The following is a 57,052-nucleotide window of genomic DNA, read 5'->3' on the forward strand; positions in this document are numbered from 1 at the left end:
CTTACGCCAAGGATGACCACTGGACCTTCGAGCTCGCCGCCGGGGGCGGCGTGGCACCACGCTACAGCGGCAGTGAGGAGTATCGTGCAACGCCCTCGCTGTCGTTCGATGCCACCGCGCCGGGGGGCTGGTTTCTGGGCACCAGTGGCATCGGCTGGGGCACCTCCCTCGGCGAGCACACCCGCGTGCGGGCCTATGTGGGTGCCAGTGGTATCCGCAAGGACAAGGACTCGCTGCTTGGCGGTTCCGACTTCCTGCGCGGCATGGGTGATATCGATGCCCGTCCCCTGGTCGGCGTCTCGGCGGGTTATACGCTGGGCGAAGCCGTGCTGAGCGGCTCCTGGCAGTTCACCCGCAAGGATGAGGACAAGGCCGAGAATGGCCTGGCCACCCAGCAGATCCATCTGAACCTGACCCTGCCGCTGTTCGACCTGGCCGGCGGCGTGGTCAGCGGCAGCGTCTCCACCGACTACGGCAACCGCGGTTACCTGCAGACCTGGTACGGCGTCAGTCCGGCACAGGCGGCGCGCACCGGCTTTGCCGAACACACGCCGAAGGCCGGCCTGGTCAGCGCCGGTGTCGGCCTGAAGTGGAGCCACCGCGTCGGCCGCAATGGCAACTGGTACATCTCGGCCGAAGGCACGCGCCTGCTCGGCGATGCCGCCGACAGCCCGATCGTGCAGAAGGCAAACCAGTTCGGGCTGATGAGCGGTTACACCCACCGCTTCTGATGCATGAAGGGCGCCGCTGGGCGCCCTTTCCTTCTGCGGTCAGCGGCAGGCCGGCGCGTCGCCGCTGCCGCACAGCCCGACCTCGCGCAGCCAGCCAATCCACTGCACGACGTCCTCCTTCTCCGGCTCGGAGCGGAACGACTTCTGCACCGTGTGGAAGCCCTGCCTGCCCTGCATGCCCTTGATCCAGGTGAACTCGGGCTTGCCTGTCCCCGGATTCTGCGGGCAGCCGAGCATCAGCAGGGCGAAGGGCCGTCCCCCTTCTTCACCTTCGCGGATCCAGTGGCTCTGCGCCGCCGGACAGGCGATGCGCCACCCCGCCTCGATGATGCCGAGGAACTCACGCGGACTCACATGGCCACTGTTCGGCGCATCGTTGACGGTGACCATGTCGGTCCAGTCGTGCACGGTCTGGCCCTGTGGCACGTACTCGGTGATGCGGTTGCCTTGCGCGTCGGTGCTCTGGTGGGCCTGCTGGTAGCCCTTCATCGGCGGCAGCTGGACCTGTTCGGCGGCCGCAGCGTGTCCACAAACAGCAGCCAACGCCAGCGTCATGCAGAGTGAAGCCCTGCGGGCAACGTCCATGCGGTTCTCCTCATCCTTGCGAAAGTGAAACAGGACCATCGTGCGCTGCCAAGGCTCGGATGGCGCCCCAGCCATGGCCGGGGCGCAACCGGTTCAAGCCTTGGCGAAGACCAGGCGACCACCGTCGTTGCCGACTTCGATGGTATCGCCGTTGACGAAGGCGCCGGACAGGATCTGCTGCGCCAGCGGGTTTTCCAGCTGCGACTGGATCGCACGCTTCAACGGGCGCGCGCCGTACACCGGATCGAAGCCGACGTTGCCAAGCAGGTCGAACGCCGCATCGGAGACCGCCAGCTTCAGCCCGCGCTCGGCCAGGCGCTTCTCCAGCCCGCGCATCTGGATGCGCGCGATCTGCTTGATCTGCTGCTTGTCCAGCGGGTGGAACACCACGATGTCGTCCAGGCGGTTGATGAACTCCGGACGGAAGTGCGCCTGCACCACGCCCATCACCGCTGCCTTCATCTGCGTGTAGGCCTCCGGACTGTCGTCGGCGCTCATGTCCTGGATCTGGTGCGAGCCCAGGTTGGAGGTCATCACGATGACGGTGTTGCGGAAGTCCACGGTGCGGCCCTGGCCATCGGTCAGGCGGCCATCGTCCAGCACCTGCAGCAGGATGTTGAACACATCCGGATGCGCCTTCTCCACTTCGTCCAGCAGGATCAGCGAATACGGGCGACGACGCACCGCCTCGGTCAGGTAGCCGCCTTCCTCGTAGCCGACATAGCCCGGGGGCGCACCGATCAGGCGGGCGACGCTGTGCTTCTCCATGAACTCACTCATGTCGATGCGGATCATCGCGTCGGCGCTGTCGAACAGGAATTCGGCCAGCGACTTGCACAGCTCGGTCTTGCCGACGCCGGTCGGGCCAAGGAACAGGAAGGAACCGGCCGGGCGATTCGGATCGGACAGGCCCGCTCGCGAGCGGCGCACCGCATCGGAGACGACCTTGATCGCTTCCTCTTGGCCGACCACGCGATTGTGCAGCACCTCTTCCATGCGCAGCAGCTTGTCGCGCTCGCCTTCGAGCATCTTGTTGACCGGAATGCCGGTCCAGCGCGATACGACCTCGGCGATCTCCTCGTCGGTCACGCGATCCTGCACCAGCTTGAAGTCCTTGTGCTCGGCTTCCTGGGCCGCGGCCAGCTGCTTTTCCAGCTGCGGCAACAGGCCGTACTGGATCTCGCTCATCTTGGCGAAATCCTGGCGGCGCTGCGCGGCTTCCAGCTCCAGCTTGGCCTGCTCGACCTGTTCCTTGATCTTGGTGGCGCCCTGCAGCGCGGCCTTCTCCGACTTCCAGATTTCATTGAGGTCGGAGAACTCGCGCTCCAGCCCGTCGATGTCGTTTTCCAGGTCGGCCAGGCGCTGCCGCGAGGCCTCGTCCTTCTCCTTCTTCAGCATCTCGCGCTGGATCTTCAGCTGGATCACCCGGCGTTCCAGCCGATCCAGCTCCTCCGGCTTGGAGTCGATCTCCATGCGCAGGCGCGAGGCAGCCTCGTCCATCAGGTCGATGGCCTTGTCCGGCAGCTGGCGGTCGGTGATGTAGCGGTTGGACAGCGTGGCGGCGGCCACGATGGCCGGGTCGGTGATCTCCACCCCGTGGTGCACGGCGTACTTTTCCTTCAGCCCGCGCAGGATCGCGATGGTGTCCTCCACCGACGGCTCACCGACGAAGACCTTCTGGAAGCGGCGCTCCAGCGCAGCGTCCCTCTCGATGTACTTGCGGTATTCGTCCAGCGTGGTCGCACCGATGCAGTGCAGCTCGCCGCGTGCCAGCGCCGGCTTCAGCATGTTGCCGGCATCCATCGCGCCGTCGGCCTTGCCCGCGCCGACCATGGTGTGCAGCTCATCGATGAACAGGATGATCTGGCCTTCGTTCTTGGCCAGGTCGTTGAGCACACCCTTCAGGCGCTCCTCGAATTCGCCGCGGAACTTGGCCCCGGCAATCAGCGCGCCCATGTCCAGCGACAGCACGCGCTTGCCGCGCAGGCCTTCGGGTACTTCGTCGTTGATGATGCGCTGGGCCAGCCCTTCCACGATCGCGGTCTTGCCCACGCCGGGCTCGCCGATCAGCACCGGGTTGTTCTTGGTCCGGCGCTGCAGCACCTGGATGGTGCGGCGGATTTCCTCGTCACGGCCGATCACCGGGTCGAGCTTGCCGCTCTCGGCACGCGCAGTCAGGTCGATGGTGTACTTCTCCAGCGCCTGCCGCTGTTCCTCGGCATTCTCCGACTGCACGTTCTCGCCGCCACGCAGCTTGTCGATCGCCGCCTGCAGGCGGGTCTTGTCGGCACCGGCGGCGCGCAGCGCCATGCCCAGCGTGCCGCCGTCGTCCAGCGCCGCCAGCACGAACCACTCGCTGGCAATGAAGGCGTCGCCGTGCTGCTGCGCCAGCTTGTCGGTCTGGTTCAGCAGGCGCCCCAGATCGTTGCCCATCGAGACGTTGCCGGCCTGGCCGGACACCTTGGGCAGTGCGTCCAGCGCCTCGGTCAGGCGCTCGCGCAGCACCGGCACGTTCACCCCGGCCTGGGCCAGCAGTGGGCGCGTGCTGCCACCCTGCTGGTCCAGCAGCGCGCTGAACAGGTGGACCGGTTCGATGATGCTGTTGTCGCGGCCCACGGCCAACGACTGTGCGTCTGCCAGCGCCTGCTGGAAACGCGAGGTGAGCTTGTCCATCCGCATTGCGAATCCTCATCGGTCATCAGGGCCGGCCTGGGCCGGCAATGCTGGAAAGATGCGGTTGCCCCACCCGGTTTCAAGGGTGGCTGCGACTGCACCCCGGGGCCAGTCAGCCTGCGGCCAGCATGCCGGAGCGGGTGTGGTCGGCGCGTTGATCCCGATCAGTCCGGGGCGGCGGACCGGCTCAGCGGGTGATCGCGGTGCGGATCGCCCGCAGCTGCTGCTTGACCGCATGCACCTGGGCTGCGTCCATGCGAAGCAGCGCCTTCTGGCCGACCGAGCGCGACTGCAGGGTGGCATCGACAAAGCGGTAGCGGCCGCGCGCATCGCGCTGCACCGCCGGGGGCTGCGCCAGTTCCGGGGTCTCCAGCAGGTGGTCGATGACTGCTACCAGACGGTCGTTGAAGTAACCCTCGGGCCGGCCCAGGTCGACGTAGGCCTGCTGGATCAGCGGATAGAAGCGTTTGTAGGCGGTGGCCGTTGCCGCCGGGTCGAGCGCGGTGAAGGCCTGCACGTAGGGCGCGTAGCGCGCCGCGTTGCTGGCGGCGATGCGTTCGCCGCCCTCGGCGGGCTCGACCTGCAGGCTGCCCGGCAGCGGTCGCGCGGCCAGCGCGGTCGGCGGCACGCTGGGCTTGTCCAGGTTGTCGAGCTGGGTAACCAGGCGCTGGATCAGGTGGTCGCGCAGCAGCAGGGTCAGTGGCCCCTCGCCCTGGAACAGCTGGCTCAATGCGCCCCAGGCCGCCGCATCGCTGTCGGCCAACGTCGGCAGCGCCGGGTCAGCCGCAGCCTCGGTATCCAGCGGATGCCTGATCGGCGGTGGTGCCGGCGCGGGCTGCGCGGCCGCCTGCGGTTGTGGCGGCGCGTCGGTACTGGCGGGGGTTGATTGCACGGGTACCGCAACACCGTCTGCCATGTGCTTCAGCTGATCGCGGAACAACCAGCCGCCCGCGCCACCGATCACCACCACACCCAACACCCAGGGCCAGACCGCCTTTCCGCTCTGCATGATGCAGCACCTCGTATCACACGCATGGAAAGGGTGTGACCCCCAGGGTTGCAACGGGTTCCCCGCCTGTTCCGCTGCCGTTGGGGTTCGCCTGCACCCGTGTCGCGCTCACGCCTGCTTTGCATGCTTCGCGCGAGGCTGTACGCCTTGCACTGTGGAGGCACCGCCATGCAGTACGCGCTGTATTACTGGACCGGCATCCAGGGCCGTGGCGAGTTCGTGCGGCTGGCGCTGGAAGACGCCGGCGCCGACTACATCGACATGGCGCGGGTGCACGGCGATGCAGTGATGCAGCCGTTCCTGGAGGGCCGCAGCGAAGGCGCACAGCCCTTCGCGCCGCCGTTCCTGAAGGCCGGTCGCCAGGTCATCGCGCAGGTCGCCGCGATCCTGGATTTCCTCGGCCCGACGCTGGACCTGGTGCCGCAGGCCGCATCGCGGCGGATGCAGGCGCTGCAACTGCAGCTGACCATCGCGGATCTGGTGGCCGAGGTGCATGACACCCACCATCCGATTGCCGCGTCGAAGTACTACGAAGAGCAGAAGACCGAAGCCAAGGCACGTGCCGCGTCACTGCGCAGCGAGCGCCTGCCGAAGTTCCTCGGCTACTTCGAACAGGTGCTGGCCGCCAACGGTGGCCGCCATGCCCTGCGCGAGCATTCGTATGTCGATCTGTCGCTGTTCCAGCTGCTGAGCGGGCTGGACTACATGTTCCCGCAGCGCATGCAGGCGCTCGGCCCTACCGTGCCCCTGCTGCGGGCGTTGCAGGAGCGGGTGGCGAAGCGACCGAACATCGCCGCCTATCTGGCGTCGGAGCGGCGGTTGCCGTTCAACACCAACGGCATCTTCCGCCATTACCCCGAACTGGACGCCGAACGGTAGTGCCGGCCGCTGGCCGGCAGCTGCACCCTCCGCCCGAAGCCCACAGGTAGTGCCGGCCGCTGGCCGGCAGCTGCACCATTCGCCCGAAGCCCACGACGGTGCCGGCCAGCGGCCGGCACTACCGGGGGGTCAGCTGTTCCCACCCAGCGGCTGCACCGGCTGTTTCTGCAGCGACAACAACCCCAGCAGCAGTGCCAACGCCACATAGGCACCGGCAAACTGCCAGCTGATGATGCGCGCCAGGCCGTCCAGGTCCCATGGCAGGTAGATGCCACCGCGCGGATCCACCGAGTGGATCAGGCCGAACAGGGTCAGCCCGGCGGCCACCAGCAGGACGCCACAGGCACGGCGCAGGCGGCCATCGACCATCGCCGCCACGGCCGAGATCCACAGCATCGAGGTGATGATGAAGCCATTGCCCAGGGTGAAGATCACCGCCAGTTCCGGCAGGCCGTGGCCGTCGAGCTTGGTCAGCAGCTGCGGCAGCTGGTCCGGTGCGATCCAGCCGGGCGCCTTGATCGCCAGCAGGTAAGCCACCGACGGCAGGAAACCGAACACCATCGCGCCGGTGTGGTGGCGCGGCGTCGCCTGGAAGGCCTGGGTGGTGATGTCGATGGCCACGTACACGATGATCGGCGCCAGCACCGCCAGCGGCAGCCATTGCACCAGCCCGGAGATGACGCCGAGCATGCCGCCGATACCGACGAACAGGCCGGTCAGCAGCGTGTAGCCGCTGCGCGCGCCCATGTGCTTGTACGCCGGCTGGCCGATGTACGGCGTGGTCTGCGCGACGCCGCCGCAGATGCCGGCCACCAGCGTGGCCACCGCTTCCACCAGCAGAATGTCGCGGGTGCGATAGTCATCACCGGCCGCACGCGCGCTTTCAGAGACGTTGATGCCACCGACCACCATCAGCAGGCCGAACGGCAGCAGCAGCGGCAGGTAGGTCATCGCGGTGGGCAGGCCGTCGAGGAAGCCCAGCGTCGGCAGCGGCAGCACCACCTGCGGCGGCACCCACTCCGGCACATGGAAGCCGGGCGCGCCCAGCCCGGCCAGGCCGAGGCCGTAATACAGCACGGTGCCGAACACGAAGGCCAGCAGCACGCCCGGACCACGCACCGGCAACTTGCCCTTGGCGATCAGCACATACAGCAGCAGGCCCAGCGTGGTGAAGCCGACCAGCGGCGAGCGCAGCGTTTCCAGCAGCGGCAGCAGGCCCATCAGCACCAGCGCAATGCCGGCAATGGAGCCCAGCAGCGCCGCACGCGGCAGCGCGCGGGTGACTGCTTCGCCGAAGAACGACAGCACGAACTTGAGCACGCCCATGATGACCAGCGCGGCCATGCCCAGCTGCCAGGTGGCGATGCCTGCGGCATGCGGATCCATGCCCTGCTGCTTGAAGGCGATGAAGGCCGGGCCGAGCACCAGCAGGGCCATGCCGATGCTGGTGGGGGCATCCAGGCCGAGCGGCATGGCGGTGACATCGTCGCGGCCGGTACGCGCAGCCAGCCGACGCGCCATCAGCGTGTACAGCAGGTTGCCGACCAGCACGCCGAAGGCCGTGCCGGGGAACATGCGGCCGAATACCACGTCGGCGGGGAACTGGAAGATCCCGACCAGGGCCATGGCGATGAAGCCGAGGATGGAGAGGTTGTCGACGACCAGGCCGAAGAAGCCATTGAAGTCGCCGGCGACGAACCAGCGACGCGGTGCGGCGGAAGCGGGAGCGGACATGGAAGGGGCGGAGGGGGTGGGGAGCGCCGATGGTAGGCCCAGCAGGGCCCGGGCGCCAATTCCGCGGTGGAATGATGGGTTCCAGCGGACGGCGGGCCCCGCGTGGCTGGTCGCGGGTAGAGTCGACTGTCAGTCGACTGGCATTGCGCGTTGGGCCGGTCGGGGTGGGCAGCGCAGGACGCGCCGTAAACCCGTCCTTGGGGGGCTCGATGGCGCCATCCATGGCGCCAACGGTCCTGCGCAGCCCATCCCGACCGGCCCCTGACAGTTTCCTGCGCGTGCCAGCCACGGAAGAACATCAAAAGATCCAAAGCCAAGCCAGGCTCTCGCTGCAGTGCCGGGCCCATGCTCGGCTGCTGTACGCGACGCCTCTGAGCCGAGCATGGCCCGGCAGTACAAGAACAATTCGATCATTTCCACGCTATCCACGCATGGCGTGGATCTACCGTGTCGACCAAGGTTGGCGCCTACCCAAGAATGGCCGCCGTTGCTTCCGAGGTGGCCGGCCAACGGCCGGCACTACCGCGGGTGCAGGGCGCAGCCCTGCATCCTCGCCCTACTTCTTCAGGAAGTTGTCCACCAGCAGATGCTTCACGTCGTCGAAGCGGCCATTCAACACCGCCTTGGCGGCATACAGCGCCGTACCGGCCACCTGCTTGGCCTCGATCTGCGGCGGCATCACCAGTTCGGCGCGGCTGGTATGCACGTCCAGCAGCGCCGGGCCGCGCTGGGACAGGAAATCCAGCACCGCTTCTTCCAGATCCTCGCTGCGGGTCACCGTGCGGCCGTGGAAGCCGATCACCTCGGCCAGGCGGCCGAAGTCCGGGTTCTTCAGGTCGGTGTAGTTGTCCAGCAGGCCTTCCACCTTCTGCTCCAGCTCGACGAAGTTCAGCGAGCCGTTGTTGAACACCACCACCTTGATCGGCAGGTTCTCCTGCACTGCCGTGAGCAGGTCACCCAGCAGCATCGCCAGGCCACCATCACCGGACAACGAGATCACCTGCCGCCCGGGGAAGGCCTTCTGCAGGCCCAGCGCCTGCGGCATCGCGTTGGCCATCGTGCCGTGCAGCAGGCTGGTCAGCGTGCGGCGACGGCCGTTGACGCGGATGTGGCGCAGCACCCACACCATCGGCGAGCCGCCGTCAGCAGTGAACAGCGCATCATCGCTGGCGTGCCTGGACAGCAAGGCGGTCAGGTGCTGCGGGTGGATCAGTTCACCCTCGCCCGGTTGTTCTTCCTGCTCGCGCGTCTTCAGTGCCTTGTCGCGACGCTCGATGCATTCGTCCAGGAAGCTGCTGTCCTCGCGCGGCGGCAGCATCGGCAGCAGCGCGTCCAGGGTCGGTGCGATGTCACCGACCACGCCGAGGTTCACCGGGTGGCGGCGGCCGAGGTGGCTGCCATCACGGTCGACCTGGATGATCGTGGCCTTGTCCGGATAGAACTGGCCCCAGGCGAAGTCGGCGCCGAGCAGCAGCAGCGTGTCGCACGCCATCAGCGTATGGAAGCCGGATTCGATGCCGAAGATGCCGGTCATGCCCATGTTGTACGGATTGTCCGGCTCGACGAAATCCTTGGCGCGCGAAGTATGCGCAACCGGCGCCTGCAGGCGCCGGGCCAGTTCCAGCAGCTGCGCGTGTGCGCCCTGGCAACCGGCACCGGCGTAGATGCCAATGCGCTTGCCCTGCCCCAGCAGTTCGGCGATGCGCTGCAGTTCGGCATCCGCCGGACGCAACACCGGCTGGGTGTAGTGCACCGAGAACGGCACATCGTGCTTCACCTCAGCCTGGCTGATGTCGGCCGGCAGGATCACTACCGCCACGCCGCGGCGGCTGATCGCCGCCTGGCAGGCCAGGGCCACGACGCGCCGCGCCTGCTCCGGGCTGTGCACCTGTTCGCAGAACACCGTACAGCTGCCATAGACCGCCTTGAAATCCACTTCCTGCGGAAATTCCGTGCCCAGCTCACTGGTCACCACCTGGCTGGCGATCAGCACCATCGGTGCACGGTTGCGATTGCTCTCGAAGATGCCGTTGATGAAGTGCAGGCCACCGGGACCACAGGAACCCGCACAGGCGGTCAACTCGCCGCTCACCAGCGAATCGGCGCCGGCAGCGAAGGCGGCCACTTCTTCGTGGCGTACATGTACCCAGTCGATTTCACTGCGGTGCAGGGCATCGGTGACGTGATTCAAGGTATCGCCGACGATGCCATAACAGCGGCGGACGCCCGCCTGCTGCAGGGTATCGACAACGATCTCGGCAACGCGCTTGCTCATCGGAGACATCCTCGAGGGGAGAACATCCGAGGCTAGACCCGAAGAAGTGATGCCTCCGTGGGCAAGGCGCACATCACCTCGATAGGCAAACTACCGGCGGAGATCGAGTCAATCGTTGACGTTGATCCAGCCCACCACCTCACCCTGTCTGGGGTTGCGGTAGCGCAGCTTCACCCAGCCGTCCCGTTCATCCAGCAGCTCCACGCGGTCGCCCTGGACCAGGTAACGCCTGGTGCTGGATGCGCCGGGTTGGTCGAACAGGAACAGGCGCGCGGGCACCACCGCGGCCTGCCGACCACGCAACGGTCCATCCGGCGGAGCACCCAGGCCATCGGCGATGGCACTTTCCAGCACGCGGCCGGCGGCATCATAGGTGCGCCAGACTGCCAACGGGCCCTGCTCGTCGGTCTGGTTCCACTGCAGCGCGGCGTTCAACGTATCGCCCAGCATCAGCACGCGCTCGGCGCGGTACAGATGGAGTGTCGCGCCTGCGAAGCGATACTGGTCGGTGTACCACATCGGGCCGCTGCGGCAGCTGCTGGTCAGCGTGCGGCTCGGACGGTCGACCGTCAGCCCCATCAGCTCACCGCAGCTGTCCTTGCCGTGGGTCTCGGCCTGCAGCACGCGGAATGCCTCAACGGCCGGATCGAACCGGTACACCGCCACCGCTTCGTTGACCATGCCTACCGGAGCGCGTGCGACCAGTTCCGGGTAACCATCGAAATCGACATCTTCGAGCGACCAGCGCGAATTGCCGTCGGCATCGGCCGCGCCGGCCAGCGTCTGGCGCTTGCCCGAGGGTGACAGCTGCACCGCGATGCTGCCGTCCTGCTGCGGATCGGCATGCGCCTGCACATGCGCGGCCACCTGGAAGCGCAGCGTTTCTCCGTCGTCCCCACCCGCCTGCGCCGTCGGTGCCAGTACGCCTGCCAATGCCAGGCCCAGCAGGCATTTCCTGTAGTTCATCATTGCTCCCTGCGGCACCGCGGCGGCACCTTCAACTCAGAACGATACCTCGACCGCCTGCCGCGACCACAGCACCGACTGATGCCGGGTCTGCTGCTTCCACGCCAGGCGGATCGCCTCGATGTCGGCGCGGCGCTGCGGGGTGTCCTCGTGCAGCACCACCAGCACCTTGGTGCGCAGGCGGTTGGGCGCGGCATCGCCGCGGAACAGCCACTGGCCGTAGGCATCAAACACGGTCAGGCCGTCCGGGAAGCGCGGCGTTACTTCCTTGTCCAGGAAGGCGCGCCACTGCGCGTCGCTGATGGTGTCGGCCTGCGGGCGGTTGCCGGCCCCCTGCTCCTCGCCCACCCCGAAGTACAGCTCGCTGCGCACCCAGCCATGGCCGGCGGAAGGGCGGGCAGCATCGCCCTTCAGTTCGGCGGTGGTGGCCGTGGCATAGGCGCTGGGCGCCTGCGAAGACAGGCTGGCGCAGCCACTGGTGGCCAGCAGCACGGCGAAGACGAGGCCAAGGTGTTTCATCGGTACAGCTCCGGGGAAGGGGGACAGGGCGAGCCGGCAGCGTACAGCGCCACCGGCCCGGCGTGCTGATGCCAACCGGGCTTCAGCTCATGCCGGACCGGCAGGGACTTGCATCGGCACCGGCCATCACGCGAAGATAATATATCGCTTCATCCGGATGGATTTAAGTGAAACTATCTCCCCCTTCCCCGTCGTCGTTGTTGCTGGAGCCCCCCATGTCCGCCCGCCTGCCCGCGTCGCCGCTCGGCCTCGCCATCGCCCTCGCGCTTTCCTCCGCTGCCGCCCCGGCCCTGGCCCAGGACGCCACCAACCTGGACACCGTGATCGTCACCGGCACCCGTGCCGCAGACCGCACCGTGCTCGAATCCACCTCGCCGGTGGATGTGCTCACCGCCGAGGACATCCGCAAGGCCGGCGTGGTCAACGGCGAACTGGGCAGCGCGCTGCAGGCGCTGCTCCCGTCGTTCAACTTCCCGCGCCAGTCCAACTCCGGTGGCGCCGACCACGTGCGCGCGGCGCAGTTGCGTGGTCTGTCGCCGGACCAGGTGCTGGTGCTGGTCAACGGCAAGCGCCGCCACCACACCGCACTGGTCAACACTGACAGCAAGATCGGCAAGGGCACCACCCCGGTCGATTTCAATTCGATCCCGGTCAGCGCGATCAAGCGCATTGAAGTGCTGCGCGATGGTGCCGGTGCGCTGTACGGATCGGACGCCGTGGCCGGCGTGATCAATGTGATCCTCGACAACGGCGGCGACGGTGGCGAGATCGAGGCCAGCTACGGTGCCAACCACACCGACCTCAAGCCGATCGGCCGCACCCTCACCGACGGCCAGACCGGCAACATCAACGCCAAGGTCGGCACCTCGCTGGGCGAGGACGGCGGCTTCCTGCGCGTCGGCCTGGAATACAAGCACCGCAACGGCACCAACCGCGCCGGCTTCGACCAGATTCCGCCGTGGGACCAGACGCCGGACAACCTGGCGCTGCAGGGCAAGCGCAACTACGTGCTGGGCGATGGCAAGAGCAAGGACATCAACCTGTGGCTGAACACCGAGGTCCCGGTGGGACAGACCTCGACGTTCTACGCGTTCGGTACCTTCAACCAGCGTGACACCGAAGGCGCCAACTACTTCCGCTATCCCGATGGCGAGGCCAACTGGAAGCAGGTCTATCCGAACGGTTACCGGCCCATTTCCGAAGGCGAGAACCGCGACGTGCAGGCCGTGGCCGGCGTGCGCGGGCAGTGGGGCGAATGGAGCTACGACGGCAGCCTGGATTACGGCCAGAACGACTTCACCTACCGCCTGCGCGATTCGCTCAACGCCTCGCTGGGCCCGACCAGCCCGACCCGCTTCAAGACTGCCGATTACCAGTACGCACAGACGGTGGGCAATCTCGATCTGAGCCGCGTGTTCACCCAGAGCGACAGCATCAGCCACACCCTGGGCCTGGGCGTGGAAGCGCGCCATGAGCGCTACCAGACCCGCCCCGGCGACCCGGCCAGCTATGCGGCCGGCCCGTACACCGACCGCCCGACCGGTTCGCAGGCCGGTGGCGGCCTGACCCCACAGGACGCCGCCACCCTGGCGCGCGACGTGGCCAGCGCCTATGCCAGCCTGTCCAGCCAGTTCGGCGATCACTTCTCCAGCGATCTGGCCGCCCGCTACGAGCACAACGACGACTTTGGCGGCGAACTGACCGGCAAGCTCGGCCTGCGCTACGAATTCACCCCGGCGTTCGCATTGCGCGGTGCCATCTCCAACAACTTCCGCGCGCCGTCGCTGGCGCAGATCGGCTACGAATCCACCTCCACCGGTTACAACGCCGGCGGCCAGCTGGTGCAGGGCCGCCTGCTGTCGGTCAACAATCCGATCGCGCGTGGCTTGGGTGCGCAGAACCTGAAGCCGGAGAAGTCGATCAACACCTCGCTGGGCTTCACCAGCCGCATCGGCGAGCACTTCGACCTGTCACTGGACTTCTTCCAGATCGACATCGATGACCGCATCGCGCTGTCGGAGAGCATCACCGGTGACGCACTGACTGATTACGTGGCCGCCAACTACGGCGTCAGCGGACTGCAGAGCGCCAGCTTCTTCGTCAATGCCGCCGATACCCGCACCCGTGGCGCCGAGCTGGTAAGCAACTGGCGGCAGTCGCTGGGCGATGGCCAGCTGCTGCTGACCGGCACCTACGCCTACACCAAGACCACGCTGAAGAATGTACTGGCCACGCCGGCGCAGCTGCGCGCCCTGAACCCGGACTACGTACTGTTCGGCATCGAGGAAACCAACACCCTGACCGATGCCACCCCGCGCACGCGTGGCAGCTTCTCGGCCGCCTGGAACAACGACCACTGGTCGCTGAGCACCCGCGTGAACCGCTACGGCAGCGCCACCCGCGTGTTCAATTTCGGCGATGGCTACATCCCGCGCCAGACCTACCAGGCCGAGTGGCAGCTGGATGCGGAAGTGGAGTACCGCATCACCCCGCGCTGGAGCGTGGCCATCGGCGGCCAGAACCTGACCGACAACTACCCGGATCGATCCAACAACGACATCTACTACTTCGGCAACCTGCCGTACGACGTGCTGTCGCCGATCGGCAGCAACGGTGCGTATTACTACGGCCGCGTCCGCTATACGTTCTGACTCGCCAGTCTGGTAGGTAGTGCCGGCCGCTGGCCGGCAACCTCAGGGTGCCGGCCAGCGGCCGGCACTACCCCGATCAGTAGCCTGTCCTCGACCCCACGTACACGCCGGCGCTGGCAGGCTGGGCGTCATGGCTGAATCGCTCCCCCTGCGTCCGCCACCGCCATTGCTGGACGACGCCTGTGCGTTGTTTCTCGATGTCGATGGCACCCTCGTCGAATTCGCTGCACGACCGGATGCCGTGCAGCTCCTGCCGGATGTGCGTGAAGCCATCGGCCGCATCAGTGACCGCCTGGAAGGCGCCGTGGCACTGGTCAGTGGCCGACCGCTTGAACAGCTGGACCAGCTGTTCGCTCCCCTCCAGCTGCCTGCCGCCGGCCTGCATGGGCATGAGTTGCGCGGCCACGATGGTCGCGTGCTGCGCGACGAACACGATGACGACACCGCCGAATGGCTGCACGCACTGCACCAGCAGGCGATGCGCTTCGCCCACGGCCATCCCGGCGTGCTGGTGGAGGACAAGGGCGTCGGCCTGGCCCTGCACTGGCGCGGCGCGCCGCACGCGGCCAGTGACGTGCGCACCTTTGCCAACCGCCACGTGCGCGGCCGGCCCGGTTACCGCCTGCAGCCGGGCGACCACGTGGTCGAATTCGTTCCGGTAGGCAGCGACAAGGGGCGCGCCGTGCGCCGGATGATGCAGTACCTGCCCTTCCGCGGCCGTCTTCCGGTCTTCCTCGGCGATGACCTCACCGATGAATTCGGCTTCGACGCCGCCAACGTCCAGCACGGCTGGAGCGTGCTGGTGGGTGAACGTGAACCCAGCGCGGCGGTGTTTGCGCTGCCCGACATACGCAGCGTGCACGCCTGGCTGCGTGAGAATGCCTATTGACCCGGCCAACCCCCACGGCCGCAACCGAGATGTACCGCGTGATGACCCAACCCGATCTTGATCTGGGCGTGGTCGGCAACGGCAGCTTCGGCGCCTTGGTCGACAAACATGCCCGCGTCGTCTGGAGCTGCCTGCCCACCTTCGACGGCGACCCCACCTTCTGCGCCCTGCTCGGCCCCAACCAGCAGACCGGCGGCGACTTCGCCATCGAACTGGAAGACTTCGCCGGCAGCGAGCAGGAGTACCTCACCAACACGGCGATCCTGCGTACCGTCCTGCGCGACGCGCACGGCGGCGAGCTGGAAATCCTCGACTTCGCCCCACGCTGGCGGCAGAACGACCGCTTCTACCGGCCGGTCAGCCTGATCCGCCAGGTGCGCCCGCTGGCCGGCAGCCCACGCATCACCGTGCGTGCGCGCCCGCTGGCTGACTGGGGCGCACGCGTGCCGGAGTCGACCTGGGGCAGCAACCATGTGCGCTGGATCCTGCCCGAGCACGTGCTGCGGCTGACCACCGATGTGCCGGTGCGCTTCGTGCGCGATGGCCTGCCGTTCGTGCTCAACCATCCCATCCACCTGATCCTGGGCGTGGATGAGTCGCTCAACCGCTCGATCAGCGGTTATGTGCAGGAAGCCTTCCAGCGCACCCGCGACTACTGGCGCGAATGGGTGCGCTACCTGTCCATCCCGCTGGAATGGCAGGACGCGGTGATCCGCAGCGCGATCACCCTGAAGCTGTGCCAGTACGAAGACAGCGGCGCGATCATCGCGGCGATGACCACCTCCATTCCGGAAGCGCCGGGCAGCGTGCGCAACTGGGACTACCGCTACTGCTGGCTGCGCGACGCGGCCTTCGTGGTGCGGGCGTTGAACCGTCTCGGCGCGACGCGCACGATGGAACAGTTCCTCGGCTACATCTTCAACCTGGCCACCACCGACGGCACGCTGCAGCCGCTGTATGGCATCGGCTTCGAAGCGAAGCTGGACGAAGATGAGGTTCCCAGCCTGTCCGGCTACCGCGGCATGGGCCCGGTGCGCCGTGGCAACCTGGCCTGGGTACAGCGCCAGCACGATGTCTACGGCAGCGTGGTGCTGGCCTCCACGCAGCTGTTCTTCGACCGCCGCCTGCAGGATCCCGGCGACGCACACACCTTCGCCCGCCTCGAACCGCTGGGCGAACAGGCCTTCGCCCTGCATGACGTGCCCGATGCGGGCCTGTGGGAGTTCCGTGGCCGCACCGAGGTGCACACCTACACCAGCGCGATGTGCTGGGCCGCCTGCGACCGCCTGTGCAAGATCGCCGTGCGCCTCAAGCGCGATGACCGTGCGCACTATTGGCGCGAGCGCGCCGACACCATCCATGCGCGCATCATGGCTGAGTCCTGGAATGAGGAACTGGGCCACTTCACCGATACCTTCGGCGGCCATCGCTTGGACGCCTCGCTCCTGCTGCTGGCCGACATCGGCTTCATCGACGCGATGGACGCCCGCTTCATCGCCACCGTCGATGCGATCGGCCGCGACCTCAAGCATGGCAATTCGCTGTACCGCTATGTCGCGCCGGATGACTTCGGCGAGCCGGAGACCAGCTTCACCATCTGCACGTTCTGGTACATCGATGCGCTGGCGGCGATCGGGCGCATGGACGAGGCGCGCGAGATGTTCGAGCTGCTGCTGAAGCAGCGCAACCACCTGGGCCTGCTGTCGGAGGATCTGGCCTTCGACAGCGGCGAGGCCTGGGGCAATTTCCCGCAGACCTATTCGCACGTCGGCCTGATCACCGCCGCGATGCGCCTGTCGCGGTCCTGGCAGGAGGCATCGTGAGTCGTCTGGTCGTGGTTTCAAATCGTGTGGCCGTACCCGGCGAGAACCGCGCCGGCGGCCTAGCTGTCGGCCTGCTGGCCGCCCTGAAGGAACGCGGCGGCCTGTGGTTCGGCTGGAGCGGCAAGACGGTAAAGGATGGCAGCGGTACGCTGCACCGGCAGAAGGACGGTGACATCGACTACGTCACCATGGACCTGAGCAAGCGCGAGGTGGACGGCTACTACAACGGCTTTGCCAACCGCACGCTGTGGCCGCTGCTGCACTTCCGCCTGGATCTGGTCGACTACGACCGTGCCACCCGCGAGACCTACCACAAGGTCAATGCGCTGTTCGCCGACAAGCTCGCGCCCTTGCTGCGCGAGGACGACATCGTCTGGATCCACGACTACCACCTGATCCCGCTCGGTGCACTGCTGCGCGAGCGCGGCATCGGCTGCCGCATCGGCTTTTTCCTGCATATCCCGATGCCCTCGGCCGACCTGCTGCAGGCGATGCCCGATCACCTGCGGTTGTTCTCCGCGCTCTACGCGTATGACCTGGTGGGCTTCCAGACCCAGCGCGATGCCGATCGCTTCCAGACCTACCTGCGCCTGTTCGGCGGCGGTCGCGTGCTCGACAACGGCACGCTGGAAGCGCCGGGCGGGCGCCGTTTCCGCGCAGCGGCGTTCCCGATCGGCATCGACACCGAGCTGATCGCGCGCCAGGCCGGCACCGCCGCGACCAAGACCGCGGTGAAGAACCTGCGCAACAGCCTGCGTGACCGCCAGCTGGCGATCGGCGTCGACCGCCTGGATTATTCCAAGGGCCTGCCCGAGCGCTTCCTCGGCTTCGAACGGTATCTTGAGCGCCATCCGGACCAGCGCGGCTCGCTGACCTACCTGCAGATCGCCCCGGTCTCGCGCGGCGATGTCACCGAGTACCGGCAGCTGCGCAGCCAGCTGGAACAGATCGCCGGGCACATCAACGGTGGCCACGCCGAACCTGACTGGACACCGCTGCGCTACGTCAACCAGAACTTCACCCATGCCACCCTCACCGGCTTCTACCGGGCGGCGGCGGTCGGCCTGGTTACGCCGTTGCGCGATGGCATGAACCTGGTGGCCAAGGAATACGTCGCCTCGCAGGACCCGGAGGATCCCGGCGTGCTGGTGCTGTCGCTGCTGGCCGGCGCCGCCGACGAACTCAAGCAGGCACTGCTGGTGAACCCGCACGACCTGGATGGCGTTGCCGACGCCATCGCCACCGCGGCGACGATGTCGCTGCGCAAGCGCAAGGAGCGCTGGCACGCCATGATGGAACACCTGCGCACCTACGACATCAACCACTGGCGCCGCAGCTACCTGGACGCGCTGGAAGGCTGAAGGAAAAAAGGGGACGGAGGGGATTAAGTCGTTTATGCACAAACGACTTAATCCCCTCCGTCCCCTTTTCTTCAATCCAGGAATCGCGCGGCCTGCTCCGGTGCAGGCAGGTGGCAGGCGTCATGCCGGCCGAACCAGCGATAGCGGTTCCGTGCGAGCGCGCGATAGGCTGCATCGCGCCAGCGACGCGGCACCATCCGCATTACGCCGCTCAGGCGCCATGCACCGCCCAGCCCGGCCAGTACACGCAGGATCGCATCGGTATCGGTCCACGCGCCCTGCGCGTCCAGCAGCAGGAACGACGCCGGGTCCTGCGGGTCCAGCCCGTGCGCGCGCAGCAGCGCACTGCCCCGCTCGCCCTGCATCGCTGCAAAGCGATAACGTTGCTTGCGGTCGAAACGCAGCAGGAAGCGCACCCAGCGATTGCACAGGGCGCATACGCCATCAAACACGATCACCGGGTTGCCTGCCCCGGCGGCGGCCTCACTGCGGTTCGAGCCAGCCTTCATAACGGATCAGGGCTCCCACCCAGGGCAACGTGACATCAACCCGGAAAGTGTAACGCTCGCCCTCCCCGGCCTCCCGACACTGCACGCCCGCAAACCACCGTGCCGGCAGCGGCAGCAGCCCGAACGCCCAGACCCGCCGCACCGACCAGTCGATGCCACCTTCGCGGGCCTGCAGCGCGAACTCGAAACGCACCGCGCCCAGCTGCTCGCGCAGATGCCCCTCATGCGCCCACAGCCGCGACACCATCGGCCAGCGGCCGAACCGTCGCGCCCACTGCTCGCCCTGCCGGTAGTGGTTGAACGCCACCTCGGTGGGCAGCGCGTCACCGTCCTGTGGCAACCGCGCCAACGCAGCCAGCAGCGGCACCAGCCAGTGCCGCCCCCTCACGATGCGCGCCTGTCCCACGTAGCGGCAGGGCAACGGCGCGGCATGCAGCGCCTGCACCGGCCCTGCCAGGGTGGCGAAGGCCGGCCCCAGCACGCGCGCGAACAGCGGCGTGGTCAGGGCGCGATCCAGGCCAGGGTCGCCATGCGCCCGGTACGACGGTCGCGCCGGTGCGAATACAGGTCCGGATCGGCCATGGTCGACACCGTGCCGCCATACACCTGTGCCGGGTCCATCCCCGCAGACTGCAGGCGCTGCCGCGCCAGCGCGAACAGGTCCACCTTCCAGTGGCCTGCGCGGGTGGCCACGAACGCCGCCTCGGCGGCCGGATCATGGCCGACGAAGGCGTGATAGACCTCCTCGCCGATCTCATAGTCGGCCGGCCCGGCGGCCGGGCCCAGCCAGGCCCGCAGCTGCGCCGGCGGCGTCTGCAGGGCGGCCACCGTGGCCTCCAGCATGCCGTCGGCCAGCCCCCGCCAGCCGGCATGGGCCGCGCCCACCTCGCTGCCATCGGCGGCGGCAAACACCACCGGCAGGCAGTCGGCGGTCAGGATCGCCAGCACCACGCCCGGCACCGAGGTTACCGCCGCGTCGGCCACCGGCTCGCTCGCGCCGGGCACCGGCGGTGCATCGAAGCGCAGCACGGTGCTGCTGTGCACCTGGCGCAGCCAGTGCGGTGCCGACGGCAGTGCCAGTCCCTGTTGCAGCAGCTGGCGGTTGTGCTCCACGTTGGCCGGGGTATCCCCATCGGCCGCGTGCCGGTTGCCCAGGTTGAACTGCGCGAACGGCGCCGGCGAGATGCCCGCGCCGTGCCGGCGCGTGGTCAGCGCATGGACGCCTGCGGGCGCCGGCCAGTCGGCCTGCAGCAACGGCAGCGCGGCTGCCATCACCAGCGGTCCCGCTCGCGGGCGGCGAAGGCTTCGCTGTCTTCGCGCAGCACCTTCATCAGGTGCAGCATGTCCTCCGGCACCGGCGCGGTATTGCGCACCGGCTCACCGGTGATCGGGTGCGTGAACTCCAGGGTCTCGGCGTGCAGTGCCTGGCGCTTGAAGCCGCGCAGCGCGGCGACCAGTTCGTCGCTGGCGCCCTTGGGCAGCTTCAGCGCGCCGCCGTACAGCGGGTCGCCGATGATCGGATGGCGCACGTGTGCCATGTGCACGCGGATCTGGTGGGTACGGCCGGTTTCCAGGCGACACTCCAGCGCGGTGTGTGCCCGGAAGCGCTCGCGCAGGCGGTAATGGGTCACCGCTTCCTTGCCGTCCTCGCGCACCGCCATCTTCAAGCGATCACGCGGGTGGCGGTCGATCGGGGCATCGGCAGTACCACCGGCCACCAGCGCGCCCATCACGATGGCCAGGTACTGGCGGTGCACGTCACGTGCCGCCAGCTGCTCGACCAGCGCGGTCTGCGCTTCCAGGGTCTTGGCCACCACCATCACGCCGCTGGTGTCCTTGTCCAGGCGGTGCACGATGCCGGCGCGCGGCAGCACCGCCACCGACGGGTCGCGGAACAGCAGCGCGTTGACCAGGGTGCCGCTGTGGTTGCCGGCACCCGGATGGACCACCAGGCCGACCGGCTTGTTGATCACCAGCACGTGCTCGTCCTCGAACAGCACGTCCAGCGGGATGTCCTCCGGCAGCGCGTCGGTCTGGGTTTCCAGCACCACATTGAGGGTCACGACCTCGCCGCCGCGCAGCGGATCGCGCGGGCGCACCTGGGCACCGTCCAGCAGGACCTCACCGGCCTTGATCCACTCGGTCAGCCGCGAACGCGAGTATTCGGGGAACAGTTCGGCCACGACCGCGTCGAAACGGCGGCCGGCGGCGGTGTCGGGGACGATGGCCTGGCGGGCCGATTCAGAGGGTTGTTCAGACATGGCAGGGGGCATTCTTTGAAATTTTGGGGTCCCGGCGGCCGGTTTCAGTCGCTGGACAGGACACTAGGCTATCATCGACCCTTCGTATTCCAGCCGCGTCCCGCCTCGACCCCATGATCCGACGCTCCGCCATGCTCTCCGCGCCCGTCCGCCTCACCGCCCTGCTGCTGGTGCTGGTCATCGCCGCAACCGGCTGCCACCGCGGCGCCAAGAAGGGTGATCGCCCCGACGAAGGCGTGCCGGTCGAACAGCTGTACGAGAAAAGCCACAAGCTGATGCAGGGCGGCAACTGGAGCGGCGCCGAAGCCAGCTTCCGTCGCCTGGTGGCCCAGTATCCCTACGGCCCGTACACCGAGCAGGCGATGATCGAAACCGCCTACGCCCAGTACAAGGCCGGCAAGCACGATGACGCCGTGTCCAGCATCGACCGCTTCATCCGGACCTACCCGACGCACCGCAACATTGCGTACCTGTACTACCTGCGCGGCCTGGCCAACTCCAATCGCAGTACGGTTTTCCTGCGCCGCGTATGGTCACTGGATGCCAGCCGCCGCGACCTGTCCACGCCGCACCAGGCGTACTCGGACTTCAACATCGTGGTTGATCGCTACCCGAACAGCCGCTATGCCGCCGATGCGCGCCAGCGCATGCTGGAGCTGCGTGACGTGTTTGCCCAGCACGAGCTGGACAACGCCCTGTACTACATGCGCCGCGGCGCCTGGGTCTCGGCCGTGGGCCGCGCCAACTACCTGCTGGAAACCTACCCGCAGAGCGCCTTCCAGTACGACGCCGTGGCCGTGCTGGCCGATTCCTACACCCACCTGGGCAACAAGACCCTGGCCGACGACGCCCGCCGCGTCCTGCAGCTGAACCAGCCGGACCACCCGTGGCTGGAAGGCAAGTGGCCGAAGTACCCGTGGATGATCCGCAAGCTGAACCCGTTCGCCGGCGAGAAGTCCGCCAGCACCGGCCAGCGCAACGCGCGACTGGAAAAGAAGTAAGAGAGGGCCCCGGAAGGGGCCTTTTCTTTGTCGGTCGATCCACGCCATGCGTGGACCACGACACTCGGAATGCTACGAATCCCCGGCGGTTGCGACGGCGGTCGCATCCTGCCCGGGCGTGGGTGTCCACACTGCGGCGCTGCGGCCACACCGGCCATCACGGAGCGCCCCATGCCGACACGGCCCTGTAGTTTCCGTTTCCTGTCCTGTCTTCTCGCCAGCGCCCTGCTGGCGCTGACCCTGGCGCCCGCGGCCTTCGCGCGGGGCGCACCGGGCGATCTGCTGTCTGCCGCGCCCTATCGCGCGCCCTGGGTGCCGTCCAGGGCCGCCCAGGCGTACAAGCTGCACTACCGCACCCCGGATCACCACGGCGCGCTGGCCGAAGGCACCGGCCTGCTGTACCTGCCCGCCGGCACGCCGCCCATCGGCGGTTGGCCGGTGGTGTCGTGGGCGCATGGCACCCAGGGCATTGCGGACCGTTGTGCGCCCTCGGTCTCCGGCCCCACCCATGCCGAACGCGACGGGCGCTTCCTGGACGTGTTCCTGGCCCGGGGCTATGCCGTCGCCGCCGCCGACTACCAGGGCCTGGGCAGTCCAGGCCGCCATGCCTACCTGCACGTGCGTACCGCGGCGCGCAACACCATCGACATGGTCAAGGCGAGCCGGCAGTACCTGGGCGCAGCAGCGTTGTCGCCGCGCTGGGTCTCGGTAGGCTATTCGCAGGGGGGCGCAGCCGCGCTGGTCGCCGGGCACCTGGCGGCTTCCCATGGCGGGCCCTCACTGCGGTACCGCGGCAGTTTCACCGCCGGAACGCCGACCGCCGTCGAACTGACCGCGCTGGTGATGAAACCCGACAACCGCACTGCCAATCCCGGCGCGCTCAACGCGTATCACGCGTACCTGCTCGACGGCCTGCTGCAGGTTGCGCCGCAGGTCGACCGGGTACTGAGCGATGCCGGGCGCGCCCGCATTGCACTGGCACGCGAGCAGTGCCTGGGTGATCTGGCCAGCACGCTCGACGGCATGGATACCGGCAGCATGTTCACTGCACCGCTGACCGGCGTGCCGGGCATCTGGACGATGCTGCATGACTACCTGGGCGTGCCGCGCCGCGGCTTCAGCCAGCCGCTGATGCTGGCCCATGGCAGCGAGGACCGCGATGTCCCCTATCTGACGACCCTGCTGTATGCCGCAGGCCTGGCCCTGCGCGGCGAGCCGGTCGCGTTCCGGCGCTATCCGGTCGACCACCGCGGCACGCTGGACGCAGCGGCGGCCGATGGCCTGGCGTTCGTGCGTGCGCGACTGGAGGACGACGCCTTCAACGACGCTGCGGAGATCGCAGGCCTCGAACAGATGCTCGACGAAGCCCGGTAGATTCACGCCATGCCGGATACGCGATCCAGGACGTTGCCGGCCAGCGGCCGGCACTACCGACCGCGGTAGATCCACGCCATGCGTGGATGCGCGGGATACAGGTTGCCGGCCAGCGGCCGGCACTACCGAGCACGGTAGATCCACGCCATGCGTGGATGCGCGCGATACGGGCTGCCGGCCAGCGGCCGGCACTACCGACCGCGGTAGATCCACGCCATGCGTGGATGCGCGCGATACGGGCTGCCGGCCAGCGGCCGGCACTACCGACCGCGGTAGATCCACGCCATGCGTGGATGCGCGCGATACGGGCTGCCGGCCAGCGGCCGGCACTACCGAGCGCGGTAGATCCACGCCATGCGTGGATGCGCGGGATACGGGCTGCCGGCCAGCGGCCGGCACTACCGAACACGGTAGATCCACGCCATGCGTGGATGCGCGCGATACGAGCTGCCGGCCAGCGGCCGGCACTACCTGTCGACGGCTACCTCAGCCCTTGTAGCCGTTGCTGATCGGGTAGCGACGCTCGCGGCCGAACGCCCGGCGCGAGACCTTCGGCCCCGGCGCGGCCTGGTGCCGCTTCCACTCGCTGATGCGCACCAGGCGCAGCACGCGATCGACCACGGCCGCGTCGTAGCCGGCGCCCACGATCTCCGTGCGCGACTGCTCCTGGTCGATGTAGCGGTACAGGATGCCGTCCAGCACGTCGTAGGCCGGCAGCGAGTCCTGGTCCAGCTGGTTCTCGCGCAGCTCGGCCGATGGCGGGCGGCTGATCACCGCCGGTGGAATCACCGGTGCGCCGCCCACGGTATTGCGCCACTTGGACAGGCCGAACACTTCGGTCTTGTACAGGTCCTTCAGCGGCGCATAGCCACCGCACATGTCACCGTAGATGGTGGCGTAGCCGACCGCGTACTCACTCTTGTTGCCGGTGGTCAGCAGCAGGCCGCCGAACTTGTTGGCCAGCGCCATCAGGATCACGCCGCGGCTGCGCGATTGCAGGTTCTCTTCAGTCACGTCCGGCGCGCTGCCTTCGAACATCGGCGCCAGCGATTCCATCAGGCCCTTGAACGCCGGCTCGATCGACACGGCCTCAAGCTTCACCCCCAGCGCCCGGCACTGCTCGGCGGCCAGGTCGTTGGACAGGCCGGCGGTGTAGCGCGACGGCAGGCGCACGGCGGTCACGTTCTCCGCGCCCATCGCATCCACGGCCAATGCCAGCACCAGGGCCGAGTCGATGCCACCGGACAGGCCCAGCCACACCTTCTTGAAGCCGTTCTTGCGGCAGTAATCCTGGATGCCGCGCGTCACCGCGCGCCAGGCCAGCGCGTCCATGCTTTCGTCGCCGTCGTCCATCCACACGTGCGGCATGAAGCGGCGGCTGTCGCCGTCGTACTCCACCACCAGCCACTGGTCGACGAAAGCGGCGGCGGCCGGGTGCACCGTGCCATCACCGTCGGCCACCACCGAGGCGCCATCGAACACCAGCGCGTCCTGGCCACCGACCACGTTGAGATAGGCGATCGCCGCCCCGCTCTCGCGGGTTCGTGCGGCCAGCACAGCATCACGCTGGGCGTGCTTGCCACGCTCGTACGGCGAAGCATTGGGCACCACGACCAGCTGCGCACCGGCGCGCACGGTGTCGGCCAGCGGTTCGGCAAACCACAGGTCCTCGCAGATCAGCAGCCCGACCGGAATACCGTTGACCTCGAACACGCAGCTGCCGCCATCCGGATCGACGTCGAAGTAGCGGCGTTCGTCGAACACGGCGTAGTTGGGGAGTTCGCGCTTGCGATAGGTCTGCTCCACCAGGCCATCACGCAGCACGCTGGCGGCGTTGTAGACCACCGCGCCAGCCGCCTGTGGCCAGCCAACCACGGCGGTGATGCCACGGCAGGCGGCGGCGATGCGGGTCATTGCCTGCTCGCACTCGTACAGGAAGCCCGGGCGCAGCAGCAGGTCTTCCGGCGGATAACCGCTCACCGCCAGCTCGGGGAACATCACCAGCTCGGCGCCGTACTCGTCGCGCGCCTGGCCGATCATCTCGATGATGCGCTCGGTGTTGCCGGCGACATCGCCAACCGGGAAGTCGAACTGCGCCATCGCGATACGGATCGAAGCCATGGGATTCCAGCCTGTGGTTGCAATGCCGCCATTGTAACGCCGGGGTCAGATCCCTTTTGCACAGCAAAAGGGATCTGACCCCACGCCAGACGCAGAAAGGCCGCCCGGAGGCGGCCTTTCTGTTTCAAGCAGCCGGCCAGCGGCCGGCGCTACAGCGTCGTCTGCCGGAGGCAGTCGATCTTATTTCACCAGCTTGGCGATGGCAGCGCCCAGGTCGCCCGGCGAACGGACGGTGACAACGCCCGCGGCTTCCATCGCGGCGAACTTGCCTTCCGCAGTGCCCTTGCCGCCCGAGGCGATCGCACCCGCGTGGCCCATGCGCTTGCCGGCCGGAGCCGACGCACCCGCGATGAAACCGACGACCGGCTTCTTCACGTGGTTCTTGATGTACTCGGCGCCGGCCTCTTCGGCGTCACCGCCGATTTCGCCGACCATGATGATGCCTTCGGTCTGCGGATCTTCGTTGAACAGCTTCAGGCAGTCGACGAAGTTCAAGCCGTTGATCGGGTCACCGCCGATGCCGATGCAGGTGGACTGGCCCAGGCCGACTTCGGTGGTCTGCTTGACCGCTTCATAGGTCAGGGTGCCCGAGCGCGACACGATGCCGATCTTGCCCGGCTTGTGGATGTGGCCCGGCATGATGCCGATCTTGCACTCGCCCGGAGTGATGACGCCCGGGCAGTTCGGCCCGATCAGCACGGTGTCCGGGTAGGAGCGGGTCAGCACGTTCTTGACGCGCAGCATGTCCAGCACCGGGATGCCTTCGGTGATGCAGACGATGACCTTGATGCCGGCAGCCGCGGCTTCCAGGATCGCGTCGGCCGCGAACGGCGGCGGCACGTAGATGACCGACGCGTTGGCGCCGGTGCTCTGCACGGCGTCGGCAACGGTGTTGAAGACCGGCAGGTCGATGTGGGTGGTGCCACCCTTGCCCGGGGTCACGCCGCCAACAACCTGGGTGCCGTACTCGATCATCTGAGTGGCGTGGAAGGTGCCCTGCTGGCCGGTGAAGCCCTGCACGATCACCTTGGTGTTCTTGTTAATCAAAACAGACATGGGAATTTCCTTCGGTGTCGTGGATCAGGCGGCGTTCTTGACCGCTTCAACGACCTTCTTGGCGCCGTCGTTGATGTTGTCAGCCGGGATGATGGCCATGCCGCTGTCACGCAGCAGCTGCTTGCCTTCTTCCACGTTGGTGCCTTCCAGGCGCACCACGACCGGAACCTTGACGCCCACTTCCTTCACGGCGGCGATGATGCCTTCGGCGATCATGTCGCAGCGGACGATGCCGCCGAAGATGTTGACGAAGATGCCTTCGACCTTGTCGGAGGACAGGATCAGCTTGAACGCTTCGATGACGCGCTGCTTGTTGGCACCGCCGCCCACGTCCAGGAAGTTCGCCGGCTCGCCGCCGTTGAGCTTGATGACGTCCATGGTGGCCATGGCCAGGCCGGCGCCGTTCACCATGCAGCCGATGTTGCCGTCCATGGTGACGTAGTTGATGTCCAGCTCCGAAGCGGTCACTTCGGTTTCATCTTCCTGGGACTTGTCGCGCATGGCGACCAGTTCCTTGTGGCGGAAGTTGGCGTTGTCGTCGCTGTTGAACTTGCCGTCCAGCGCGTACAGGTTGCCATCGTCCAGGATCGCCAGCGGGTTGATCTCAACCAGCGCCAGGTCCTTTTCGTTGAAGATGCGGTACAGGTTCACCATGATGTTGGCGAACTGGCCGGCCTGCTTGGCGGTCAGGCCCATCTTGAAGCCGATGTCACGGCCGTGGTAACCCTGCACGCCCTCGACGAAGTCCACGTTCAGGGTGTGGATCTTGTCCGGGGTCTCGGCAGCGACCTGCTCGATTTCCATGCCGCCTTCGGAAGAGGCGATGTAGCTGATGGTGCGGGTGCCGCGATCCACCAGGACCGACAGGTACAGCTCCTTGACGATCTCACCGGCGGTGGTCACCAGCACCAGGTTGATCGGCAGCTCGACGCCGGCGGTCTGGTAGGTGGCCATCTTGGTGCCGAGCATCTTGGCGGCTGCGGCCTTCACGTCGTCGACGGTCTTGCAGAACTTGACGCCGCCAGCCTTGCCGCGGCCGCCAGCGTGGATCTGCGCCTTGACCATCCAGGGGCCCTGGCCCAGCGACTGGGCGACTTCAACCGCCTCGTCCGGGGTCGCCGCGACCTTGCCGGCCGGGACCGGGATGCCGTATTCGGCAAGCAGTTGTTTTGCCTGGTATTCGTGGAAATTCATGCGTCACCGTGGGAATAGGAACGACCGCACGCAATTCCTCAGGGCCCCTGGAAGAGGCACCGGCACGGACCGCGGCGGGCCCACTATTGTGGCCGAGCCGGCGCCGGGGCGCAAAGAAGTCTGTACAAAACGCCACACCCGGCCAGATTTCCGCCGTCATTCAGGCAGTTGCGCCCGGGCGCACGCTGGCTACCGGTATCCATCCCGGGCCAAATGCGCGATCCGAACCGCGCCGGCGGCGTCCTGCCGGGGGCCCTATACTGGTCAGCCAGGGTGTGTCGCGTCGGGGTTGCTCGGCCGCGTTTACCCCGGGCCACATCGAAGCGACGTGCCCGTCCGGCCTCAGGGGACGCCGGGCAGGCCCGCCGCAGATTCCAGACCCAGGCAGCCAGAAGGGGAGTTCCGGCGTGTCACCCAGTGCTTCATTGATCGACCGCATCGAATCGATTCCGCGGCGTGAGCTGTATTTCTTCGCGCTGTACCGGGTGCTGATCGCCTCGGTCATCGCCGCCCTGCTCTACAGCCCGCTGTCGGCCATGGTCGGCGAAGCGCACCACCCGCGGCTGGCCGACACCGTCGCGGCGATCTACCTGGGATTGTCGCTGCTGGCGCTGGTGATCGGCCGCAACGAACGCTGGCTGCGCCCGATCGTGGTCAGCGGCGTGCTGGTGGACATCGTCGCCGCCACCCTGCTGTCACATGCCCTGCCCGGTGCCAGCGCCGGCATCTCGATGTCGCTGCTGTTCAACATCGCCGCCGCCGCCACCCTGCTCCCGCTCAGCCTGGGGCTGGGCCTGGCGCTGGCCGCCAGCCTCGCCACCGGCGTCGAATACACCTGGAAGCTGCTGGAAGGCGGCGACCCCACCCGTACCCTGGCCGAACTGGCCATGTTCGCGACCAGCTACCTGGCCCTGGCCTTCATCAGCTACCAGGTCGGCAGCCGCGCGCGCCGCAACCAGCAACTGGCCAACCAGCGCGGCGACGAAGTGGCCAACCTGTTCCAGATCAACGAGCTGATCATCCGCCGCATGCGCACCGGCGTGCTGGTGGTCGACGCCGACAACCGCGTCACCCTGGCCAACGAGGCCGCCTCGATGCTGCTCGGTGACAGCGACGGCAGCGGCGAAAGCGGCCGCCTGGACCTGGCCAGCGCCGCCCCGGAACTCGCCCGCCGGCTGCAGCGCTGGCGCAACGGCTGGGCGCAGGACGAACTGCCGCTGCAACTCAACCCCGACCAGCCCGAAGTGCAGCCGCGCTTTGCCCGCCTGCTGGCCGGCAGCGACCTGGCCCTGGTGTTCCTGGACGACTCCAGCGTGGTCTCGCGCCGCGCCGAATCGCTCACCCTGTCGGCGATGGGTCGCTTCTCGGCCAGCCTTGCCCACGAGATCCGCAACCCACTGGCCGCGATCAACTACGCGGTGCAACTGCTGGAAGAAGGCACCGGCTTCAACGAAAGCGACCGCCGCCTGCTGCAGATCATCCGCCAGCAGTGCCAGCGCACCAACGGCATCGTCGAAAGCGTGCTGGGCCTGGCCCGGCGCGAGCGCGCCACGCCCGAGAACGTCGACCTGGCCGCCTTCGTGCGCCGCTTCGTGCTGGAGTACAAGCAGGGTCAGACGCTGGAGACCGACAGCATCGAGCCGATCATCAGTGACACCTCGGTGCTGGCCCAGGTCGACACCAAGCACCTCTACCAGGTGCTGACCGTGCTGGTGCACAACGCGCTCAAATATGGCCGCATCGGCCAGCAGCCGGCACGGGTGCGCCTGCGCGTGGCGCAGCACGAGCGCAGTGCGGTCATCGACGTGATGGACCGTGGCCCCGGCATTCCCGAGAGTGTGGCCGCACAGTTGTTCCGGCCCTTCTTCACCACCTCCGAGCACGGCACCGGGCTGGGCCTGTACATCGCCCGCGAGCTGTGCCGGGCCAACCAGGCGCGGCTTGACTACATCCCGGTTCCGGCCGGTGGCTCCTGCTTCCGCCTGGTGCTTCCCGGCCCGCATACCCTGCTGCCGAGCTGATTCCGTGCGTCAAACATTTGTCGCTTCCAGCCCCCTCGTTTATCTTCTCCGCCCATGAACGAAACCCGCAGCGCCCTCGTCGTCGACGACGAACGCGACATCCGCGAACTGCTGGTACTGACGCTCGGCCGCATGGGGCTGCGCATCAGTACGGCAGCCAACCTTGCCGAAGCGCGCGAACTGCTGGCCAGCAATCCGTACGACCTGTGCATCACCGACATGCGCCTGCCGGACGGCAACGGCATCGAGCTGGTCAGCGAGATCGCCCACCACTACCCGCGCACGCCGGTGGCGATGATCACCGCCTTCGGCAGCATGGACCTGGCCGTGGAAGCGCTGAAAGCCGGCGCCTTCGACTTCGTCAGCAAGCCGGTGGACATCGCCGTGCTGCGCGGCCTGGTCAAGCACGCGCTGGAACTGAACAACACCGAGCGCCCCGCGCCCGGCCCCGCCGCCGAACAGGGCGCACGCCTGCTCGGCGATTCGCCGGCCATGGACGTGCTGCGTACCACCATCGGCAAGGTCGCGCGCAGCCAGGCGCCGGTCTACATCCTCGGCGAATCCGGCGTGGGCAAGGAGCTGGTCGCACGCACCATCCACGCCCAGGGCGCCCGCGCGGCCGGCCCGTTCGTGCCGGTCAACTGCGGCGCCATTCCCGGCGAGCTGATGGAGAGTGAGTTCTTCGGCCACCGCAAGGGCAGCTTCAGCGGCGCCCACGCCGACAAGCCCGGGCTGTTCCAGGCCGCGCACGGCGGCACCCTGTTCCTCGACGAAGTTGCCGAGCTGCCCCTGCAGATGCAGGTGAAGCTGCTGCGCGCGATCCAGGAGAAGTCGGTGCGCGCGGTGGGCGCTGCCACCGAAGAACCGGTGGACGTGCGCATCCTCTCGGCCACCCACAAGGACCTGGCCGAACTGGTCGAGGACGGGCGCTTCCGCCACGACCTCTACTACCGCATCAACGTGATCGAACTGAGGGTGCCGCCGCTGCGCGAGCGTCGCCAGGACCTGCCGGAACTGGCCGCATCGGTGCTAGCTCGGCTGGCCCGCAGCCATGGCCGCCCGACGCCGCTGCTGGCGCCGTCGGCGTTGGACGCGCTGGCCCAGTACGCCTTCCCCGGCAACGTGCGCGAACTGGAGAACATCCTGGAACGCGCGCTGGCACTGGCCGAGGAAGATTGCATCGGCGCCGACGACCTGCGCCTGCCGCAGCATGCCCCGCGCACGCCCGGCAGCGCAGCGCCCGCCGAAGCCGTGGTGGACCTGCAACCCGGCAGCGCCGCCCTGCCCTCGTACATCGAACAACTCGAGCGCAGCGCCATCCAGCGCGCGCTGGAAGAAAACCGCTGGAACAAGACCCGCACCGCCGCGCAGCTGGGCATCACCTTCCGCGCGCTGCGCTACAAGCTGAAGAAGCTGGGGATGGAGTAAGGACAGGGCCCGACGCGGGCCCACCAACGGGTAGTGCCGGCCGCTGGCCGGCAACCTCATGCATCGCGGCATCCACGCATGGCGTGGATCGACCTCAATCCTTGGTAACGCGGTTGATCTCGGCCAGGCTGGTGATCCCGGCCGCCGCCTTCTTCAACGCCGACTGGCGCAGGTCGTTCACCCCGATCTGCTGCGCGGCCTCGGCAATCTGCAACGCATTGCCACCGGCCAGCACGATCGTGGCGATCTCGTCGGTCATCGGCATCACCTGGTAGATACCGGTACGGCCCTTGTAGCCCTCGGTGCATTCGTCACAGCCGACCGCCTCGTACAGTTCGATACCCGCATCCAGCTGCGCCTGGGTGAAGCCTTCAGCCAGCAGCGCGTGCTCCGGCAGGTTGGCCGGGCGCTTGCAGTTGTTGCACAACCGGCGCGCCAGGCGCTGGGCAATCACCAGCGTCACCGAACTGGTGATGTTGTACGGCGCAATGCCCATGTTCATCAGGCGCGCGATGGTCTGCGGCGCATCGTTGGTATGCAGCGTGGACAGCACCATGTGGCCGGTCTGGGCCGCCTTGATCGCGATCTCGGCCGTCTCCAGGTCGCGGATTTCGCCGACCATGATGATGTCCGGGTCCTGTCGCAGGAACGAGCGCAGTGCCGCGGCGAAGGTCATGCCGCGCTTGTTGTTCTGCTGCACCTGGTTGACGCCGGGCAAGCGGATTTCCACCGGGTCTTCGGCGGTGGAGATGTTACGCGTCTCGTCGTTGAGGATGCCCAGCGCGGTGTACAGCGACACCGTCTTGCCCGAACCGGTCGGGCCGGTCACCAGCACCATGCCGTAGGGCTTGTGGATGGCGTCCAGGAACAGCTTCTGCTGGTCCGGCTCGTACCCCAGCTTGTCGATGCCCAGCTTGGCCGCGCTGCCGTCCAGGATACGCAGCACCACCTTCTCGCCGAACAGGGTCGGCAGGGTGCTCACGCGGAAGTCGATCTGCTTGGTCTTGGACAGGTTGAGCTTGATGCGTCCGTCCTGCGGCACGCGCTTCTCGGCGATGTCCAGCTGCGCCATCACCTTCAGGCGTGCGGCGATACGCTGGTTCAGCTTCACCGGCGCGCGCGCGACCATCTTCAGCAGGCCATCAATGCGCAGGCGCACGCGGTAGTCGTCTTCATAGGGCTCGAAGTGGATGTCCGAGGCGCCCTTGCGGATCGCGTCCACCAGCACCTTGTTGACGAACTTCACCACCGGGGTGTCGTCGCCCTTGGCGTCGATGCCGGAGTCACCGCCCCCGGAAATGTCCTCGTCACCGCCGGACACATCCAGGTTGCCAATGCCATCGTCGTCACCGCCCAGCGCGTCGCCCAGCGTGTCATGGCTGGCATGCCACTGCTCGAGCGTGCGGCGGATCTGGTCTTCATCCACCAGGATCGGCTCCACCACCAGGTTGGTGTGGAACTTGATCTCGTCCAGCGAATGGGTCGGATTGCTGGTGCCCACGAACAGCTTGCCGCCGCGTTTGAACAGCGGCAGCACGTTGTGCTTGCGCAGCAGTTCCTCGCTGACCAGGCTCATTGCGTTCTGGCTGGCGTCGAACGTGGACACGTCGAACAGCGGCATGCCGAACTCGACCGCGTTGGCGGCCGCCAACTGGGCCGCCCCGACCACCTTGTTCTGCGCGAACCAGGTCGGCAGCGGCTGGCGGGCCGCAGCGGCCTTGGCCATGGCGTCACGGGCAGAAGCCTCGTCCAGGGCGCCATCCTGGACCAGGCGACGGGCCAGGCCGGTGATGCCGACGAGATTGGCGGTGGTTACGGTGTTCATCTACTGGTCTCTTGCCTATCAACGCCTGTGATATCGAATTTTGTACCTTGCACCCGTGAATCATGCTTCCCGGCACGCCCCACCTTGAAGAGGATAGTCCATTGCTGGTGCAGCCAGAGAGCGCACTATGACGAGCCTTCGCCCCAACCTCCCCGGTTGCCTACGGAACCGCATCGCTCCCGACACCGGAGGGACGCCTCAATCTAAACAAGCGAGCGAAGGGACTGAAGATCTGATGCAAGAAGGAATCGTGACCGCCACCGGTCACACCCAGAGGTGCGCCGCACGAAGAGGGCACATACCAAGTACCAAACCACTGGTCAAACACCGAGAACACTGTGGCGAAATTGCTACCCACCCCTTCCCCGGTGCGCACGTGATGCCATCTATGCATCGCGGGCGACACGAATAAGCGACCCAAGGCGCCATAGGTCCATGGCAGGTTCGCGTGAATGAACAAGCCATAGTAATGACGCAGGAGCGCGTTCATAAAGATGACCCACAGCGGGAAACCGAAGAGCAGAAGCGCTCCCATATCGATGAATACCGTTGTCAAACGGTTGATGGGATGAAAACGGTAGAGAGAGAACCAAGTCATCCTTCGATCACTGTGGTGCATCTCGTGAAACAGCCATAGCCACTTACAGTGCTCGAGCCTGTGTCGGAAGTAGCCGATTGCATCCCCAACAAAGAGCACCACTAGGAGCAGCAGCCACTTTGGAAATTCAGCCCACATCGCGTCCAGTGCCCCGGTCCAGGTCCATGCGACTGAACGTTGCATCAACACCATAGCCATCCCCAGAAGCGGCGCAACCAGCAGCGCGTCTAGCAGAAAAGAAAAGACGTTGACATGGCACCCGGCAGGCAGTAAACGGCGCACAACGCCCACAAGATCGTTGCGATTGACGATCGCGGCCAATAGCAGGAATGCTCCTATCTCCGGAAGGAGCCCGGATATAGCGCTCTGGAACTGTGCGGCAACGTCGAAGTTCAACCCCGGACCGATCATTCGACAGCCCTCCCCTGTTGTGACACTACTCGGAAGCCACCTTGAGTCGAGGACATCGGAATCTGCGCGGCCAACGACATCAATTCCCAGCAGCGATTGCCCCCCCCCTAACGGCTCCCCTACAAAGCAAGAGCCCCGCAGTGCGGGGCTCTTGTTGTCTCAGTCAGCGCGGCAACCGATTACGGCGCCGGAGCGGCGGCGGCACCACACTGGCCCGGACGATACTTCGCGTCGAGGCTGGTGGAGCAGGACCACAGGCCGCTGTTGGCATCGCGGGTCCACGTAATGTTCTTGGTGTTGAACTTGGTAGCGTTGCCGTTCTTAGTGGTGCAGGCAATGGTCGTGGCAGTCACGGCCACATTGCAGTAGGAGGTGCTGGCAGCAACGCCGATGAAGCCCGCATCGGTTGCGGTGGTCGACGGAGTCTTGCCTTCGTTGGTCGCCTGTTCGAAGCCGACCTTGCCGGGGGTAATCTCAGCCAGGGCGGAAGCCGCCTGCGAACGAACGACGTAGTCCTGATAGGCCGGGATCGCAATCGCAGCCAAAATGGCGATGATCGCAACGACGATCATCAGTTCGATAAGGGTGAAGCCCTTCTGGTTCTTCATTTGGTACATCCCCAAGATGGTGGTGGTTGATGTCAGCGGACAGGTTCGACCCGGCCCATGGCCGGTTGAGCGGGCCCTGGCCCCTGCGGGTGGTTCAACGCAGGTTGCGTGCCAACCCCGGCACGCCTCCCCCTGGATTTCCCCGCACCAATGATGGCAGCAATTTCGCGGATGGGAACCCCCCGTGCTCCAATCTGCGATGGAGGCGGCAATGTGACGCAGTGCGTCACCTTTGGTCAGCGACCGGCACGAAATCGCACAGCCCACCATTCTCCCGCTGCCCAGACGGCCCTGAACCGGCTACCATCTTGAGCTAGACACCCGCCTGGGGATGGCGGGTCTTGGGGAGCCGATATGTCTGTCAGTGGCAGTGCAATGAAGAAGGAACCCGTGGCGCGCAGCACCACGGAACTGCAGCCGTTTGTATGGGAGGGGACCGACAAGCGGGGTGTGAAGATGAAAGGCGAGCAGATGGCAAAGAACGCCAATCTGTTGCGCGCAGAATTGAGACGCCAGGGCATCACACCCAAAGCGGTGAAGGCGAAGCCAAAGCCTATTTTCGGCAGCACAGGCAGCAGGATTACGCCGAAGGACATTGCCTTCTTCAGTCGCCAGATGGCAACCATGATGAAGTCGGGCGTGCCTATCGTCTCTTCACTCGAGATCATTGGCGAAGGGCACAAGAACCTCCGGATGAAGAGGATGATCGGAACGATCCGCGCCGATATCGAGGGCGGCTCATCCTTATATGAGGCGATCAGCAGACATCCAGTGCAGTTCGACGAACTGTATCGCAACCTGGTCCGCGCGGGCGAAGGCGCTGGCGTATTGGAGACCGTGCTTGACACGGTGGCCAACTACAAGGAGAACATCGAAACACTCAAGGGCAAGATCAAGAAGGCGCTGTTCTATCCGATCATGGTCATGGCAGTCGCCATCCTGGTCAGTGGCATCCTACTTGTCTGGGTGGTCCCTCAATTCGAAGATGTCTTCAAAGGCTTCGGAGCCGAATTGCCCGCTTTCACCCAGCTGATTGTTGGCGTTTCTCGCTTCTTGGTGTCTTGGTGGTGGCTGATCCTGTTCACTTTTGTGGGGGCGATAATTGGCTTCATCGCAGCCTACAAGCGCTCTCCGAAGCTGCAACACACGATGGACCGATTGATCCTGAGGGTGCCAGTGATCGGCCAGATCATGCACAACAGCTCAATTGCCCGCTTTGCACGTACCACTGCAGTGACCTTCAAGGCCGGCGTGCCCTTGGTGGAGGCGTTGGGCATTGTCGCCGGCGCGACCGGCAACAAGGTCTACGAAGAGTCCGTACTGCGGATGCGTGACGACGTGTCGGTCGGCTACCCCGTGAACATGGCCATGAAGCAGCTGAACCTATTTCCTCATATGGTCATCCAGATGACCGGCATCGGCGAGGAGGCCGGTGCTCTGGACGCGATGCTGTTCAAGGTCGCCGAGTACTATGAGCAAGAAGTCAACAATGCCGTGGACGCATTGAGCAGTCTGCTTGAACCTTTCATCATGGTCATCATTGGCGGAATCGTCGGCAGCATCGTGATCGGCATGTACCTGCCGATCTTCAAGCTCGCAGGAGCGGTAGGATAATCAATGGCATTTCTCGACCAGCATCCCGGCCTCGGCTACCCCGCCGCGGCCGCCCTGGGGCTGCTGCTGGGCAGTTTCCTCAACGTCGTCATCCTGCGCCTGCCCAAGCGGCTGGAGTGGCAGTGGAAGCGCGATGCGCGCGAGGTCCTGGAAGAACCGGACTTCTACGAGCCCCCACCACCGGGGATCGTGGTCGAGCCCTCGCACTGCCCGCACTGCAAGCACAAGCTGAGCTGGTACGAGAACATCCCGCTGTTCAGCTGGATCATCCAGGGGGGCAAGTGCCGCCACTGCAAGGCGCCGATCTCGCTGCAATACCCGCTGGTCGAGGCCCTGACCTCGGTGCTGGTACTGGCCTGCGTCTGGCGGTTCGGCTTCGGCTGGCAGGGCTTCGGCGCCATCGTGCTGACCTGCTTCCTGATCGCCTTGTCCGGCATCGACCTGCGCACCCAGCTGCTGCCCGACCAGTTGACCCTGCCACTGATGTGGCTGGGCCTGATAGGCAACATCGACAACCTGTACATGCCGGCCAAGCCTGCCTTGGTCGGCGCGGCAGTGGGCTATCTGTCGCTGTGGATGGTCTGGTGGCTGTTCAAGCAGTTGACCGGCAAGGAAGGCATGGGCCACGGCGATTTCAAGCTGCTGGCCGCCCTCGGCGCTTGGTGCGGGCTGAAGGGCATCCTGCCGATCATCCTGCTGTCGTCGGTGCTGGGCGCCATCATCGGTTCGATCTGGCTGTACACCCGGGGCCGTGACCGCGCCACGCCGATCCCGTTCGGCCCCTATCTGGCCATCGCGGGCTGGCTGTACTTCATGTGGGGCGCACCCGTGGTGGAGCAGTACCTGGTGATGAGCGGACTGCGCTGAGGGGAATCCCCATGAGCCGCTATGTGGTTGGCCTGACCGGCGGCATTGCCGCCGGCAAGAGCGAGGTGACCCGGCGCTTCGAGGCGCTCGGCATCGTGGTGGCCGACGCCGACCTTGCCGCCCGAGCAGTGGTCGCTGCCGGCAGCCCCGCTCTGGGCCGCATCGCCGAGCGCTTCGGCGCCGGCATGCTGTTGGCGGACGGCAGCCTGGACCGGGCGCGCCTGCGGGCCCATGTCTTCACCGACCCGACCGAACGGGCCGCGCTGGAAGCGATCACCCACCCGGCCATCCGCCTGCTGATGCAACAGCAGTGCGCGCAGGCCATCAGTGCCTATGCGATTGCCGCCATCCCGCTGCTGACCGAGGTCGGTGGGCGGCAGGCCTACCCGTGGTTGGACCGGGTATTGCTCGTGGATGCGCCCGAAGCGGTGCAGCACGCGCGGCTGATGCAGCGCGACGGCATCGACGCCGCGCTGGCCGACAAGATGATCGCCGCCCAGGCCAGCCGCACGCAGCGGTTGGCACTGGCCGATGATGTGGTGGTCAACGATGACCACCCCGAGGACCTGCAGGCGCAGGTGGAAGCGCTGCATGAGCGGTATCTGGGGTTGGCTGGGGGTTGAGCGGTCCGCATTGCGCGGAACCGTTTTCACGCACAACTTGGATCTCCTGAGATATTTCACCCACTCATCTGGATCGGCCCGGGCGACCCTTTTTCCGTCTACGCCTTTCCGCAGATCCTTTTCCATGCCAAACCACAACGGAAGCAAAAGTGAACATCACTCCCGCGACAATCCAGGAAAATCCCATCAACTTATTATAAGCCGACTGCCCGAACAAACGAATCAAGGCGCTATAAAGACCGCAGTTGGCCCGGCAAGGACCCGTCCCAATCAGTGCATCGTCCATGACTGCAATGCCATAGACGACCATCAGCACACCCACGAGACATCCGAAAAGACGCACGGCAACCATCCATCTTCCTGTGTGCGCACCAAAGACTCTGCCATGGGCGCGAAGAACCCCAATCTCTTGGGGGATGAATCAAGCTCCTCAGCTCTACGGCTCAAGAATTCCTGATCGCCCTCGCTCGATCAAAGTGAAGTCGTACTCAGCGTCTGCACAGTGCAGTAGACCGAATCCAGGCGCTCGCAACAACGCACCTCGTCCGAGGTACCGCCACTCTTCCGCGGAAAAGCCAACTGCATAAGACTCATCATCGATCACGGCAACCACGATCCCGCGCGTTCCGCCACCAAGATCAACGGTGTCGCCAAGTAACACCTTTTCCCCATGTGGGTAGTTCATAGGAAGCACTCAGGAAAGTCCATGAATGTCGACGAGATCAGAGCGGGCTTCGAGCTCAAGCATGCCTTCGGATAGCGCCATACGGGGCGGCCGATTCGGATCTCCATTGTCGGCCACCAACAGGATCGAGCTAGACATACGGATCGAAATCCAATGAGACTCCACTAGACGCCATCAGTCTGATCACGTCACAAGAAAGATTGAAACCCGGCCACACCCCGCGCTGACTCGATAGGCGTACTCCCACCTCCAGCGCCCACACCTTCGCCTCACCCTCCACCCTCTCAAGGCCACGCTGCAACGCTTCATGAACTCCCCCCTGGATGTCGCCAGCTCTGTACTGCTGGCGCTCGACTCTGGAAAGGATGACTTCTTCACCACTTACAGGAGATTCACCAACGAGAACGACAACCAGCTCAGGTCGCGTCGATGGAGCACTTTCCTCCTCCAATTCCAATTCATCCGCGCCGCCGTCTCCAGTCAACTCGGGATCAAAATTCAATGAGGCAGATATAGATGCCATCTTTTCAAAGGCTGCGGAAGAGAGGTTTAGACACGCCCTCGCCCCCTCGCCAATCCGAACTCGCACATCGATCTCAAGAGACTGATGGGTCGACTCTGTCAGGCTTACCGCACCTCGACAATCAATGACTTTCCTGATCAGACCATCCGCAGCATCCAGCTCACTTCGCGCGACAGATGCACCATCAACCCACAGCTCGTACAACCAGCTACCAAAGCCGTCAATTTCACTTCAGTCTCAGGATTCATCACTTCCACCGATGATTGGTGACTTCCACGAACAGAGCAGCAAATCATACGAACGCCCTATATCTACCAGATCACCATCACTCAGGCCCGCCGCGCACGGTAGTCGGCACCGGGGAAATGGTGCGGCGAACAACGATGACCATGATGTTGCCCTTCAGCTCGGCATTCAACAGGGCGGGCCTGAATCAACACTCAATTAAGAATCCAGCCAGAGACCAGCACCGTCACCGAGTGACCCAAATGCAGACCAACGGAATCAGCACGACGAAATAAGTCGAGAATGACAACCAGAACACCGCAAGAAGCAACCTTCGGCCAGCAGAAGCCACCCTGAACACCCGCTGCCACCCACAAAATGGATACTTCCGCATCAAGTGATCCCGCTCCAGAATCGCAGGCCTCCCAAGTGAGATCCACAGCTCCGGGGAATTTCTTTTTAACTCACAAACAAGAATAAGCCTTGAAGCGATCGCGATTACTAGCATCACGACCGCCAATACACAAAGCAATTCGAATATGGACTCTAAGGGCATCCGCAGCTACTCCATCTGACGCAAGTTGCCAAGAGACTGCTTTGCCCTATGACGTAACTCGCCTTGGCATCCCATCTCCTTTGTCCACCGATTCTCGCTGACGAGACCGCACCAATTTCATAGTTGAATGGGAGAGCCCCCACCGAAGCTCGGCATCCGCCTCATAAGGCCTTGAGAAATACCTTTCGTAGCAGTCTCTCGTTACCCGCTCCTGAGCGTCTGCATTGAGTGAGAAGATCCCACCTAGCATCGGGATCAAGTCAGGAAATCCGAAAGCCGTTGCAGTCCGGCATGGATGCGCAACCCGATCTTTCAATGAGGCGCCCGCGGAGGTCTGTCGCGTCGTTGCGGCTAGCGCGCATCCGGTCGAATCTAAACACAGAACCGCCACAACCACCTCCCTGTGGAAAAAAGCGAAAGAAAGCAACGCTGTAAGAGCGCGCGCAAGTCCAAGCAGCCCTCTGATGGTCTGTACACAGCTTCCTTCAGACTCTACACAGGAGACGCTTCCTGTGAAAGCTGGGTGCCGCATCCAGACGCAGAGCATTGGATTGTGGCAATTGAGCTGCAATCTCCTCCCGCCTCATCGTGGCAAGCGAGTTCATCGCATCTGCGCATCGTCAGGGGTAGCACGACATAACAGCAGTTTGCGCCCCCCAAGCAGCGCGCGAAGCGCGCCGCAAGCGGACTACAAATAGCGTACGCGCGACCCAAGGCAGTTGCGGCAGCAGCTCGCGCATCCACGCATTGCGTGGACCTACTCCAGCTGCAGGCGGGCATAACGGGCCAGTTCCCGGGCGCCAAGCAGCAATCCGTCGACCACATCCGGGCTGAGTCGCTGGTGGGCGCCGCCCTGTTCGCGGGCGGCTTCGGCGGCGTGCAGCACCTGCATGAGTGCATTCAAGCCGGCCAGGGTGCGGCTGAGGCCGGCCATGGTGGCCGCCTGGGCAGGGCTGAGGCCCTCTGCTTCCAATCGCCGCCCGTCGGCTGCGTCGCGGCCATCCATGCGGGCCAACAGCGCGGGCAGCAGGTCCTTCGGATCGTCGAGCAGGGTTTCGATGCGCTCGGCGACGTCGGCCGGCAGCAGGTCAGCGGCTTCGCCGATCAGGGCATGCAGTTGGGGGAACAAGGGGCGTGCGGACATGGTGAATCTCCTCGCAGACGACGAGCCACCTGCGGATGCGAGGTGGCGGACGGTGCGGGTTGGCGTACCGGAGACCCAACAACTCAAGCGCGAGGAAAAAGACTCCAGCGGATTCTGATGAATCCCCACGCACCATCCGCCGAAACAAGGCAGGCGGTGCATTTTCCATGATGAGCCGCAGCCCACCCGGAGCGCTTGAGTTGAAGGTTTTTTTCAGGACGCCAATCCCGGCCAGGGCACCTGCCCCGGCCGCCCCATCTGGCCATCACGTAGCGCTGTGATCTGTAAGGAAATTCTCAAGCCGCCGCTGAGGGCACGAATACGTGCATGCGGACACGCGCGCGGCGTGGCGGCGATCACGGTGATGTCGCGTTGGGCTTCTGGCCCATCACGTCTACGAAGTTAATTCGATGGCACAAGCGACACAGGACGCGACACGAACCCGCTGCAGAACTGAGCCCATGCTCGGCTCCGGGAAGCCACGGCAGCCGAGCGCAGGCTCGGTTCTACAAGTGGAGCCCCCACCAATGTAAGGGCCCTTACAACGGCTTCGGCGAGAACGTCAGCGTGGCGATCACGCCACGCTCGCCACCGGGGCGCACGCTGACCTGCCAGCCATACAGATCGCACAGGCGGCTGACGATCGACAGGCCGATGCCACCGCCCTGCGAATGACCGGCGTGCGTACCGCGATAGCCGCGCTGGAAAAGCTTGGCGGCGTCCTCTTCGCTCAGGCCCGGGCCGCTGTCGGTCACCGACACCGAATTGCTGCCGACAAAGACGCGCACCTCGCCATCCTGCGAGTATTTCACCGCGTTGCCGATCAGGTTGCCGAGCGCCACCGACAACGCCGCCTCCGGCGCATCGATCACCAGGTTGCGCTCGCCTTCCAGTACCAGCTCCAGCGGCTTGCCGCCCAGCTGTGCGCGGTGCGCATCCAGCAGTTGTTCGGCCACGCGGGCGACGTTGCTGGTGCCCTGCCCGCGTTCGTTGCGCGACAGCAGCAGCAGCGCGCCGATCAGGTCACTGCACTGCTGTTCGGCACGCTGGATGCGCTGCAGACGCTGCAGCACCTTCTCATCCAGGCCGGGCCGGGTCAGCAGCAGCTCGGTGGCGCCACGGATCACCGCCAGCGGCGTGCGCAGCTCGTGGCTGACGTCGGCATTGAATTCACGGTCGCGCTGCACCACTTCGGTCAGCCGCGACGAATAGTCATCCAGCGCCTGCGCCAGCTGCCCCACTTCGTCATCGGGGAAACGCGGCGCCAGCGGCTCGGGCTCGCTGGTGCCGCCGCGATAGGCGCGCAACCGCGCGGCCAGGTCCGAGACCGGCTTCATCACCTTCGATGCTGACCACCAGCCCAGCACCAGCGACAGCAGGCTGAACACCAGCACCGACAGCACCAGCGCGCGGTTGAGCTGCTGCCCACCGCGCACGCTGTCGGTCATGTCGTAGGCCAGGAACGCCCAGGCGTCGGGTGTTTTGCGCACGGCCAGCTTGTACGCATAAGGTTGCCCGCGCTCGTCCACGCCAGAGATGTTGTGATTGCCATCGGGCAGCGCGGCCCAATCCGGCTCTTCTTCGCGCAACGCCTCGAACTTGTCAGGCTTGACCAGGCGCGCACGCATCTGCTGCACGGGCAGGTCGGGGTTGCGGTCGGGGCTCTCGTAGAACCGCCGCACGTACTCGTTGATGTTGCGGTTCATCACGTCTTCGACCAGCTGGTTTTCCACACGCATGCGGGCCCAGTTGGTGGCGAACGCGAACAGTGTCGTCAGGCAGAAGCCCAACAACACGAACGAGACGATGATGCGGCTGCGCAGGCGCCGCCGGTACGGCGAACGCCGGCGCTCCCCCTTGGTTGCCACGGAATCAGGCTTCCGGGGTGGCGATGCGGTATCCGATGCCATGGCGGGTCTGGATCAGCGGCACTTCAAACGGCTTGTCGACCACTGCACGCAGGCCGTGGATATGGACGCGCAGCGAATCCGAGTCGGGCAGCTCTTCGCCCCAGACGCGGGTCTCCAGCTCCTGGCGGGTGACCACGGCCGGCGCGGCTTCCATCAGGGCCTGCAGGATCTTCAGCGCGGTCGGGTTGAGCTGCAGCAGCTTGCCCTGGCGACGCACCTCCAGCGTGTCCAGGTTGTATTCCAGGTCGCCGGTTTCCAGCACGCGGGTCTGCACGCCCTTGCCGCGGCGCGACAGCGCGTTCAAGCGCACTTCCACTTCCTGCAGCGCGAACGGCTTGATCAGGTAGTCATCGGCACCGGAATCGAAACCGGCCAGCTTGTTGTCCAGGGAGTCGCGGGCGGTCAGCATCAGTACCGGGGTCTGCTTGCGCGCTTCGTTGCGCAGCTTGCGGCACACTTCGATGCCATCCATGCCCGGCAGGTTCAGGTCCAGCACGATGGCGTCGAACTCGTGGACCACGGCCAGATGCAGGCCGGTCACGCCGTCGGCGGCGAAGTCCACGGTATGACCACGATCCTCAAGGTAGTCGCCAAGGTTGGCGGCGATGTCGCTGTTGTCTTCGATTACGAGAATGCGCACTGGGACCTCTGGTTCTTGAAGGGTCGTCGGGGGGCCAGGCCCACCCGCTCAGGATGCCCCTGTGCGGGTGGACGCGACGTCTACCTGCTGAACGATACAGGTTCCATTCTTAACATTTCGTACCGACGGGGCGACACCGGGCAAGGCCCCTGCGGCGGCGGGTCAGCGGCTGATGCGCTGCTGGTCGGTCAACGCCTGGCGGCTGTCTTCCTGGGCCTTGCGACGCTGGGCCACGGTCAGGCAGACACTGGTCGGCATGTTGCTGCCGGTGAGGCGCTCGCGACGGCAGATCATGCGGCTGTCGGCCTGGGCACGGGTCATGATGGTATTGACGATCTCCTGCTCGTTGAACAGGTCGTTGCGCTCCTGCGCCGCCAGCTCATCCACCTTCTCGCGGCCATTCATCTTGATCCGGATCCGGTTCAGCGCCTGCTGCACGCGACTCTTGTCCTCCAGCCCGATTTCACTGTAGTCCTCGCTGCCCATGGCCGTTTCGACGCGGCGGATCTGCTCGGACACCGGGGTGAAGGAATCCATCTGCACGGTGTCCTTCTGCGCCTTGGCCTGCACGGTGGCCACCAGGCCGAGCGACAGCATCAGGGCGAGCGTAGTGTTGCGGTACATGACGAGCTCCATGTTCGTCCATGAATAGGGTCTCGACTTTACGGTTCCGCCGATGCGTCCACAAGGGACGCACGGCAGGGTGACCGATGGCCGCGCGCGGCCCGCGCGACAGTGCTCAGGGCTTGTAGTTGTTGAAGCGCTGGCCGTCGTTGAGCGCCTTGCGGCTGTCTTCCTCCGCCTTGCGGCGCTGGGCCACGGTCAGGCAGACGCTCTGCGGCATGTTGCTGCCGGTGGTGCGCTCGCGACGGCAGACCATGCGGCTGTCGGCGTGGGCGCGGGTCATGATCGTGTTGATCACTTCCTGGTCGTTGAAGATCTGGGTGCGGTCCTGCGGGCTGACCTGTTCGATGCGTTCGTGGTCGCCCATCTTGATCTTGATGCGGCCCAGCGCCTGCTGCACGCGGCTCTTGTCTTCCAGCCCGATCTCGCTGTAGTCCTCGCTGTTGATGGCCGCCTCAACGCTGCGGATCTGTTCGGCCACCGGTGCATTGGCGTCGAACTTCACCTGTGCCTTCTCGGGCTTGGCGTGGGCGGTGGTGGCCAGTGCCAGGCCCAGCATCAGGGCGACGGGAATCATGCGCTGCATCGTTACCTCCAGGTTCTTCCATGAGTGGAAATCGATCCTGCGCTATCGCCGATGCGCCGTCACGGCACGGTCGGCGAGACCACAGGCCCGTGCGCGCTCAACGCCCGGCGGGCGGTGGGCTGAGCATGTTGTAGCTGCGCTGGTCGTTGATCAGCGCCTTGCCCTTCTCCTCGATCCGGCGCCGTTCGGCCACCGTCAGGCAGCGGCTCCTGGGCATGTCGCTGCCGGTGGTGCGTTCGTACTTGCAGATCTGCCGACTGTCTTCGTGGCCGCGCGCCAACAGGGTGTTGATGCGCTCCTGCTCGTTGAAGACCTCGGCCTGCAGCTGCGGCGGCAGTTCCTGCACGGTCTGGCGCTCGCCCAAGTGCTGGCGGATGCGCGACAGCGACTGCTGCACCTGGCCGCGATCCTCGGCAGACAGTTCGGCATAGTCGGGGGCAGCCAGGGCGGTTTCCACCTGCCGCATCTGTTCGGCGACCGAGCCGTGCCGGTCCATCTGTACAGCGGCTTTCTCCGGCTTGGCGGCAACAGCGCCAGACAGGCCCAGCAGCAACGCGATCGTCATGATGCGGTACATCGCCAACCTCCCGATCCATCCCGGAACGAAGGGCCAACTCTACGACCGTCACGCGGCCTCCACAAGAGACCTTGGGCACGGGGCCGACCGCCATAAAAAAGGCCCAGGCGGTGCACCCGCCTGGGCCTGAAGTCGTATCCCGATACCGATCCTGCTGAGAGGCAGAGCTGCGGTTCGCTGAAGCCTACGCCGGGGTCGATTAAAGCCTCGTTAAAGCCCCGGATCATTTACCCATGAGAATCACAACCCCATGAATAATCAGGGCTTTTTGATCTTCTCTACGTGCTCGATGATCCGCGCGGCCACGTCGACCCCGCAGGCCGCTTCGATGCCCTCCAGCCCGGGCGTGGAGTTGACCTCCAGCACCAGCGGGCCGCGCGCGGAGCGGATCAGGTCCACGCCGCAGACCGACAGGCCCAGTGCCTTGGCCGAGCGCACCGCCACCTGCTGCTCGGCACGGCTGGCCTTGGCCGCCACGGCGGTGCCGCCGGCGTGCAGATTGGAGCGGAAGTCGCCCTCCGGTGCCTGCCGCTGCATCGACGCCACCACCTGGTCGCCGACCACGAAGCAGCGCAGGTCGGCCCCCTTGGCCTCGCCGATGAATTCCTGCATCAGGAAGTTGGCGTACAGACCGCGCAGGGCCTCGACGATGCCGCGCGAGGCACTGGCCTTTTCGGTCAGGATCACGCCGCGCCCTTGGGTGCCTTCATTGAGCTTCACCACATGGGGTGGCGGACCGAGCATGGACAGCAGGTCGACGGTGTCATCAGGGTTGTCGCCGAACACGGTGACCGGCATGTCGATGCCCTTGGCCGCCAGCAGCTGGTGCGCGCGCAGCTTGTCGCGCGAACGCAGGATGGCGTCGGACGGGTTGGGCGTGCGCGCGCCCATCAGTTCGAACTGGCGCAGCACGGCGGTGCCGTAGCGGGTGATGGAGGCACCGATGCGCGGGATGACCATGTCCACGCCGGTCATCGGCCGGCCCTTGTAGTGCATGGAAAAGCCATCGGCGGCGATGCGCATGTAGCAGCGCAACGGATCCAGGATGCGCACAGTGTGGCCCCGCGCGCGTGCCGCCTCGACCAGCCGACGGGTGGAATACAGAGAGCTGTTGCGGGACAGGATGGCGAGCTTCATCGCAGTGGGATCGGTCGGCAGGCGCGCAGCATAGCGCGGGCGTGTGGCGGGCGGATGATGCCCGTCGCCGACGATCACCAACGTTGTGGATGAAGCGTCAGCTGTCCCGTCCAGCGCTGGCCTGGAAGCCGTGGGCCGCTTCGCCCAATGCCGCCACGCAGGCCATCTGCAGGGCGGAATTACTGAACGCCTGCTGGTAGATCTGCTCGATCAGTTGCGCGGCCTTGGGGCCGCCTGCACGCCCGAGCGCGCGCACCGCCTCAAGCTGCTTGTTCGAGCCGACGCCGGCGGAAAGAAAGATTCTGTGGATGCGCTCGACGACGTCGTCCCGGCAGTTCATGGAAGGCAGCTCCTGATCAATATCCGCGCACGCTAGTCGGTCAGTGCCGGCCTGCCCATGGGAAAAGTTTGAAGCGTTACGCGCTACCGCCGCAGCACTTCTAGGAGTTCTACGAAAATGTCGCTTTCGGCTGGAAGCGAGCAAGCGTGCCGATCACCATGGAAGCCCGCCCCAAAACGGAAATTCCGATGTCGAAAATGGAGCAACTCGCACAGAAGCTGCAGCAGTCCGCACACGCGGAACAGGCCCGGGCCATCGCGGTCGAAAAACAGTACCAGGACTGGATCCAGTCGCTGCATGTGCTGTTCGACACCATCGAGCTGTGGCTGCAACCGTTGGTGCAGGCACAGGTGGCCACGCTGCGCCGGGACACGGTCACCATCACCGAGAATCCGTCATCCGGGGAACTGAAAACCTACGCGGCCCCCGCACTGACCCTGAACGTCAATGGCAAGGCCGCCGCGATCAAGCCTCTGGCCCGCTTCTGCTTTGGCTGCCAGGGACGGGTGGATATTCTGGCCCGGGAAAACCAGTGGCACCTGACACGGCACTTGGAGCCGGACGAGGTCTGGTACCTGCACACGCATGATCGCGCCCAGGGACGCGTGCTGGACGCGGACGCGTTGGCCGCGGTGTTCGCGGCGTACTGAGGCAGTCTGGAGGAACCCGCGCGGCGGAATGCGGCGCGGTCATGAAGGATGGAGCGGGCGATGGGAATCGAACCCACGTCAGTAGCTTGGGAAGCTACAGCTCTACCATTGAGCTACGCCCGCAGTGCGCGGTGAAAGTCTATGCGGTTGGGCCAGTGTTGCGCAATGGCACCATGCCGCAAAGGGGGCAGAGCCGTTTCCTGGCGGAAACGGATCCGCCCCCTGGCGCAACAGGTCAGAGCCCTTTCCCTGCGGAAAGGGCTCTGACCCCGGCGGTTGCTGCTTAGAACGTGCCGCTGAAGTTGGCGAACAGGGTGGCGTCCTGCGCGCGCTTCTGGCCGGTCGACGCGCTCAGGCCGAAGTTGCTCTGCAGGCCGAACAGTTCGGTGCGGGCACCCAGCACGACGGTGGCGTAGTTCTTGTCGAACTTCAGGCCCGGCACGCGGTAGCTGCCCAGTTCCGGCAGGGTCTGCAGCCAGGCGCTGGCCTGCTTGGTGTCCTCGAACTCGTGATCGTAGGTCACCTGGGCGTACGGCTTGAGGGTGCCGCCATCGAAGCGGGCCTGCCAGCCGATGCGACCCACGGTCGAATCGACGTTCTGGCGGTCGTAGCCCAGTGCGGTGGCCAGGGTGCCGGCCGCAGCGCTTTCGGTGTAACCGTCGATCTTCACCTTCTGCCAGATCACCGAGGCGATCGGGCCGTGGCGGAAGCCACCTTCGGTGCCGAACTCGTAACCGGCGTTCAGCGCGGCGGTCAGGTTGCTGCCGTCCGGCGAACCACCATGCTCACGGGTGGCCGGGCCCAGCTGGACCTTGCGGTTCACGTCATAGGACAGCCAGGTGTAGCTGACCTGGCCATTCACCCAGATGCGGTCGCCATACCAGCCTGCGAACAGACCGGCGGTGGTGTCCTTCTGGGTGAAGTCGCCACGGCTGTTGCCGAAGTCGGCGTTGAGGCGACCGAAGCCGGCGAAGCCACCGAACACCATGCCGTCGCGGGCCCAGTCGATACCGAACAGGCCGGCCGGGGCCAGGCCGTCGTACAGGTCGGCGTGGTCGTAGCGCTGCAGGTCGCCACGCACGCCACCCCACCAGGACAGGCCGTCGGCCGGACGACCGCCGAGGTGCATGCTGACCTGGTCGGCACGCGAACGACCGATGGTCTGCGCCGAGTGGCTCAGCACCTGCTGCAGGCGCGGGGCTTCCAGCACCGACACCGCGTACTGGCCCAGCAGCTGGTGGCCGGCGGTGGTCGGGTGCACGCCGTCGGCGAACAGGTAGGTGTTGGCCGCATCCGGACTGACGTAGCTGGTCGGGTTGCAGGTCAGGATGCTCTGCGTCGAGTTGGCCGGGTCGATCCTGCAACCGGTGCTGGTGACGTTGGTGAAGCCGTACATGCCCGGGTTGGCGGCGACTTCGCCCAGCACGGTGAAGGTATCGAGCGGGATGAACGCGATGCCGGCCTGCTTCAGGCCGCCGTACAGCGCCTTGTTGTAGCCGGCCGACAGCGCGGTGGCGGCGGCGGCATTCGGACCGCGGAAGGCCGGGGTCAGGCCGACGTTGGGCAGGTTAGGCACCAGCACGTACTCGGCGCCGGCCTGCTTCAGCGCGCCGACCAGGGCGATCTGATCGGTGACGGCGGCGCCGATGATGGCCTGTGCCTGCGCCGGCGCAGCGGCGGCCGCGAACAGGTCATTGGCACCACCCCACACCGTGTACAGGACATTGGCGTCAGCCTTGCCGCCATTGGCAGCCAGATAACGCGCCGCCTGCGACTTCAGCGACGGGATGGTTCCCATCGGGCTTGCCACGTCCACGCCGACGCGGGCACCGCCGACCGCGTAGTTGTCGCCGCTCTGGCCGTTGTCGTTGGCGGCGCCGTTGAGGCCGTAGTAGTTGGCGACCTGCTGCGCCCACACCCAACCGGGGTTGGTGGTGAACTGGCCGGTCACCGGACGCACATCGGCCGGCAGCAGCGGGCGGAAATAGCCGGCATCGGTCAGGCTGTCGCCGAAGAACACGGCCTTGGAATACGGGGATTCGCCTGCCATGGCCGGAAGCGCGGCCAGCGCGATCGCGGCCGCCATCAGGGAGCGGATCGGGCGTTTGCTGAGCAGCATGTAAAAAACTCCTGTGGGGATATCGTTGAGGACCCGGCGGACGTACGCCGGCGCACGGTGAATGGTTTCACTGCGCCGCGTTTTGCTCACGCTGCGCCGCCGCATGGATTGTCGCCCGAGGGCGCTGGACCCCGCTGTGCCGGGGCTGGCGATCAGCGACATTTGCAAGGGTTCCGATCCGCGCAGGCCATCGGCGACAATGCGGTGATGAACATCCAGCTCAACGGCGAACCCCGTACCCTGCCCGCCTCGGCGACCCTCCACGATCTGCTGCAGGCCGAGCAGCTGCTGCAGCGCCGGGTCGCGGTCGAGGTCAACGGCGAGATCGTCAGCCGCAGCCGCCATGGCGAGCACGTCCTGGCCGAAGGCGACGTGGTGGAGATCGTGCACGCGCTGGGCGGCGGATGAGGCTGCGCGGGTAGTGCCGGCCGCTGGCCGGCAATCCGACGCTGTCAGGCACCCTGCATTTGCCGGCCAGCGGCCGGCACTACCCTCGCCCTCCTGCGGACAGCACCGCCTTGCATGACCCCATCTTCAGGCGGATAAGCGATAATCGCGCCATGAACGTTCATGTCTCCCCCGATTCGCTGGTGATCGCCGGCAAGACCTATGGCTCGCGGCTGCTGACCGGCACCGGCAAGTTCAAGGATCTGGAAGAAACCCGCCTGGCCACCGAGGCTGCCGGCGCCCAGATCGTCACTGTGGCCATCCGCCGCACCAACATCGGGCAGAACCCGGGCGAGCCGAACCTGCTCGACGTGCTGCCGCCGGAGCGTTTCACCATCCTGCCCAACACGGCCGGCTGCTACACCGCCGAGGATGCCGTGCGCACCTGCCGCCTGGCCCGTGAACTGCTGGACGGCCACAACCTGACCAAGCTGGAAGTGCTGGGCGACCAGAAGACCCTGTACCCGGACGTGATGCAGACCCTCAAGGCTGCCGAACAGCTGGTCAAGGACGGCTTCGAGGTGATGGTCTATACCTCCGACGACCCGATCCTGGCCAAGCGCCTGGAAGAGATCGGCTGCGCTGCGGTAATGCCGCTGGCCGCGCCGATCGGTTCGGGCCTGGGCATCCAGAACAAGTACAACCTGCTGCAGATCATCGAAGACGCCAAGGTGCCGATCATCGTTGATGCCGGCGTGGGTACCGCCTCCGATGCCGCGATCGCGATGGAGCTGGGTTGCGACGGCGTGCTGATGAATACCGCCATTGCCGGTGCGCGCAACCCGGTGCTGATGGCCAGTGCGATGCGCAAGGCGGTCGAGGCCGGCCGCGAGGCGTTCCTGGCCGGACGCATTCCGCGCAAGCGCTACGCCAGCGCTTCTTCGCCAGTGGACGGGCTGATCGGCTGATGACCAATCCTTTCGACAGCGCCGGTTCCAAGGCCCCGCCCAAGCCCTTCACCGTGAGCGAAGGCCGCCGCGAGGTGCGCAGCTTCGTGTTGCGCCAGGGTCGTTTCACCCCGGCCCAGCAGCGCGCGTTCGACGAACGCTGGCCGCGCTTCGGCCTCGACTACACCGGCCAGCCGCGTGACCTGGACGCCACCTTCGGCCGCCCGGCGCACAAGGTGCTGGAAATCGGCTTCGGCAACGGCGCCGCGCTGCGCTTCGCTGCGCAGCACGATCCGTCGCGCGACTACATCGGCATCGAAGTGCACGCCCCGGGCGTGGGCCGGCTGCTCAACGCGCTGGCCGACGACAACGCCGACCACGTGCGCCTGTACCACCACGACGCGGTGGAAGTGCTGCAGAACGAGATCGCCGACGGCGCCCTCGATGAAGTGCGCATCTATTTCCCGGACCCGTGGCACAAGAAGCGCCACAACAAGCGCCGCCTGCTGCAGCCGGCGTTCGCCGAACTGCTGGTGCGCAAGCTGCGCCCGGGTGGCCGCCTGCACTGCGCCACCGACTGGGAAGACTACGCCGAGCAGATGTGGGACGTGCTCGATGCCACCGCCGGCCTGGTCAACCGCGCCGGCCCGCGTGGCAGCGTGCCGCGCCCGGACTGGCGCCCGCAGACCCACTTCGAGACCCGCGGCCAGAAACTCGGCCATGGCGTCTGGGACCTGTTGTACGACCGCACCTGACGATCGCCTGAGGACGCCGCGCCCCACATGGATACCGCGCTGACGCTGACCAACGACATGAAGCTCGTGCTCGGGCTGGTCGGCTTCACGATGGCGATGTTCCTGTTCGAGCGCATCCGCGCCGACGTGGTCGCGCTGGTGGTGCTGGTGGTGCTCGGTGTCACCGGGCTGATCGCGCCGGAGGAGATCTTCGGCGGTTTCTCCGGTAACGCGGTGATGAGCATCATCGCCACCACCATCCTCGGTGCGGGCCTGGACCGCACCGGGGCACTGAACCGGCTGGCCGCGTGGCTGCTGCGGCGTGGCCATGGCGTTGAGCAGCGGCTGCTGATGATGACCACGGCCATTGCCGGCCTGAACTCGTCCTTCATGCAGAACCCATCGGTGATGGCGCTGTACCTGCCGGTCGCCTCGCGGCTGGCGGCGCGCACGGGCCTGACGATGCAGCGCCTGCTGTTGCCGATCTCGGCGGCGATCGTGATGGGCGGCGCGCTGACCATGGTCGGCAACTCGCCGCTGATCCTGCTGAACGACCTGCTGGCCTCGGCCAACAACAACCTGCCCTCGGGCCTGGCCACCATCGAGCCACTGCGCATGTTCGCGCCGCTGCCGATCGGCGTGGCGCTGCTGGTCGCCTCGCTGCTGTATTTCCGCTACTACGGCGACCGCAAGCTGATCGAGGAAGAGAACCTGGTCAACGACGGGGTCACCCCGGCGCGCACCGAAAGCTACTTCGCCAAGACCTACGGCATCGAAGGCGACGTGTTCGAGCTGGTGGTGAGCGCGGAAAGCCCGCTGGTGGGCATGACCCTGGGCGAGGCCGAGAACCTGCACGACGCGCCGTTGCTGCTGGCGCTGAAGACCGGCAACGACACCCGCCTGGCGCCGCCGGCAGAGATGCGCATCTGGGTCGGCAGCGTGCTCGGTGCGATGGGCCCGCGCCAGCAGATCAGCGACTTCGCGCAGAACCAGTTCCTGCGCATGTCCTCGCGCCTGAAGCACCTGGGCGACCTGTTCAACCCCAGCCGCGCCGGTATTTCCGAGGCGGTGGTGCCGCCGACCTCGAATGTGATCGGCAAGAGCGCGGCCGACCTGCGCCTGCGCAAGGAGCGCGGCATCAGCCTGCTGGCGATCAACCGCGACAAGCAGGTGATCCGCGAGGACGTGCGCGACGTGCAGCTGCGCGCCGGTGACATGCTGGTGTTCCACAGCATCTGGACCGACCTGGCGCAGGCCGCCAAGAGCCGCGACTTCGTGGTGGTCACCGATTACCCCACCGGCGAGCAGCGACCGCACAAGTTCAAGATCGCCATGGCGATCTTCGCGCTGACCATCCTGATCGCGCTGACCAGCAAGCTGCCGGTGGCGCTGACGCTGATGACCGGCGTGGCGGGCATGCTGCTAACCGGCGTGCTGCGCATGGACGAGGCGTATGCCTCGATCAACTGGAAGACGGTATTCATGATGGCCGGGCTGATTCCGCTTGGCTGGGCGATGGATTCCAGTGGTGCGGCGGCGTGGGTGGCCGGCCACACCATCGACAAGCTGCCGACCGGCATTCCGGTGTGGGTACTGGAGGTGGCACTGGCACTGCTGACCACAGCATTCTCGCTGGTGATCAGCCACGTGGGCGCGACCATCGTGATGGTGCCGATCGCGGTGAACCTGGCGCTGGCGGCAGGCGGCAACCCGACCGCGTTCGCACTGATCGTGGCGCTGTCGGCGTCCAACAACCTGATGACGGCCTCCAACCCGGTGATCTCGATGATCACCGGCCCGGCCAACTACACCCCGCGCGAGATGTGGCGGGTCGGCGGCCCGTTGTCGCTGATCTACACCTGCGTGGTTGTGCTGATGATCAACCTGATGTTCTGAGGGTTGGGGTTTGTTGGCAGGGCTGCGCCCTGCACCCCGGTAGTGCCGGCCGCTGGTAACGGCACCGATCTCGTTCTGGTAGCTGCCGACCTCGGTCGACACGGCTTTTGTAGCGTCGAGCCATGCTCGACTGCTCCTGGCCTGATGGGGTCAGAGCCGTTTTCCTGCGGAAAACGGATCCGACCCCCAGCTGGCTTCAAGCCAGGTAAACCTGCCCGTCGCGCACGTCCACCGGCACCGCGCGCAGGCGGTCGCCCTTGCACGGGCCGGCGATGCAGTCGCCACTGTCCAGCGCGAACGAGGCGCCATGCGCGGCGCACACCAGATGGCCCTCGCGGCTCTTCAGGAACTGGCCCGGTGCCCAGTCCAAACGGCGGCCGGCATGCGGGCAGATGTTCAGGAACGCGCGCACCTGCGCACCGTCGCGATACAGCACCAGCGATTCGGCATCTCCATCGACCAGCGCTTCGACCTCGGCAAACGCGCCATCGGCGAGGGCATCCAGGGCGATCAGGGCGGCAGCGGCAGTCATGGCGAAGGCTCGTACGGTAAACCCGCATTGTCGCATGCCCACTCAGGTCACTGGCTGCGACATGAACACAAGTCATTGATCTGTAATAAGCACAGGCTATATTTAACGAGTTTTTCACTCAATGACAGTGGCGCGTCCCGATACTCTGCTTTCGCTGATCCCAGCCTATCGAGCCGCCATGTTCAATCGCGCATCCGCCTTCAACCAGTTCCGCACCCTGTTCGCGCCGCGCAAGCCGCGTCACCCGCTGGTGCGCGTTGCCGTGGGCCTGCTTGGCCTGGCGATCCTGGCCGCGATGGTGTTCATCGGCGTGTTCGTCGGTGCCGCGATGATCCTGGTGGGCCTGGCGTGGAAGCTGCTGGCCTCGCGCAAGCCGGGGACTGCACGCCCGGTCGACCCGACCGTGGTCGAAGGCGAGTACCGCGTGGTACGCAAGCCGGTGTTGCCGGCCTCGCGCTGATCCACCTCCTGCGCGCCCGCTGACGGCGGGCGCCATGCGTTCTAGACTGCGGGCACGCCCTTCCTGGATGCCCGCATGTCCGATGTCTCCGATGTGATCCCTGCCGTAGCCCTGCCGCGTGTGCCGGTAGCCGGTGGTGGCAGTTTCCCCGTGCACCGCATCTACTGCGTCGGCCGCAATTTCGCCGACCACGCCCGCGAAATGGGTGCAGCAGTGCCGGCGGCCGATGACCGTGGCCGCCCGATGTTCTTCAGCAAGCCGGCCGATGCGATCGTGGTCGGCCACGACGATGCCATCCCCTATCCGCCGGCAACCGCCAACCTGCACCACGAAGTGGAACTGGTGGTGGCGATCGGCCGGGATGCGCCCGCCGGCGAGCTGGCCGTGGCCGACGCCGACGCTCTGGTCTACGGCTATGCCGTCGGCCTGGACCTGACCCGCCGCGACCTGCAGGCCGCGGCCAAGGACAAGGGCCACCCGTGGGACGCGGCCAAAGGCTTCGATGCCTCCGCGCCGATCAGCGAGATCGTCCACGCCGAAGAAGTGGGCGACCTGGCTGCGCTGAACCTGTCGCTGGAGGTCAACGGCGAGGTGCGCCAGCAGGCGCTGCTCGACCAGATGATCTGGAACGTGCCGGAAATCCTGCACGAGCTTTCCAAGCTGTGGCAGCTTCGTGCCGGCGACCTGGTGTTCATGGGTACCCCGTCCGGGGTGGCTGCGCTGAAGCCCGGCGACCGTTTCAGTGCCCGCCTGGAAAACGTGGCCGAGCGCCACGGCGTGATCGCCGGCTGACATCACCTGCGCTACCCTGCGCGCTGTCCACTTCCCCACCGGAGAAAAACAACAATGGGAATGCTCACCGAGTTCAAGGAATTCGCGATGCGCGGCAACGTCATCGACCTCGCCGTCGGCGTGGTGATCGGCGCGGCCTTCGGCAAGATCGTGACGGCGCTGGTCGAGAAGATCATCATGCCGCCGCTGGGCCTGCTGATCGGCAAGGTGGACTTCTCGCAACTGGCCTGGACGTTGTCACCGGCCCGGCTCGGCCCCGATGGCAAGGAAATTCCGGCGGTAGTGATCGGCTACGGTGACTTCATCAACACGCTGATCCAGTTCGTGATCGTGGCCTTCGCCATTTTCCTGGTGGTCAAGGCGATCAACCGCCTGTCGCGCAAGAAGGAAGCGGCACCGGCCGCACCGGCCGAAGAAGTGGTGCTGCTGCGCGAGATCCGCGACAGCCTGAAGAAATAAGGCCGCAGAGCGGTAGTGCCGGCCGCTGGCCGGCAACATCGGGACATGCGGGAGACGGCCAGCGGCCGGCACGACCGCGACTGCACGAAAGCCCCGCTCCGGCGGGGCTTTCGCTTTGCTGCATCTGGCGGAAAACAGCATCCGCGCCAGCCATGACCTCCCGCCCATGCGCCGGGCTGAACGACTGTTAAGCTCCAAGGCTTAGGTCCCTTCCCGGAGTTGTCCATGCGTCGCCGCGTCCTTGCCATCGCATCCTCCCTCGCCCTGCTGGCCGCCCCGGCCTTCGCGGCGCCGCGCACCACCACCCTGCCCCCGGCGTCGCTGGCCACCGCCGCACAACTGCGCGACCAGGCGCTGGCCGATGACACCGGCTGGAAGGTGGTCGAATCGCTCACCACCGAGATTGGTCCGCGCATTGCCGGCAGCGAAGCCGACGCCCGCGCCGTCGCCTGGGCCGAAGCCAAGTTCAAGGCCCTGGGCTTCGACAAGGTCTGGAAGGAGCCGGTGACGTTCCCGAAGTGGGAGCGCCGCAGTGAACACGCCGCCGTGACCGGCAGGAACCCACAGCCGCTGCAGATCACCGCACTGGGCGGCAGCCCGGGCGGCACCGTGGAAGCCGAAGTGGTGCGCTTCGCCGACCTGGCCGCGCTGCAGGCCGCACCGGCGGGTTCGCTGAAGGGCAAGATCGCCTTCGTCGATTACCAGATGCTGCCGTTCCGCGATGGCCGCGACTACGGCCGTGGCGGCGCGATCCGCAGCAAGGGCCCGTCCGAGGCGATCCGCAAGGGCGCGGTCGGTTTCCTGATGCGCTCGGCCGGTACCGACTCGCACCGCGTGCCGCACACCGGCATCACCCGTTTCGATGACGGCCTGACCCCGGTGCCGTCGGCCGCGCTGTCGGTGCCCGATGCCGACCAGCTGGCGCGCCTGCTGGCGCGTGGCAGCACCACGGTGAAGGTGGCGCTGGACTGCGGTTGGGATGGCACGGCCACTTCGTACAACGTGATCGGCGAGATCACCGGCCGCAGCCTGCCGAAGGAAGTGGTGGTGATCGGCGGTCACCTGGATTCGTGGGACCTGGGCACCGGCGCTGTCGATGACGGCGCAGGCGTGGGCATCACCATGGCTGCAGGCCACCTGATCGGCCAGCTCAAGCAGGCACCGAAGCGCACCATCCGCGTGATCGCCTTCGCCAACGAGGAACAGGGCCTGTACGGCGGCAAGGCCTATGCCGAGGCACACGCCAAGGACGTGGCCCTGCACCAGCTGGCCGCCGAGAGCGACTTCGGCGCCGGCCGCATCTACGCCTTCAATACCGGTTCGCCGAACCCGGAAGGCTCACGCGAAGCGACGAAACAGATTGCCGAAGTGATGAAGCCGCTGGGCATCGAGTACCAGGCCGACAAGGGGGGCCCGGGCCCGGACGTCGGCCCGCTGGCCGCCAAGGGCGGTGCGTGGGCGTGGCTGGCGCAGGACGGCTCGGACTACTTCCACCTGCACCACACCGCCGACGACACGCTGGA

Annotated in this window: 50 protein-coding genes and 1 tRNA gene (2 of these 51 running past the window's edge); 22 read left to right on the forward strand and 29 right to left on the reverse strand. The window is 66.1% G+C overall.

The annotated features are described in order from the left end of the window. Positions 1-731, forward strand: the 3' portion of a protein-coding gene (locus NSQ78_RS16950) for a MipA/OmpV family protein (RefSeq protein ID WP_053506521.1). It extends 70 nt beyond the left edge of the window; 731 of the gene's 801 nt are visible here — the last part of the coding sequence; the start codon falls outside the window, past its left edge; the stop codon is at positions 729-731. Between the two features lie 39 nt (positions 732-770). Here NSQ78_RS16950 and NSQ78_RS16955 read toward each other — a convergent pair whose 3' ends face one another. The 3 genes from NSQ78_RS16955 to NSQ78_RS16965 form a co-directional block, all read right to left on the reverse strand. Continuing rightward, positions 771-1,316, reverse strand: coding sequence for a hypothetical protein (locus NSQ78_RS16955; protein WP_210240849.1), 546 nt, complete (start codon positions 1,314-1,316; stop codon positions 771-773). A gap of 93 nt (positions 1,317-1,409) precedes the next feature. Beyond that, complete coding sequence (gene clpB / locus NSQ78_RS16960) at positions 1,410-3,995, reverse strand: ATP-dependent chaperone ClpB (protein ID WP_064239067.1); 2,586 nt, start codon at positions 3,993-3,995, stop codon at positions 1,410-1,412. 181 nt (positions 3,996-4,176) lie between these two features. Continuing rightward, positions 4,177-4,998, reverse strand: a complete 822-nt coding sequence (locus tag NSQ78_RS16965; RefSeq protein WP_064239068.1) for a DUF3014 domain-containing protein — start codon at positions 4,996-4,998, stop codon at positions 4,177-4,179. A gap of 168 nt (positions 4,999-5,166) precedes the next feature. Between NSQ78_RS16965 and NSQ78_RS16970 the strand changes: the two genes are divergently transcribed. Then, positions 5,167-5,877, forward strand: coding sequence for a glutathione S-transferase (locus NSQ78_RS16970; protein WP_064239069.1), 711 nt, complete (start codon positions 5,167-5,169; stop codon positions 5,875-5,877). A 129-nt stretch (positions 5,878-6,006) separates the two neighbouring features. On the opposite strand, the gene NSQ78_RS16975 is transcribed toward NSQ78_RS16970, so the two are convergent. From NSQ78_RS16975 to NSQ78_RS16990, 4 genes are all read right to left on the reverse strand, one after another. After that, a complete protein-coding gene (locus NSQ78_RS16975) occupies positions 6,007-7,611 on the reverse strand; it encodes a hypothetical protein (RefSeq protein ID WP_057494715.1) in 1,605 nt (534 codons plus the stop codon). A 556-nt stretch (positions 7,612-8,167) separates the two neighbouring features. Then, positions 8,168-9,886 carry a thiamine pyrophosphate-dependent enzyme gene (locus NSQ78_RS16980; protein WP_064239070.1) on the reverse strand — a complete coding sequence of 573 codons (1,719 nt, stop codon included), beginning with the start codon at positions 9,884-9,886 and terminating at the stop codon, positions 8,168-8,170. A 108-nt stretch (positions 9,887-9,994) separates the two neighbouring features. Further along, complete coding sequence (locus NSQ78_RS16985) at positions 9,995-10,852, reverse strand: SH3 domain-containing protein (RefSeq protein ID WP_064239681.1); 858 nt, start codon at positions 10,850-10,852, stop codon at positions 9,995-9,997. Positions 10,853-10,888: 36 nt separating this feature from the next. Continuing rightward, positions 10,889-11,371 (reverse strand): DUF3574 domain-containing protein, encoded by a 483-nt coding sequence (locus NSQ78_RS16990; RefSeq protein WP_053461179.1) that lies wholly within the window; start codon positions 11,369-11,371, stop codon positions 10,889-10,891. A gap of 215 nt (positions 11,372-11,586) precedes the next feature. On the opposite strand from NSQ78_RS16990, the gene NSQ78_RS16995 reads away from it, so the two are divergent. The 4 genes from NSQ78_RS16995 to otsA all read left to right on the forward strand — a co-directional run bounded on the left by NSQ78_RS16995 (position 11,587) and on the right by otsA (position 18,095). Beyond that, on the forward strand, positions 11,587-14,022 hold the full coding sequence (locus tag NSQ78_RS16995) for a TonB-dependent receptor (protein WP_149901975.1): 2,436 nt from the start codon (positions 11,587-11,589) through the stop codon (positions 14,020-14,022). Between the two features lie 130 nt (positions 14,023-14,152). Continuing rightward, positions 14,153-14,911 carry a trehalose-phosphatase gene (otsB, locus tag NSQ78_RS17000; RefSeq protein WP_049467582.1) on the forward strand — a complete coding sequence of 253 codons (759 nt, stop codon included), beginning with the start codon at positions 14,153-14,155 and terminating at the stop codon, positions 14,909-14,911. A gap of 41 nt (positions 14,912-14,952) precedes the next feature. After that, the gene (locus NSQ78_RS17005; protein ID WP_049467587.1) at positions 14,953-16,734 is read left to right on the forward strand and encodes a glycoside hydrolase family 15 protein; all 1,782 of its coding nucleotides are present in this window, start codon (positions 14,953-14,955) and stop codon (positions 16,732-16,734) included. Then, on the forward strand, positions 16,731-18,095 hold the full coding sequence (gene otsA / locus NSQ78_RS17010) for an alpha,alpha-trehalose-phosphate synthase (UDP-forming) (RefSeq protein WP_049467583.1): 1,365 nt from the start codon (positions 16,731-16,733) through the stop codon (positions 18,093-18,095). The genes NSQ78_RS17005 and otsA overlap by 4 nt, the downstream gene beginning before the upstream one ends. A 71-nt stretch (positions 18,096-18,166) precedes the next feature. On the opposite strand, the gene NSQ78_RS17015 is transcribed toward otsA, so the two are convergent. The 4 genes from NSQ78_RS17015 to rluD are packed head-to-tail and all read right to left on the reverse strand — an operon-like array spanning position 18,167 to position 20,865. Beyond that, positions 18,167-18,604 (reverse strand): thiol-disulfide oxidoreductase DCC family protein, encoded by a 438-nt coding sequence (locus tag NSQ78_RS17015; RefSeq protein WP_053461182.1) that lies wholly within the window; start codon positions 18,602-18,604, stop codon positions 18,167-18,169. Continuing rightward, positions 18,579-19,085, reverse strand: coding sequence for a DUF4166 domain-containing protein (locus NSQ78_RS17020; RefSeq protein ID WP_064239072.1), 507 nt, complete (start codon positions 19,083-19,085; stop codon positions 18,579-18,581). Before NSQ78_RS17020 ends, NSQ78_RS17015 begins: the two co-directional genes overlap by 26 nt. Positions 19,086-19,105: 20 nt before the next feature. Beyond that, on the reverse strand, positions 19,106-19,876 hold the full coding sequence (pgeF, locus tag NSQ78_RS17025; protein ID WP_049437910.1) for a peptidoglycan editing factor PgeF: 771 nt from the start codon (positions 19,874-19,876) through the stop codon (positions 19,106-19,108). After that, a complete protein-coding gene (gene rluD / locus NSQ78_RS17030) occupies positions 19,876-20,865 on the reverse strand; it encodes a 23S rRNA pseudouridine(1911/1915/1917) synthase RluD (protein WP_053461185.1) in 990 nt (329 codons plus the stop codon). The genes pgeF and rluD overlap by 1 nt, the downstream gene beginning before the upstream one ends. A 113-nt stretch (positions 20,866-20,978) precedes the next feature. On the opposite strand from rluD, the gene NSQ78_RS17035 reads away from it, so the two are divergent. Next, positions 20,979-21,866, forward strand: a complete 888-nt coding sequence (locus tag NSQ78_RS17035) for an outer membrane protein assembly factor BamD (RefSeq protein WP_032960726.1) — start codon at positions 20,979-20,981, stop codon at positions 21,864-21,866. Between the two features lie 171 nt (positions 21,867-22,037). Then, entirely contained in the window at positions 22,038-23,240 is a 1,203-nt protein-coding gene (locus NSQ78_RS17040) for a lipase family protein (RefSeq protein WP_064239073.1), read from the forward strand. A 486-nt stretch (positions 23,241-23,726) separates the two neighbouring features. Here the strand turns inward: NSQ78_RS17040 and NSQ78_RS17045 are convergent, their stop codons facing one another. The 3 genes from NSQ78_RS17045 to sucC all read right to left on the reverse strand — a co-directional run bounded on the left by NSQ78_RS17045 (position 23,727) and on the right by sucC (position 27,611). After that, entirely contained in the window at positions 23,727-25,361 is a 1,635-nt protein-coding gene (locus tag NSQ78_RS17045) for an NAD+ synthase (RefSeq protein WP_064239074.1), read from the reverse strand. A gap of 180 nt (positions 25,362-25,541) precedes the next feature. Further along, positions 25,542-26,417, reverse strand: coding sequence for a succinate--CoA ligase subunit alpha (sucD, locus tag NSQ78_RS17050; RefSeq protein ID WP_005418610.1), 876 nt, complete (start codon positions 26,415-26,417; stop codon positions 25,542-25,544). Between the two features lie 24 nt (positions 26,418-26,441). Continuing rightward, on the reverse strand, positions 26,442-27,611 hold the full coding sequence (gene sucC, locus NSQ78_RS17055; protein WP_005418614.1) for an ADP-forming succinate--CoA ligase subunit beta: 1,170 nt from the start codon (positions 27,609-27,611) through the stop codon (positions 26,442-26,444). A 407-nt stretch (positions 27,612-28,018) separates the two neighbouring features. Between sucC and NSQ78_RS17060 the strand changes: the two genes are divergently transcribed. Continuing rightward, complete coding sequence (locus NSQ78_RS17060; protein ID WP_049471427.1) at positions 28,019-29,632, forward strand: ATP-binding protein; 1,614 nt, start codon at positions 28,019-28,021, stop codon at positions 29,630-29,632. A gap of 54 nt (positions 29,633-29,686) precedes the next feature. After that, a complete protein-coding gene (locus tag NSQ78_RS17065) occupies positions 29,687-31,060 on the forward strand; it encodes a sigma-54 dependent transcriptional regulator (RefSeq protein ID WP_049471425.1) in 1,374 nt (457 codons plus the stop codon). A gap of 94 nt (positions 31,061-31,154) precedes the next feature. Here NSQ78_RS17065 and pilB read toward each other — a convergent pair whose 3' ends face one another. The 3 genes from pilB to NSQ78_RS17080 form a co-directional block, all read right to left on the reverse strand. Continuing rightward, positions 31,155-32,885 (reverse strand): type IV-A pilus assembly ATPase PilB, encoded by a 1,731-nt coding sequence (gene pilB, locus NSQ78_RS17070; protein WP_053506935.1) that lies wholly within the window; start codon positions 32,883-32,885, stop codon positions 31,155-31,157. Between the two features lie 160 nt (positions 32,886-33,045). After that, positions 33,046-33,879 carry a sterol desaturase family protein gene (locus NSQ78_RS17075; protein ID WP_064239075.1) on the reverse strand — a complete coding sequence of 278 codons (834 nt, stop codon included), beginning with the start codon at positions 33,877-33,879 and terminating at the stop codon, positions 33,046-33,048. 194 nt (positions 33,880-34,073) lie between these two features. Further along, on the reverse strand, positions 34,074-34,502 hold the full coding sequence (locus tag NSQ78_RS17080; RefSeq protein ID WP_149901976.1) for a pilin: 429 nt from the start codon (positions 34,500-34,502) through the stop codon (positions 34,074-34,076). Between the two features lie 354 nt (positions 34,503-34,856). Between NSQ78_RS17080 and NSQ78_RS17085 the strand changes: the two genes are divergently transcribed. The 3 genes from NSQ78_RS17085 to coaE are packed head-to-tail and all read left to right on the forward strand — an operon-like array spanning position 34,857 to position 37,606. Next, positions 34,857-36,116, forward strand: coding sequence for a type II secretion system F family protein (locus NSQ78_RS17085; protein WP_064239077.1), 1,260 nt, complete (start codon positions 34,857-34,859; stop codon positions 36,114-36,116). 3 nt (positions 36,117-36,119) lie between these two features. Next, entirely contained in the window at positions 36,120-36,983 is an 864-nt protein-coding gene (locus NSQ78_RS17090; RefSeq protein WP_064239078.1) for an A24 family peptidase, read from the forward strand. A gap of 11 nt (positions 36,984-36,994) precedes the next feature. Continuing rightward, a complete protein-coding gene (gene coaE / locus NSQ78_RS17095) occupies positions 36,995-37,606 on the forward strand; it encodes a dephospho-CoA kinase (protein WP_064239079.1) in 612 nt (203 codons plus the stop codon). Positions 37,607-38,421: 815 nt separating this feature from the next. Here the strand turns inward: coaE and NSQ78_RS17100 are convergent. From NSQ78_RS17100 to NSQ78_RS17140, 9 genes are all read right to left on the reverse strand, one after another. Further along, positions 38,422-39,018, reverse strand: a complete 597-nt coding sequence (locus NSQ78_RS17100; RefSeq protein WP_149901977.1) for a hypothetical protein — start codon at positions 39,016-39,018, stop codon at positions 38,422-38,424. A 1,334-nt stretch (positions 39,019-40,352) separates the two neighbouring features. Next, positions 40,353-40,739 (reverse strand): hypothetical protein, encoded by a 387-nt coding sequence (locus NSQ78_RS17105; protein WP_064239081.1) that lies wholly within the window; start codon positions 40,737-40,739, stop codon positions 40,353-40,355. Between the two features lie 539 nt (positions 40,740-41,278). Next, positions 41,279-42,649, reverse strand: coding sequence for a HAMP domain-containing sensor histidine kinase (locus NSQ78_RS17110; protein WP_049466038.1), 1,371 nt, complete (start codon positions 42,647-42,649; stop codon positions 41,279-41,281). Further along, on the reverse strand, positions 42,612-43,289 hold the full coding sequence (locus NSQ78_RS17115) for a response regulator transcription factor (protein ID WP_005410804.1): 678 nt from the start codon (positions 43,287-43,289) through the stop codon (positions 42,612-42,614). Before NSQ78_RS17115 ends, NSQ78_RS17110 begins: the two co-directional genes overlap by 38 nt. Before the next feature lie 162 nt (positions 43,290-43,451). After that, the gene (locus NSQ78_RS17120) at positions 43,452-43,913 is read right to left on the reverse strand and encodes a hypothetical protein (RefSeq protein WP_049466036.1); all 462 of its coding nucleotides are present in this window, start codon (positions 43,911-43,913) and stop codon (positions 43,452-43,454) included. A gap of 115 nt (positions 43,914-44,028) precedes the next feature. Next, positions 44,029-44,499, reverse strand: a complete 471-nt coding sequence (locus NSQ78_RS17125; RefSeq protein ID WP_049466034.1) for a hypothetical protein — start codon at positions 44,497-44,499, stop codon at positions 44,029-44,031. Positions 44,500-44,596: 97 nt separating this feature from the next. Continuing rightward, a complete protein-coding gene (locus NSQ78_RS17130; protein ID WP_064239082.1) occupies positions 44,597-45,076 on the reverse strand; it encodes a hypothetical protein in 480 nt (159 codons plus the stop codon). Positions 45,077-45,334: 258 nt separating this feature from the next. Continuing rightward, the gene (gene rimK, locus NSQ78_RS17135) at positions 45,335-46,213 is read right to left on the reverse strand and encodes a 30S ribosomal protein S6--L-glutamate ligase (protein ID WP_064239682.1); all 879 of its coding nucleotides are present in this window, start codon (positions 46,211-46,213) and stop codon (positions 45,335-45,337) included. A gap of 97 nt (positions 46,214-46,310) precedes the next feature. Further along, a complete protein-coding gene (locus NSQ78_RS17140) occupies positions 46,311-46,553 on the reverse strand; it encodes a hypothetical protein (protein ID WP_049466030.1) in 243 nt (80 codons plus the stop codon). A 146-nt stretch (positions 46,554-46,699) separates the two neighbouring features. Here NSQ78_RS17140 and NSQ78_RS17145 point away from each other — a divergent pair, with 146 nt between their 5' ends. Then, positions 46,700-47,203 (forward strand): hypothetical protein, encoded by a 504-nt coding sequence (locus tag NSQ78_RS17145; RefSeq protein WP_149901979.1) that lies wholly within the window; start codon positions 46,700-46,702, stop codon positions 47,201-47,203. A gap of 49 nt (positions 47,204-47,252) precedes the next feature. Here NSQ78_RS17145 and NSQ78_RS17150 read toward each other — a convergent pair. Beyond that, a tRNA-Gly gene (locus NSQ78_RS17150) sits at positions 47,253-47,326 on the reverse strand. A 160-nt stretch (positions 47,327-47,486) separates the two neighbouring features. Then, complete coding sequence (locus NSQ78_RS17155) at positions 47,487-49,322, reverse strand: autotransporter domain-containing esterase (RefSeq protein WP_064239084.1); 1,836 nt, start codon at positions 49,320-49,322, stop codon at positions 47,487-47,489. 207 nt (positions 49,323-49,529) lie between these two features. On the opposite strand from NSQ78_RS17155, the gene thiS reads away from it, so the two are divergent. From thiS to NSQ78_RS17175, 4 genes are all read left to right on the forward strand, one after another. Next, on the forward strand, positions 49,530-49,730 hold the full coding sequence (gene thiS, locus NSQ78_RS17160) for a sulfur carrier protein ThiS (protein WP_005418796.1): 201 nt from the start codon (positions 49,530-49,532) through the stop codon (positions 49,728-49,730). 152 nt (positions 49,731-49,882) lie between these two features. Next, positions 49,883-50,677 (forward strand): thiazole synthase, encoded by a 795-nt coding sequence (locus tag NSQ78_RS17165; RefSeq protein ID WP_049466024.1) that lies wholly within the window; start codon positions 49,883-49,885, stop codon positions 50,675-50,677. After that, on the forward strand, positions 50,677-51,411 hold the full coding sequence (gene trmB, locus NSQ78_RS17170) for a tRNA (guanosine(46)-N7)-methyltransferase TrmB (protein ID WP_005410814.1): 735 nt from the start codon (positions 50,677-50,679) through the stop codon (positions 51,409-51,411). Before NSQ78_RS17165 ends, trmB begins: the two co-directional genes overlap by 1 nt. Positions 51,412-51,438: 27 nt before the next feature. After that, a complete protein-coding gene (locus NSQ78_RS17175; protein WP_049466020.1) occupies positions 51,439-53,286 on the forward strand; it encodes an SLC13 family permease in 1,848 nt (615 codons plus the stop codon). 196 nt (positions 53,287-53,482) lie between these two features. Here NSQ78_RS17175 and NSQ78_RS17180 read toward each other — a convergent pair whose 3' ends face one another. Then, complete coding sequence (locus tag NSQ78_RS17180; RefSeq protein WP_049466019.1) at positions 53,483-53,818, reverse strand: Rieske (2Fe-2S) protein; 336 nt, start codon at positions 53,816-53,818, stop codon at positions 53,483-53,485. Between the two features lie 178 nt (positions 53,819-53,996). On the opposite strand from NSQ78_RS17180, the gene NSQ78_RS17185 reads away from it, so the two are divergent. From NSQ78_RS17185 to NSQ78_RS17200, 4 genes are all read left to right on the forward strand, one after another. Then, on the forward strand, positions 53,997-54,278 hold the full coding sequence (locus NSQ78_RS17185; RefSeq protein ID WP_049466016.1) for a hypothetical protein: 282 nt from the start codon (positions 53,997-53,999) through the stop codon (positions 54,276-54,278). A 75-nt stretch (positions 54,279-54,353) separates the two neighbouring features. Beyond that, complete coding sequence (locus NSQ78_RS17190; protein ID WP_019660190.1) at positions 54,354-55,070, forward strand: fumarylacetoacetate hydrolase family protein; 717 nt, start codon at positions 54,354-54,356, stop codon at positions 55,068-55,070. 54 nt (positions 55,071-55,124) lie between these two features. Then, positions 55,125-55,529: a large-conductance mechanosensitive channel protein MscL gene (mscL, locus tag NSQ78_RS17195; RefSeq protein WP_049412700.1), complete on the forward strand. Its 405-nt coding sequence runs from the start codon at positions 55,125-55,127 to the stop codon at positions 55,527-55,529. Between the two features lie 225 nt (positions 55,530-55,754). After that, positions 55,755-57,052 carry the 5' portion of a M28 family peptidase gene (locus NSQ78_RS17200; RefSeq protein WP_032957185.1) on the forward strand. The gene runs 124 nt beyond the window's last position, so only the first 1,298 of its 1,422 coding nucleotides appear in the window; its start codon is at positions 55,755-55,757; the stop codon falls past the right edge of the window.

Origin of the sequence: Stenotrophomonas sp. FSL W7-1447, from assembly GCF_037966425.1 — a bacterium.
Classification (GTDB): Bacteria; Pseudomonadota; Gammaproteobacteria; order Xanthomonadales; family Xanthomonadaceae; genus Stenotrophomonas; species Stenotrophomonas pavanii.

Excerpts from the sequence above, each read along its gene's own strand:
- trmB (WP_005410814.1), top strand. The coding sequence starts at position 50,677 with ATGACCAATCCTTTCGACAGCGCCGGTTCCAAGGCCCCGCCCAAGCCC.
- NSQ78_RS17015 (WP_053461182.1), bottom strand. The coding sequence starts at position 18,604 with ATGAAGGCTGGCTCGAACCGCAGTGAGGCCGCCGCCGGGGCAGGCAAC.
- NSQ78_RS16995 (WP_149901975.1), top strand. The coding sequence starts at position 11,587 with ATGTCCGCCCGCCTGCCCGCGTCGCCGCTCGGCCTCGCCATCGCCCTC.
- NSQ78_RS17165 (WP_049466024.1), top strand. The coding sequence starts at position 49,883 with ATGAACGTTCATGTCTCCCCCGATTCGCTGGTGATCGCCGGCAAGACC.
- clpB (WP_064239067.1), bottom strand. The coding sequence starts at position 3,995 with ATGCGGATGGACAAGCTCACCTCGCGTTTCCAGCAGGCGCTGGCAGAC.
- NSQ78_RS17190 (WP_019660190.1), top strand. The coding sequence starts at position 54,354 with ATGTCCGATGTCTCCGATGTGATCCCTGCCGTAGCCCTGCCGCGTGTG.
- NSQ78_RS17140 (WP_049466030.1), bottom strand. The coding sequence starts at position 46,553 with ATGAACTGCCGGGACGACGTCGTCGAGCGCATCCACAGAATCTTTCTT.
- NSQ78_RS17080 (WP_149901976.1), bottom strand. The coding sequence starts at position 34,502 with ATGAAGAACCAGAAGGGCTTCACCCTTATCGAACTGATGATCGTCGTT.
- NSQ78_RS17065 (WP_049471425.1), top strand. The coding sequence starts at position 29,687 with ATGAACGAAACCCGCAGCGCCCTCGTCGTCGACGACGAACGCGACATC.
- NSQ78_RS17040 (WP_064239073.1), top strand. The coding sequence starts at position 22,038 with ATGCCGACACGGCCCTGTAGTTTCCGTTTCCTGTCCTGTCTTCTCGCC.
- NSQ78_RS17005 (WP_049467587.1), top strand. The coding sequence starts at position 14,953 with ATGACCCAACCCGATCTTGATCTGGGCGTGGTCGGCAACGGCAGCTTC.
- NSQ78_RS17175 (WP_049466020.1), top strand. The coding sequence starts at position 51,439 with ATGGATACCGCGCTGACGCTGACCAACGACATGAAGCTCGTGCTCGGG.
- coaE (WP_064239079.1), top strand. The coding sequence starts at position 36,995 with ATGAGCCGCTATGTGGTTGGCCTGACCGGCGGCATTGCCGCCGGCAAG.
- thiS (WP_005418796.1), top strand. The coding sequence starts at position 49,530 with ATGAACATCCAGCTCAACGGCGAACCCCGTACCCTGCCCGCCTCGGCG.
- rimK (WP_064239682.1), bottom strand. The coding sequence starts at position 46,213 with ATGAAGCTCGCCATCCTGTCCCGCAACAGCTCTCTGTATTCCACCCGT.
- NSQ78_RS17120 (WP_049466036.1), bottom strand. The coding sequence starts at position 43,913 with ATGTACCGCAACACTACGCTCGCCCTGATGCTGTCGCTCGGCCTGGTG.
- NSQ78_RS17035 (WP_032960726.1), top strand. The coding sequence starts at position 20,979 with ATGATCCGACGCTCCGCCATGCTCTCCGCGCCCGTCCGCCTCACCGCC.
- NSQ78_RS16990 (WP_053461179.1), bottom strand. The coding sequence starts at position 11,371 with ATGAAACACCTTGGCCTCGTCTTCGCCGTGCTGCTGGCCACCAGTGGC.
- NSQ78_RS17130 (WP_064239082.1), bottom strand. The coding sequence starts at position 45,076 with ATGTACCGCATCATGACGATCGCGTTGCTGCTGGGCCTGTCTGGCGCT.
- NSQ78_RS17125 (WP_049466034.1), bottom strand. The coding sequence starts at position 44,499 with ATGCAGCGCATGATTCCCGTCGCCCTGATGCTGGGCCTGGCACTGGCC.
- NSQ78_RS17110 (WP_049466038.1), bottom strand. The coding sequence starts at position 42,649 with ATGGCATCGGATACCGCATCGCCACCCCGGAAGCCTGATTCCGTGGCA.
- NSQ78_RS16965 (WP_064239068.1), bottom strand. The coding sequence starts at position 4,998 with ATGCAGAGCGGAAAGGCGGTCTGGCCCTGGGTGTTGGGTGTGGTGGTG.
- NSQ78_RS17180 (WP_049466019.1), bottom strand. The coding sequence starts at position 53,818 with ATGACTGCCGCTGCCGCCCTGATCGCCCTGGATGCCCTCGCCGATGGC.
- sucC (WP_005418614.1), bottom strand. The coding sequence starts at position 27,611 with ATGAATTTCCACGAATACCAGGCAAAACAACTGCTTGCCGAATACGGC.
- pilB (WP_053506935.1), bottom strand. The coding sequence starts at position 32,885 with ATGAACACCGTAACCACCGCCAATCTCGTCGGCATCACCGGCCTGGCC.
- NSQ78_RS17105 (WP_064239081.1), bottom strand. The coding sequence starts at position 40,739 with ATGTCCGCACGCCCCTTGTTCCCCCAACTGCATGCCCTGATCGGCGAA.
- NSQ78_RS16975 (WP_057494715.1), bottom strand. The coding sequence starts at position 7,611 with ATGTCCGCTCCCGCTTCCGCCGCACCGCGTCGCTGGTTCGTCGCCGGC.
- NSQ78_RS16970 (WP_064239069.1), top strand. The coding sequence starts at position 5,167 with ATGCAGTACGCGCTGTATTACTGGACCGGCATCCAGGGCCGTGGCGAG.
- mscL (WP_049412700.1), top strand. The coding sequence starts at position 55,125 with ATGGGAATGCTCACCGAGTTCAAGGAATTCGCGATGCGCGGCAACGTC.
- NSQ78_RS17185 (WP_049466016.1), top strand. The coding sequence starts at position 53,997 with ATGTTCAATCGCGCATCCGCCTTCAACCAGTTCCGCACCCTGTTCGCG.
- NSQ78_RS16980 (WP_064239070.1), bottom strand. The coding sequence starts at position 9,886 with ATGAGCAAGCGCGTTGCCGAGATCGTTGTCGATACCCTGCAGCAGGCG.
- sucD (WP_005418610.1), bottom strand. The coding sequence starts at position 26,417 with ATGTCTGTTTTGATTAACAAGAACACCAAGGTGATCGTGCAGGGCTTC.
- NSQ78_RS16985 (WP_064239681.1), bottom strand. The coding sequence starts at position 10,852 with ATGAACTACAGGAAATGCCTGCTGGGCCTGGCATTGGCAGGCGTACTG.
- NSQ78_RS17090 (WP_064239078.1), top strand. The coding sequence starts at position 36,120 with ATGGCATTTCTCGACCAGCATCCCGGCCTCGGCTACCCCGCCGCGGCC.
- NSQ78_RS17155 (WP_064239084.1), bottom strand. The coding sequence starts at position 49,322 with ATGCTGCTCAGCAAACGCCCGATCCGCTCCCTGATGGCGGCCGCGATC.
- rluD (WP_053461185.1), bottom strand. The coding sequence starts at position 20,865 with ATGTCTGAACAACCCTCTGAATCGGCCCGCCAGGCCATCGTCCCCGAC.
- NSQ78_RS17085 (WP_064239077.1), top strand. The coding sequence starts at position 34,857 with ATGTCTGTCAGTGGCAGTGCAATGAAGAAGGAACCCGTGGCGCGCAGC.
- pgeF (WP_049437910.1), bottom strand. The coding sequence starts at position 19,876 with ATGGCAGCCGCGCTGCCGTTGCTGCAGGCCGACTGGCCGGCGCCCGCA.
- NSQ78_RS17045 (WP_064239074.1), bottom strand. The coding sequence starts at position 25,361 with ATGGCTTCGATCCGTATCGCGATGGCGCAGTTCGACTTCCCGGTTGGC.
- otsB (WP_049467582.1), top strand. The coding sequence starts at position 14,153 with ATGGCTGAATCGCTCCCCCTGCGTCCGCCACCGCCATTGCTGGACGAC.
- NSQ78_RS16955 (WP_210240849.1), bottom strand. The coding sequence starts at position 1,316 with ATGGACGTTGCCCGCAGGGCTTCACTCTGCATGACGCTGGCGTTGGCT.